This window comes from Aliarcobacter thereius LMG 24486 (genome assembly GCF_004214815.1).
GTDB classification, from domain to species: domain Bacteria; phylum Campylobacterota; class Campylobacteria; order Campylobacterales; family Arcobacteraceae; genus Aliarcobacter; species Aliarcobacter thereius.
The window spans coordinates 171,690-229,360 of record NZ_CP035926.1 but is presented as its reverse complement, the minus strand read 5'-3'; the positions used below and the strand labels follow the sequence as shown (position 1 = coordinate 229,360).

Below are 57,671 nucleotides of genomic sequence, written 5' to 3'. Positions count from 1 at the left end.
AAAAACTATCAAATTTACAAATATTGCTAAAGCAATCATATTTCTTATATTACTTTTGTAAATAAAAAGTAATATTATTGTAAATATCAATGAGCTAATCAATACAAAAGGAACACTTGCTATATTTGTTATAAAAAGAAGATAATATATATTAAGATATTCATTAATATTTGTAGAGTATTTAAAATCTATTAAATAGAAGAAAATTGGAACTAAAATTAGTAATAAAAATATAGTTAAAACTCTTTTTAGTTTAAAAGCAGAAATATTTATACTTAAAAAATCTGAAACTTTATTCATATATATCCTTAACTATTTTATAAACTATATGTCAAAATAAAATCTACTAATTTCTATTACAAATAGTTTTATATGAGCAATATTCACAAGAATTTTTATCATTGGTTTTAGAAAAATCTATTTTCTCTTTACTTAACTCTTTTAACTCATCTAAAATAGTTTTTAATATATCAGTTTTTTCTAAAAGCACTTCTTCTTCAACAAAAGTATTATTAAAAATATCATAGAAATAAGCTTTTATTTTTTCTGTTTTATATAGTTCTCTTACAGCTAAATAGTAAAAAGACATTTGAAAATCTTTACTCTTATCATAGTTTTTCATAGTATCAACACTCAAATTTCTTGATGTTTTATAATCAATCAATTCATAATTATCTTCATATTTATCAATTCTATCTATTATTCCTTGAAGTTTAAAGTTATTAAACTCTATATCAAACTTTCTCTCTAAAGCTAAAATAGATCTACTTTTTAATCTCTCTTTATCTTCTTGTATAAATCTTTTTATTTTTGTTTTATAAATCTCAAGCTCAAGTGTTAAAAATGGGTTTTTTGCTCTATAATTTTCAAAAAGCTCATCAATATTGCTTATATCACTCTTATAGTAATTTTCTAAAATTGTATGAATAATATTTCCTAACTCAAAACTCTTTGGCATATTTGAAATTGTATGCTCTTTTAATTTTAATATATAGTTTAAATACCATTTTCTTTTACAATCTAAAAAAGTTTTTAATGCACTTGCTGACCAAATAAACTGCTTTAGATCTAATTTTAACTCTATTTTCTCATCAATATACTCTAATTTATTACTTTTATATAAAATATCTTTATACTCTTCATCAAAAAACTTCTCTTCTTTATATGAAAATAATTCATATGCAAATCTTGAAACTGAACTATCTTTTCCATTAAAATATGAAATAAAACACTGTTTTGAATTATCTATTAATCTTTTATAGTAGTATTTTTGTAAATTTTCTCTATCTTTCTTTGTAGGTAAATCAGCTAGTTTTTTGATTTTTGTTGATAAAAACTTATCTTTTGTAGATATTTTTGGTACAAATTCTTCATTAAAATCACATATAATAACAGCATCAAACTCTATTAACCTTGTTTCTAAAACTCCCATTACAGTGATTTTTCCTGAATTTACATCATCTAATTTAATAGTTACTAAATTTTGCAAAAATATTTTAAAAGCATCTTTTACTCTCAATGTATTTATAGTTGAGAAAAATATAGAGTTTAATGAATATACTAATTCATCATATTTTTGAATTAATTCTTTATTTATTTCATCTTTTTTAATAAACTCACTTATAGTATCAAAATTATCTTTTGTTAAAATATTATTCCAGATTGATTTTATATTATTATTTACAAATATCCTATCAAGTTTTAAGAAACTTAAAAATTCTATATTTTCATCATTTTCTTCTAATATATAATTAAATATTGCATAAACTTTTTGGTATATATTTGTATTTAGAATATCTTTCCCCATTGCAAAGTTAAAATACTCTTCATCATCATTTAACTCTAAACTTTTTACAAAGTTCTCATTTGGTAAAACTAATACAATCTTTGAAGCTTCTACTCCACTATTTACAAGCTTTACAATTGTGGATTTTATATAAGGAATTTGATTTAATCTATTTGAAAAACCTTTTATCTCTATTTTTGGTTTTATTTTAGAATCTAGCTCTTCTTTTAAGATTTGCTTTGAGCTCAAATTAATTTTATAATTATATCCATCTTTAAATTCTTGATATATGTTTTTAAAGATTTTTAATGATTTTGTATTATATTTATTTTTATGAAAATTAATAAAAAGTGGAATATTTTCTGATATTTTATTTATAATATTAAACTCTTGTTGAGTAAAATATCCTTCAAATTTAATCTCAATTTTATCAAACCTATTGATAAAACTCATATTTATATCAAAAAACTCATCAAAATTTATTTTATTTACTAACTTATTATCTTTTAACAATTTTTTATACTTTGTTAAAATCTCTTCTAATATCTTTAAATGTTCTTCATAAAATAGATATGTATCAACACTTGAAATATCTTTTATCTCTTTTTCTTCACTGCTTAATTCTAAAAAGAATCTATAAATATAATCATATTGTTTTAAAAATTGAGCAAAGCTTTTACTTAATCCCAATTTGGAAAGTTCAATATCTTTTATAGCTTCATTTAATATTATTACTCTTTGCTCTTTTGTTTCATATGAGAAATCATTTATACTTATAGATTTTTTTAGAAATTCATCAATAGTTATTGTAGATGCTAAGAGAGTGTTTTGGTTTTTAAAACCATAAATAAACTCTCTTATAGATCTACTTGTAGGGAAGACATATAGTGTTTTTTTATCTTGCATTTGTCTTTATAAAAATATAACCTTCTTTGTCCTCTGTTTTTATCTTTCCTGTTATTATCCAGTTTGTTTTTTCAGAAATAATAAAATTTGAACTATAAACTCCATTATCTTCTTTAAATTCTTTAGAATTTAAATCAATATCATTCTCATTTGTCATAGTTTTTGTAATAAGAATATCAAAATTAATAGGAATAGTCTTTTGAGTATTAATCTCCGTAACTGTTAAAAGAATACTATTTTCTCCTATTTTTAAATTATCTTTATGTTGAGAATATTTTTCTATAACTCTTTGTCCAAATTTTATATCTTCTGTTGTAAGAGGAAAAATCTTTCCATTTAAATTTAGTTCTAGTTTATATTTCTCTAAGAAATCAATATTTGCATTCATTATATCATTATAATTTTCATCAACATATTGATATTTTTGCATAAAGCTTCTATCTTCAATAACTGGTGCATTCATAGCTTGTATTATTGTCCAAATAATCATATAAACAGTAAAGGCAAATATCGCTATAAAAAATAGTGGCCAATAGTTTCTTTCTTTCATATTATTTTCTCTTTCTTAATACTGCATAAACATATGCAAAAAGTGCAGTAAGCAATACAAAATAGATTAAAACTCTCCAAATAGTACTAGCTACTCTTCCTTGATTTCCAATACTACTTTCAAGTTCAATATTTTTTTGTTCTGCTAATTTATCTGCAATTGCTGCATACCCATTTAGTATAGCAGCACTAACTTTTGACGCTGTACTATTTTTATCTTTTGAAGCTAAAAGTGGCACAACATAATCATCTAGTATATCATTTTTATCTATTATTTTTTTTAATTCTTCACTTGTATATAAATTTACATGTGTCTCTTCTAAAGATAGAGTCATTAACACATAAGGAGATTCAATATTTTTAATTATATTTTCTTCATGAATTTTAATATATTCAATTTTATCTTTTGTACTTATATTCTTTTCAAGACCTAAGTTTGATGTTGTATAAACATAAATATTTATACCTAATCTATTTTTTACTTCATTACCTATTTCTATTATCTTATCTTTGGCTCTTATATCTATTAAATTTCCATCATTAATTATATAGTTTTGAGCAAAGCTATTTGTGTATAAAAAAAGTAGAAGTGAAAAAATCACCCCTACTTTTAAATTTTTTATATTTTTCATTTAACCAACAAACACTTTTGTTGAATCAAAATATGAAAGATAGATTGTTAGAAGAGCTGAAGCTACTAGTAAAATAGTAATTATTTTATCCATATTCTACTCCTTAGTTGAATTACCAATTTGGTAATGTTTATAATTTTCTTTGCTATTTGCTTTTATAGCATTTATATCTTGATTAATAGAGTAAGCATTTGTAGCTTCTCTTTGTTGAACTAAAATTCCATTAAATACTAAAACTACAAGAATAGTTAAAAGTAGTACAACTGCTATTAACATACCAGTAATTCCATGTAATTTAAAGATTCCTCTTTCATTTTCATTCATTTGTGTATTATTTGACATTATTCTTCTCCTATACTTCTAATAAATGAAGCTAAAGCTTTTTCTTGAGTCTCGTTTAATCTCTCATTAAAGCTTGGCATATGTCCTATAAGCCCTTTTTTACCATCTTTTAATACTGCAAGAACTACATCATTATCATAAGTTTTAATGTTTGGTCCAACAAAAGGCATACCTTCCCCATTATCTCCGTGACAAGCAGCACAAGTTGCATAAGCATCTGGTTGATTACCTTTAAGCCCATTTGCTACATAAGTTGATACTTCAGAAATTTCTTTATCATCTTGTAACATCATTGGAGGCATTCCACCTGGATAAGCACTAACTAAATGATTAGAACCATTTCTAATTGTATATTCAACTTGTTCTTTACTCATTCTTTTTGTTAAGTTCTGAGCTTTTCCATCAATACCTTCTGCATCAACACCATGACAAGGAGCACACTGTACTAAGAATAGTGATTGTCCCATTGCATTTAAAGTTGATTCATCTGCATTTAGCCATTTTTGTTCAAATTTAGCGTTATAATCAATTGTTTCTTCATTCCATTGACCAATTTGTGAAAATCCATTTGTCGGATAACCAAAAAGTAAATACCAAAACATCCAAATAATTACACCAATATAAGCTATTCCCCAACCAACTGGAATAGGATTTTTATATTCCCCAATTCCATCCCAGTTTTCATCAGCTAGCTCACCACTTGCTTTATCACTTTTCATTTGATTAACATATTTTAGAACTACAAAAGTACTAATTGTAATAATAGCAGCTGCCCCTAAAAATGTTAATGTATTAATATAATCACCTGTATCAAAAGCATCACCTGCAACAAAGTAAGTTCCTGCCATTAATGCGATGATAAGAATTATTCCACCTATAACCATAGATTTCATGTTATTTCTCCTTATTACCTATATCTTTTTCTTTTTCTCTTTTTTCAAGAGGTTCTGAAACACTAGAATCATCGTGTACAAGCTTAGAATACTTTTCAAAATCTCTCTCTCCTTTTCTATCCCTTTTGTATATTGAATATGCATAAGAGTAAAAAAGAATAAATACAATCAAAACCAAAAAGAATTTAGCATATCCTTGAATCGTTATTAGTGTTTCATATTCCATAATAAACCTCTATTTTAAAGAATTTAAATATGCAATTAATGCAACAATTTCAGGAATCTCACCATTTGCAACAGCTTGTTTTACATTTTCATTTTTCATACCACTTGCAATCTCTTGAGCTTCAGCTAACATATTAGCTTTTGCTTCTTCCCAAGTTCCAAGAGTTGGCATACCTTCTTGATCATAAGGTGTATTAAATACTTTTTTAATTGTAACAGCTTCCGCATATGCAGTTTCTAAATCTGCAATATTACTAAAATGGTGTCTATACGCTGGCATAATACTTCCAGGTACAACTGCTTTAGGTTCCCACATATGGTTTTCATGCCAGTCAGTTGTTCTATAGTTTCCTACTCTCATTAAATCTGGTCCTGTTCTTTTTGATCCCCATAAGAATGGTCTATCATAAGCATATTCTCCAGATAAAGAATACATACCATATCTATCAGTTTCAGCTTTGAATGGTCTAATTAACTGTGAGTGACAAGCATTACATGAATCTTTTATATATACATGTCTACCTGCAAGCTCTAAAACTGAATAAGGTTTAGTCCCAACTGTTGGACGACTTTGCTTTGCAAAATCAGGAATTGCCTCGATAATTCCTGCAAATGCAACAAATATAAATACCATTACCGCAAAGAAAAACGGTCTTTGTTCTAACCAATGAAACATTTTTTCTCCTTTCTCTTAAGCAGCTACTGGAGTTGCATTTGCTGGTTCTTTATCTAAAATTCTACCACATCTAATTGTTTTATAGATATTGTATGCGAACATAAAGAATCCAATTAAGTACATTAACCCACCAACCGCTCTAATTGTATAGTATGGATGTAAAACTGTAACTGTATCAATAAATGAATAAACTAATGAACCATACTCATCATAAGCTCTCCACATCATACCTTGAGTAATACCTGCAATCCACATAGATGTAAAGTAAAGGATGATACCAACAGTTTGTAACCAAAATTGTGTTTCCATTAATGATTTAGAGTATAACTCTCTTTTATACATTCTTGGAACCATATGAAATAATGCTGCCATAACCATAAACACTAACCAACCTAAAACAGCATCATGTACGTGTCCTGGAATCCAATCAGTAAAGTGTGCAATAGCATTAACAGATTTAATTGACTGAATTGGTCCTTCAAGAGTTGTTAACATATAGAATGTTGATGCTAATATCATAAATTTAATTACAGTATTAGATTGTAACTGATTCCACTCACCTTTCATAGTTAAAAGCATATTAATAGCAGATCCCCATGATGGTAAAATTAATACAACTGACATTACAGAACCCATAGTTTGCATCCAATCTGGAACAGTTGAATAAATAAGGTGGTGTCCACCAGCCCATAAATATACAAATAGTAATCCCCAGAATGCTAAGATTGATAATTTATAAGAATAAATATTTTGTCCTGATTCTTTTGGTAAGAAATAATAAATTAATGCAATAATCGGAGTAGTAAATACGAATGCAACAGCATTGTGCCCATACCACCACTGAACAATAGCATCATTTGTACCTGAATACATAGATACAGAGTGAATCCATGAACCATAACCACCTGAAGCAAAATAAGTTGGAACTTCCATATTGTTAAATAGATATAACATTGCAATTGCAATAAATGTACCTATAAAATACCAAATAGAAATATATAAAGTTCTTTCTCTTCTAATTCCAATTATTCCGAAAATAGAAATACCCCATAAAACCCACCAAATAACAACTAAAATATCTAAAGGCCACTCTAATTCAGCATACTCTTTTGAAGTTGTAATACCCATGAATAGTGTAACAACAGCTAAAAGAATTGTTATGAAATATAACCAAAAGTGTAGTTTTGCAATAAACATTAAAAAAGGTGACTCTTTTAATGATACTTTTAAAACTCTTTGAGAGATGTAGTACCATCCAGCAAAGATACCACTTAGTGTAAATCCAAATGCAACTCCATTTGTATGTAATGGTCTTAATCTACCAAATGTACCATACTCTCCTGCTAAATAGTTTAGCTCTGGAAAAGCTAATTGAAAAGCAAGTACAACACCAACTGTCATACCAATGATACCAAACAAGATTGTCGCAAATGTAAAATACTTAGCAACAGAGTAGTCATACTCAATATGTGCACTGTTTTGCATCAATTTCCTCCTACAAAATTTATATACAAGTCACAATATGTCACTCATTAGTCAAAATATTATCTAAGAGAAACTTAAAAGGAACAAAAAAATTAACAATTAATTAACGATTTGAAGCAATTAAGTAGCATTTAATAAAGATAAATATTATCTTATTTATAAGATTTTAATGCTATTTGAGTCTCTCTTTTTAAAGTTTTTTCTTTTAAAGATTCTCTTTTATCGTGAAGCTTTTTACCTTGAGCAGTAGCAACTTCTACTTTAATCATATTTTTACTATTAAAATATAGTTTTGTACAAACTAATGTTATTCCATCTTTTGTTACTTTTTCATACATTTTATTAATTTGTTTTCTATGTAAAAGTAATTTTCTTGCTCTTCTTTCGTCTGGTCTATAAGTTACATGAGCTGTACTTAAATGTGATATATGAGAGTTTAATAAATATACTTCATTCTTTATTATTCTTACGAAAGAATCTTTTAAATTTACTCTTCCTTCTCTAATAGCTTTTACTTCACTTCCTTCAAGCATAATTCCAGCTTCAACTGTATCAAGTATTGTAAAATCAAAATAAGCTTTTTTATTTCTAAACAATAAATTCTTTTTTTCTTTAATTTTTGCCACTATTTATCCTAAAGAATGAACTTCCACTTCCACTAAAAAACCAATCTTTTTTTGCAAAGTTCTTCAAATCTTGATTTAAGAAAGAAGCTGGAAGATATAAATCATTTGCATCTTCAATATTATATTGTTTTAATATATCTTTTGAATTTGTACCAAAAAGCTCTTTAGCCTTAACTTTATCTAGTTCTTTATAAAAATAAGCCCTAAAAGTTTTATAAATAAGCCCTGTATCACAAGCAATTCTTGGAGTTATAACTTCAATATCTAAACTATCTTCAATAAAGTTTTCAACTATTTCTCCAATTCCACTTACATTTGCACTATTATATTCATAAACAAAAAATGGAACATCAGCACCAATTTTTAAAGCTATTTTTGCAAGTTCTTCTTTTTCTAAATTTAACTTACAAACTTCATTTACCATATTTAAAAAACATGCACAATTTGAACTTCCACCACCTAATCCTGCAAATTCTGGTATATTTTTTTCTATTTTTACAATATGCTTTCTAAAAAACTCTTTTACATTTTTATATTTTTCTAACTCTTTATAAGCTTTATAAATTGTATTCTTTTCTAAGGAGCAAGAAAAATTTCCTTCCAATGTAAAGCTATCTACTTCTTTTTTTAAAAAACTAATCTCATCAAAAAGATTTTTTACTAACACAAATCTTGAAGCAATTTGATGATAAGAATCTTTTTTACCAACAATTTTAAGAAATATATTAACTTTTGCATATGATTTCCTAGTCATTGTTCACCTTTTGTTTTGGTATTTTATTTAAAAGATATTTTACATCTCTACTATTAATCTCAATAATAGAGAAAAAATCATCTAATTCTATTATATATTTTCCATCTTTTTTATTTTCAATATAATCAATAGATATCTTTCTTCCTACATCTAGCCACTCTTTTGTACCTGTATAAATATTCTTTTCTAAATCTAAAAAATCAAGAGGATTTAACTCTTTGTGATTTTGGAATTTAAACTCACCTTCACTTAATCTTTCTAAATATGATAAAGTTCCTGTAAGTTTAATCTTTTCTAAAAATATCTGAGCTAAAGATCTTATATATGAACCTTCACTAACACTTGCTTCAAAGCTTATAAAAGGATGATTATATTTTAAAAACTTGATATCAAAAACTTTCATTATGGATTTTTCTAATTCAAAGTCTATACCGTCTCTTGCTAATTCATAAGCTTTTAATCCATTTACTCTTTTTGCTGAAAACTTTGGGGGAATATATTCTAAATCTCCTACAAGATTATTTAATTGTTCTTCTATAAAACTTTGTTCTAGCTTTTCCTCTAATTTTATATCATAAACTCTTTCTATATCAAAAGATTCTGAGCTAACTCCAAGCCAAATTACAGCTCTATATCTTTTTGGAGTTTTTCTAAAATATTTAAAAAGCTTAGCATATTGTCCAAATGCTACTATCAAACAACCTTTTGCAAATGGATCTAAAGTTCCACTAAAACCTGCTTTCTTATTTTTATATAATCTTTTAAATTTATTTAAATAAAAATTAGAACTAATAAATATTGGTTTATTTACTACAAATAACTTATTTAATTCATATTTTTCATAAACTCTTTTTTGCAAATCTAAACCTTAATTTTTCTCTACAAATGATGATAAAATATCTCTTTTTTGTCCACCAAAGTTTATTGTTAATTTATAATCTTTACCAGCATTTACAGATTTTTCAACTCTTCCTTGTCCAAAAATCTTATGATTCACCATATCACCTTTTTTAAATCCAGAAGTTCTTTCTATCACTAAACTTCCTTTTATCAATCCACTCTCAACCAAAAATCTACTCTTATTTAGTTGAGCTCTTTTCCCTTTATAAAATCTTGAATGAACAAAAGATAAAGTAAGATTATCCATAGCTCGTGTAAATGCAACATAGCCTAATCTTCTCTCTTCTTCTAAGTCTGTTCCATCTCCAATTATTGGGAAAAATCCTTCTTCAAGCCCAATTATAAATAGATGTTTAAATTCTAAACCTTTTGAAGCATGAATACTCATCATAGAAACAGCTTCATTTATGTACTCTTCATTTTGACTCTCTAAAGCAATTTCATTTAGAAAATCTTTTAAATCCAAATATGGATTTTGAATAAAGAAATCTCTTATATATCCATAAAACTCATCTATATTTGCTTGTCTTTCAAATCCATCTGGTAAATTATCATAAGATGCTCTATAATCAAAAGTCTCTTCAAAACTATCAAGAAACCTCATCTTTGATTCATTTATAAGCTCTCTTAAATCTAATATTGAGGCTTCGAAAACTTTTATTGTTCTTGCATTCTTTTTACCAACTACTAAACTTAATTCATCTGAATTTAATTTTTGTATCATTTCAAAAATAGATATATCTAACTCTTCAGCCTTTGTTTCAAGTTTATCTATTGTTGTAGCACCTATTCCTCTTTTTGGTTTATTAATTACTCTTTTTACAGAAAAATTATCACTTAAATTTGTAAGAATTCTAAAATAAGCTATTAAATCTTTTATCTCTGTTCTTTCATAGAACTTCATTCCACCAACAAGTTTATAATTTAAACCTGCTTTATTGAAGCCTTCTTCTAGTGACCTTGAAAGAGCATTTACTCTAAATAATATTGCAATATGATTTGGACTCTCTCCTTCTAAAATAAGCTTTTTAATATCTTCAATTATTTTTCTTGTCTCTTCATTTTCATCTTGAGATTCATAAACTTTTATTGAATTACCTTTATTTTTTGTTCCTATTAGTTTTTTACCTAGTCTATCTCGATTGTGTTCAATTAAAGCATTTGAATGAAACAAAATAGTATCTGTTGATCTATAATTCTCTTCAAGTTTTACAACTATTGTATTAGAAAAATGCTCTGTAAAGTTAAGAATATTTTTAATAGTTGCACCTCTCCAACCATAAATTGATTGGTCATCATCTCCAACAACACAAAGATTGTTGTGATTTGTACAAAGTAATCTTAGAAGTCTATATTGCAACTCATTTGTATCTTGATACTCATCTACCATTATATATTGATATTTATTACTTGTATTTTCTGCTATTTTAGGATTATCTTTTAATATTTTATAAGGCAATAAAAGTAAATCATCAAAATCTACAAGATTATTTTTTAAAAGATGCTCCTCATATTTTTCATAAATATCTGCGATCTCTGTATATAATCTACCTTGAGCTTGTGCTTTTACTTCACTTGGTGTTTGAATTGAGTTTTTATATTTTGATATTTCACTTCCTAATAGTGCAGATGGAATATCTTTGTTTATAGATTTTAAAACTCTTCTTTTATCATCTGTATCAATGATTATGAAATTATTTTTTCTATTTAATTCATTTATATGAAATTTCAAAAAAAGTAGTCCAAATTTATGGAATGTACATAAAAGTGGTGGAGTATTTAATTTAGATGTATCAAGATTTGCAAAAGCTCTATCTCTCATCTCATTCGCTGCTTTATTTGTAAATGTTAGAGTTAATATAGATTTTGGATCTATTCCAATAGAGATTAAAAATGCTAATCTTGTTGTAATAGTTTTTGTTTTTCCACTTCCTGCACCTGCAAGAATTAAAAGTGGTCCATCTATATGTTGAGCTGCAATTTTCTGTGATTCATTTAATGATATTAATAAATTTTCTGACATCTTTTTTCTCCAATAAGTTAAGATTATAGCATAAGTTATATAAATTAATTTATATCTCTTAATTATTTTATATATAAATAAATGTTATTATTATCATAAATTATTTTTGGAGAAAAAAATGCTTAGAGATTTTGCTAAATTAGAGACTTTCTTAACTGTTGTAAGGGAGAAATCATTTTCAAAAGCATCAGCTAAATTAGGGATTTCACAACCAGCTGTTACTCAACAGATGAAATTTATTGAAGATTATTTAGATGTTCAAATAGTTGATAGAAAGAAAAATGGTATAAAACTTACAAAAGAGGGTCAAATTCTTCACTCTATTGCTCTAAAAATTGAAAAATGTGTAAGTAGTGCTGAAAAAGATATTTTAAAAATTATGAATAAAAATACAACTTTTATTTTTGGTGCTAGTTTTATCATTGGAAACTATATTCTTCCTAGATTTTTAAATAATCTAAAAGAAAATATCCAAAATGATGTATCTATAAATGTTTCAGTTTCTCACGAAGCAATAGAAGATTTATTGGATAAAAAGATTGATATTGCACTTGTTGAGAATCTTATCCAAAATGATGATATTATTTATAGAGAGTGGATGGAAGATGAAATTGTAATTTTTTCAAATCAAAAACTTCCTCTTAAAGCAAAAGCTGAAGATCTAATCTCTTATAAATGGCTTTGTAGAAATCCTGAATCTAGCACAAGATTGATTTTTAAAGAGAATCTTGAAAAAGCAAATTATCCTGATTGTGATACTTTTAATGTAACAAGTGAAGTTACAAGTGCAACAACAATTGTTCAAACTGTTTTACACTCAAATAAAGATGAAACTCCAACCGTTTCTGTTGTTTCAAGAAATGCTATTGAATCTTTACTAAAATCAGGTGCACTTTTTGAATCAAGAATTGGAAACCACAAAATGCTAAGAAAATTATATATTGCATATAGAAAAGATAGGAAAAGTGATGCTTTTATAGAAAATGTTGTTGATTATTTATTAAAAGTTAAACAATAGCTAAAACTAAAGAGCTAAACTCTTTAGTATCTTAATTGATAAGTAATATCTCCAGCTCCCACACCTAAAAATATCCCCTCATCATAAGTTTTTATTATTTTATCATCTTTTATAAGTTCTATTTTGCCTTCATAAGCAACAACTCTATCTGCAAAAATTGGATTATATGAAGCAAATTCTTTTTCAAAATTTATATCGATTTTCTTTTCACCAGCGACTGTCCAGATTGGAAGAATAATAAGCTCATCGCATCTTTTAAAAGATTTTTTAAAACCTTCAAGATTATCACTTGTTCTACTATATTTATGTGGTTGCCAAAGAACTATTCTATTATTAAAATTTGTTAGATTATCATAAAGTTCAACAGATTTCATAGTTGCTTCAATCTCTGTTGGATGATGTGCATAATCATCAATTACAACAAATTTATCATTTGATTGAACAATATCAAATCTCTTTTTTATTCCTTTATAATTTAGAATATTTTTTCTAATTGTTTCTATATCAAGTTCATTTAAAGCAGCTAATATTGCTAAAGAACTATTTAATGCAATATGAAAACCAAAGCCCCAAACTTCAAACTCTCCATACTCTTTTAAAGTAAATTTAGTACAAGGTTGCCCATCTTTTATCGTGTAACAAAGATTTTTAATATCTTTTGATGGATACAAATATGTTGCATCTTCTATTTTTAATTTTTTTATATCTTTATCTTCTGCATTTACAACTCTTTTTTTTGCCATAGAAATAAATTTTTCATATGCTCCATAAAATTTATCATAATCATAAGCATAATACTCCATATGCTCAGGTTCTGCATTTGTAACTATTGCACAATATGGATTTGATAATAAAAAAGATGCATCTGATTCATCTGCTTCAAATGCCACAACATCATTTACATATCTAAAATTTGATCCAAAATCTTTTGAAATTGCACCAATTAATGCACTACTTTCTAGAATTGTTGCCAAAATAGCTGTTGTTGTAGATTTTCCATGAGCACCTGCAACACAATAGTTCTTTTTATCACCTAAAACTATTGGTAAAGCCTCTTTTCTACTCAATGTTCTTATCTGTTTTAATCTAGCTTCTATTAATTCAGGATTTTCATCTGTAACAGCTGCTGAATATATAACCAAATCTAAATCATTACTAATATTTTTTGATTCTTGTGGACAAGAGACCTTTATGCCTTCATTTATCAACTCTTTTGTAATAGGTGAACTTTTCATATCAGAACCACTTACTTCGTGCCCATCAAAATTTAAAAGTCTAGCTAATGCTGATAGACCTATTCCACCTATTCCTATAAAATGAACTCTCAATTTTTTTCCTCTTGTGCTATTGGTATTAGAATTTGATTAAATTTTTGCATATCAAATGCAACTAAATCACTATTTGTATATATGAATTTAAAGAAACTTCTTTTTCTAAACATCTTCTCTTTTAAAGGAAGAACTTGCAATATATACTCTTGTTTTCTTAGCTCTCTAATTGGATTACTATCTCCACTTATTATTTCAACTTTTTCATTAAATACTTTTGCAATATTTTCATAATTATTTAAAAGCTCATCTTGATTATCTTTTTCTCCTATTGGATCATGATTAAAAACTTTTGATTTTAATTTTAATTGACTTGCCAAATCAAATACAATTGGTGCAATTTGTTCATATGAAGAATAATCATTTAAAACAACAGCAATATTTTTTGCAGCTCTTAAATTTTCTAATCCTACTTTATAAATAGGTGTATTTGTCTCAAAAATATCAGATAAAGAATTTTTATTTTTAAACATTGATAAACAGGGAGTTAGAAGACCTATATTATATCTTCTATTATCCTCTTTATATAACTCTTTAAATCCTCTATTTGCGTAATCAATATGAATAATAATTGATCTTGACTCTTCTAAATTTTCTTTTATAAATGTCATTATACTTGGTGTTGTTGGTCTTGTAATTCTTACTATTAAAAGTGAATTTTTAAGTTTTTCATTTAGATATTTTGTACCATCTATAAGAAGCTTTAAACTATCTTCACACTCTAAATATAGATCTAAATATAAATATATATTGCTTCCAAATGGCATAGGAAACTGACCTTGAGTCTTTCCTATAACATTGTAAATATTCATCAAAACACTAGGTTTTCCAATAACTAAAATAATATCATTTGGTTTTATTACTAAACTTCTTCTTAGTTCTAATAGTTTTTGATTTCTATAAATACCAAAGATTCTCCAATCTTTATGCTCTAAAGTTGCAACAGATTTATAAGCATAAGAGCTTCCAAATGGAATTTTAATCTCCATAATCTCACCTTGTTTTAGTCCAATATTCTGTGCTAAAACTGGTACATTTGGAAGTCTTTCAACCATTCCATTTGCTAAAACATCTATTCCTTTATAGACATTTACCATAGGATCTTTTATACTTATTCCCCAATAATCCAAAATAGTGATTTGAAGATTTTTCTTATATTCTCTAATAATTTTAATTGTACTTAGCATCTCATCTTTTGAATTCAATGCCATTAAAACTTCACTATGAACATCTTTATCTAAAACCATAGATAATTTTGAATTTGATGTTGGATCAAATTTATAAAAAGTAAAATTGCTAGGTTTAGTAAGAGGTAAAATCACATCATTTGTATAGATTACATCGTAACTATTATCGCCCGTATTTGACTCTACAATTCTGTGTAATAACTTCTTTGCAACAATCCCATCTAGTATTATTAATATTTTTTTCATAGGCAAAATTATATCTTAAAAAGTTTAATAGTAGATTTTAGATAGAATATATTCTTATTTAAAAAAAGGTTTATAAAATTTATGGAATTTAAAATTGACGCAACTTCAAAAGGTGCAAGAGCTTGTACAATTAAAACAGCAAATAGCACAATATTAACTCCTGTTTTTATGCCTGTTGGAACTCAAGGAACTGTAAAAGCTCTTGATGCAACAGATTTATTAAAAATGGGTGCAAAAATCATTTTAGGAAACACTTATCATTTATACCTAAGACCTGGTAGTAAAATAATAAAAAAGCTTGGAGGACTTCATGGTTTTTCAAAATTTTCAAACTCTTTTTTAACTGATAGTGGTGGTTTCCAAGCTTTCTCACTAAGTGATAATTCGAAACCAGATGAAAATGGAATAATGTTTAAATCACATATTGATGGAAGTAAACATTACTTTACACCAAAAAGTGTTTTGGATACTCAGTATGAATTAAACAGTGATATTATGATGATTTTAGATGATTTAGTAGCTCTTCCAAATACAGATGAAAGAATAAATAAGTCAATAGAACGAACAACAAAATGGGCAAAAGAAGCAATCTCTTATCATATGGAACAAAAATCAAAAGGTATTGGAACACATCAAAATATTTTTGCAATAATTCAAGGTGGTACAAGCAAAGAGTTTAGAAAACTTAGTGCAACTCAACTTTGTGCTTTAGAAGATTTTGATGGATTTGCTATTGGGGGATTAAGTGTTGGTGAACCAAATCAAGATATGTATGATACAGTAGAGTGGACAACACAATTTATGCCAATAAACAAACCAAGATATCTTATGGGAGTTGGAACACCTGAAGATTTGATTGAAAATATTGAACGTGGAATTGATATGTTTGATTGTGTTATGCCTACAAGAAATGCAAGAAATGGTACTTTATTTACAAGCTTTGGAAGATTAAATATAAAAAAAGCACAATTCAAAGAAGATATATTACCAATAGATGAAGAATGCTCTTGTTTTACTTGTAAAAATTTTACAAGAGCTTATTTAAATCATCTTTTAAGAGCTGGTGAAATAACTTATTTTAGACTTGCATCAATTCATAATATTTTCTACTATTTAAATCTTATGAATCAAGCAAGAGTCGCTATTTTGGAAAACAAATGGCAAGAGTTCAAAAATGAGTTTTACGCTAAAAGAGCGAAATAAACTTTTTTTTGATAGAATAAATTTTTAAAAATAAAGGAATTGTATGTCAAATATAGTTGTAGATGATAACTTAATAGCAAAACTTGAAAAATTATCAAGTTTAAAAATAGAAGATGAAAACAAAGATAAAATAAAAAAAGATATTTCTCAAATGCTTGAGTTTATAAATAATTTAAATGAAGTTGATGTTTCAAAAGTTGAAGCATATGTAAATCCTATTTCTGGTGGAACTTTATTAAGAGATGATATCTCTATTTCAAGTAAAGAGATATCTGATAGTATCTTAAGAAATGCTCCAAAAAGTGAAGATAATCACTTTGTAGTTCCAAAGATTATTGAGTAAGAAATGATAAAAGTTTACGGTATTAAAACTTGTGGAAGTGTAAGAAATGCTCTAAAGTTTTTTAAAGATAACAATATAGAAGTTGATTTCTTTGACTTTAAAAAAGAGACACCTGATGCTTCAAAAGTAAAAGAGTGGACAAAAAAAGCTGATATAAATTTACTTTTTAATAACAAAGGTACAAAATATAAAACTCTAAACTTAAAAGAGTTGAATCTTGATGAAAATGGAAAATATGAATGGCTTTGCAAAGAACCCATGCTTTTCAAAAGACCTGTTATTGAGTTTGAAGATAAACTTATCGTTGCTTGGGATGAAGATGAGTATAAGAAGATTTTTATATAAATCTTCTTATATTTACTTATTTTCTAGCTTCTTTTAAAGTTTCTGCTATCATAAATGATAGTTCTAATGCTTGATCAGCATTTAGTCTTGGATCACATTGAGTATGATATCTACTTGCTAAATCACTTTGAGTAATAGCTGAAGATCTACTTCCTGTACATTCAGTTACATTTTGTCCAGTCATTTCAAGATGAATTCCACCAGCATAAGATCCTTGAGCTTTATGTATTTGGAAAAACTGTTTAACTTCTCCTAAAATAGATTCAAAATCCCTTGTTTTATATCCATTTTCAGCTTTTATAGTATTTCCGTGCATTGGATCACTTGACCATAATACTTTTTTGCCCTCTTTTTCAACTCTTGCAAGAAGTTTTGGAAAATGCTCTGCAATTTTTTCATTTCCCATTCTTACAATTAAGTTTAATCTTCCAGCTTCATTTTCTGGATTTAGTGCATCAATTAATCTTAATAATTCATCTTCTTTCATAGATGGTCCAACTTTACAACCAATAGGATTTTTAATTCCTCTAAAATACTCTAAGTGTGCACCATCTAAATCTCTTGTTCTATCTCCAATCCATAGCATATGTGCAGAACAGTTAAACCAATCTCCTGTGATTGAATCTCTTCTTGTAAGTGCTTCTTCATAATTTAGCAAAAGTGCTTCATGAGATGTAAAAAGTGTAGTTTGATTTAGTTGTGGAGTATTTTCACTTGTTATCCCACATGCTTTCATAAATGCTAAACTCTCACTAATTTTATCTGCAATCTCCTCATATTTTGTTCCTAAAGTATTATCTTTAACAAAATCTAAATTCCAAATATGTACTTGATTTAAATCAGCCATTCCACCTCTTGCAAAAGCTCTTAAAAGGTTCATTGTAGCAGCACTTTGATTATATGCTTTTAAAAGTTTTTTAGCATTTGGTTCTCTTGCTTCTTTTGTAAAATCAATATCATTTATAATATCTCCTCTATAAGAAGGGAAACTTATTCCATTTATCTCTTCAAAATCTGAACTTCTTGGTTTAGCAAATTGCCCAGCAACACGACCAACTTTTACAACAGGACAACCACCTGAAAATGTAAGAACAACTGCCATTTGCATCATAACTTTAAATAAATCTTTAATATTTGTAGCATTAAATACATTAAATGACTCAGCACAATCTCCACCTTGAAGTAAAAATGCTTCTTTGTTTACAACATTTGCAAGTTGTTTTTTAAGGTTTAGTGCTTCTCCTGCAAAAATTAAAGGTGGATAAGATGCAATCTCTTTTTCAACAGCTTTTAAAATATTTAAATCATTATAAGTCGGTTGTTGCTTTATTGGAAAATTTCTCCATGAATGAGGATTCCAGTTTTTCATTTTTCTACCCTTATTTTATATTATTATTGGAAAAATTTTATCCAATATATCTTAACTTTGAATTAATTTTTTACTTTTTCTAAAAGCTCTTTAAATGAAACTTTGAAAGATTCTAAACCATCTTCTAGAAGTTTTTTAGATATTTCATCTACATTAAATCCCTCTTTTGATAGCTCTTCAAAATATTCATCACATTTTGCTTCACTTAAAATCTCACAGGCTTCTTTCTTACCATCTTTTATCCACTCTTCAATAGTTGAAAGAGGAGCTGTATTTATACTATTTGGATAAATTAAATTATCTATATAATAAGTTGGACTTAATCCATTTCCTTTTACACCTGTACTTGCAAAAAGAGTTCTTATATTTTTATTTCCAAATTTCTCAATCTCGTGATAACATTTTGTAGCATTTATTATCCCTAATTTTGAAGGAGTTAAACCTTTTAAGATTAAATCACTATCAATAGCTCTATCAAATCTTGATACAAATACAGAAACAACAGCTTTTATATTTTTATTTGATGCTTTTATACCTTCATCTAAAGCTTTTGCACACTCAATTGCTTGTTCAACTGAAAAAATAAGTGTTGCATTTACATGTATTCCTTTACTTGTAAGTTCTTTCATAGCTATATAACCAGCTTGTGTTGCTGGAATTTTAATCATTACATTATCTGCATTTAGATATTTTGAGATTCTTAATCCCTCAGAAATTGTTGCTTCTGCATCATCACATAAAAGTGGATCAACTTCAATAGATATAAATCCATTATCACTATTATTTGAGTAAAGTGGTTCTAAAATTTCTGCTGCTCTTTTAATATCTGTAAATGCTAGTTCTTCGTAAATAGCTTTATTATCATTTGCTTGAAGTATTAAAAGTTGTTGTTCATATGCTCCTGAAGATGTAATTGATGATTCAAAAATAGCTGGATTTGAAGTAGCACCTTTAATTATTTCATCATTTATTATCTCTTGAAATCTATTTTCTAAAAAATCTCTTTCAATAAAATCACACCAAATTGAATAGTTTATATCCTCAAATTGTTTCATAATTAAGCCTTTATATGTTCTAAAATTTTTCTTAAGTCTTTTGTATCTATTATGATATTAGCTTCTTTTTTTAAAACTTCTTTTGCACAAAATGCAACTCTTGTATCAGCTTCATAGAACATTGATAAATCATTTGCCCCATCTCCACAAACTAAAGTATTACTTTTTGTAACATTTAAAAGTTTTTGTAATCTTCTTATCATATCTCCTTTTGAGTGTGAAAACATCATATCTCCACCAACAAGCCCTGTTAAAACTCCATCTTTTTCATGTAGAATATTTGAGAAATCAGCATCAAGTCCTAATTTATCTTTAGCAGGAGATGTACCAACTCTAAAGCCACCACTAAAGCAAACCACTTTATAGTTCATATTTTTTAGTTCACTAACTACCTCATAAGCTCCATTCATTAAAGGTAAATTTGCACAAATATCAACAACTTTTTTGTGTTCCATCCCTTTTAATAAAGCAACTCTTTGAATTAATGATTCAAAAAAATCAAGTCTTCCACTCATAGCTTCTTCAGTTATTTGTTTAACTTTATCCCCTAGTCCAAACTCTTCTGCTAAAATATCTATTGTCTCTCCATCCATAAGTGTTGAGTCAAAATCAAATACTGCTAATTTCATAAATATCCTAAAATTTTAAATATAAAAGGTATAATAATAACTAAATTTAACTAAATAGTTCAAAAAGGAATATTTTTTATGTTTGAAATACTTATTCAAAAACTTCAAGAAGATAAATTTTTAACTCTTGAAACAACACCTCAACACGAACCATCTATGCACAATATTATTGAAAAAATTAAGAAATTTAAAATTGATTCAAAAGTTGATGGTTTTACTTGCACAGATAACCCTTTGGCAAAATTAAAATATAGTTCACTTTTTGCAGCTCTAAAGCTTCAATCTGAGTTTAAAAAACCAGTAATTGCAACAATGACTATGCGAGATAGAAATAGGATTGCTTTACAATCAGATATATTAGGGGCAAATGATTTTGATATTAGAGCTATTTTAGCTCTTACAGGAGATCCTGCTCATATGAGTGATCAACCAAATAGCAAAGGTGTTTTTGAAGCAAATTCACTAATGCTTCTAAAAATGATTAAATCTTTTAATTATGGAATGGATGTATCAGGAAGACCATTTAAAATTGAACCTAAGCAAATTTTTCCTTTTTCTGTTGTAAACTCTTACGCGAAAAATTTTGGCTCATTGGAAAAAAAGATGCATCAAAAGATTCAAAATGGTGCTGTTGGCGTTATTACTCAACCTGTTTTTAATATTGAAAATGTTAAAAAACTTTTAGAATCTTTTGAAAATGCAAAAGAAAATGTTGAAGGGGAAAAAAGAAAATCTCAACTAATTCTTGGACTTTTTCCTATTACGAAGCTTAGAACTGCTCTTTTCTTATCTGCACAAGTTCCAGGAATTCATGTTCCTCAATTGTGGATTGATGAACTAGAAAAAGCACATACTATAAGTGAAGAAGAAGAGTATAAAGTAGGAATGCAATTAAGTCAAAATCTTTTTAAAGAGATAAATAAAATTCATCCAAAAATTCATCTAATGACTTCAAATAATAAATTTGATGTTGCAAGTGAACTTTTATCTTGAAAATAGCTTCTTTAGATATTGGTTTAAAAAGAGTTGGAGTTTCTATATGTTTAATGAATGATGTAGTGACTCCTCTTCCAGCTATTATAAGAAAAAATAGAAATCAAGCTGCTAAAGATGTTAACTCTTTTTTAGAAGAATGGGAAATTGAAAAATTAATAATTGGGCTTCCTAGTTCAAATATTGATACGCAAAATAGGATAAAACACTTTACTAATCTTCTTAATTTAAAAATTCCTTTTGAATTTCAAGAAGAAAACTTAAGTTCAATAGAAGCAAAAGAGCTTATGAAAGGTGAAGTAAAGCATATAAGGGATGGAAGAATAGATTCTATCGCTGCAAAAATTATTTTAGAAAGATATTTAAGAAAAAAACTATAAAATAAATTAAAATTTAAAATTAGGAAGGTGAACATCGTATGAATTTTACATTTAATGCATATTATACTTTAATAGCAGCCGTTATAGTTCTATTACTAGGGAAATTTTTAGTAAATAGAATAAGTTTTTTAAGAAGGTACAATATACCTGAACCAGTAGCTGGAGGACTTGTAGCAGCATTTATAACAACTATTGTTTATAATTTTTGGGGTTATAGTATAACAACAAATAGTGATTTACAAACTAGTTTTATGTTGATATTTTTTGCTTCAATTGGTCTAAGTGCAAACTTTTACAAATTAAAAGAGGGTGGTTCTAGCCTTGTTATTTTCTTATTTGTTATTGCTTTTTTCATTTTAATTCAAGATTTTATTGGAATATCTCTTGCTACACTTTTAGGAATAGACCCTCTTATTGGTTTAATAGCAGGTTCTATAACTTTAACAGGTGGTCATGGAACAGCTGGTGCTTGGGGTGAAATTCTTGAAACAAAATATGCAATAGAAGGTGCAACAACTTTAGGTATGGCTGCTGCAACTTTTGGTCTTGTAATGGGAGGAGTTATTGGTGGTCCTCTTGCAAAATTCTTAATTAATAAGCATAAATTAGCAGAAGAAAAAGATTTTGAAAATGATAAAGAGAATGATGATAAAAAAACTATTGATGAGTTTGTTCCTTTTGAATATCCAAGAGCAGTAAGATTAATTACTACAAATAGTGCTATTACAACTTTAGGTCTTTTTGCAGCTTGTTTAGCATTTGCTGATTTTATGACAAATATTACAAAAGGCTCTTCTTTTGAACTTCCTACATTTGTTTGGGCTTTAGGTGGTGGAGTTTTATTAAGAAATATTTTGGAAAATTTATTAAAGATTGAGATTTTTGATAGAGCTATTGATGTATTTGGAAATGCTGCTTTATCTTTATATTTAGCTATGGCTTTACTATCTTTAAAGCTTTGGCAATTATCAGATTTAGCAGGTTCTTTAACTATTATTTTATTAACTCAAGTTCTTGCTATGGTTTTATATGCTTACTTTATTACTTTTAGAGTTATGGGTAAAAACTACGATGCAAGTGTTTTAGCAGCTGGTCATTGTGGTTTTGGACTTGGAGCTACTCCAACAGCAGTTGCAAATATGCAAGCAATTACAAATACTTATGGTTCTTCTTCAAAAGCATTTTTAATAGTTCCTCTTTGTGGAGCATTTTTTGTAGATTTAATTAATGCTTCTATTATTCAAACTATTTTAAAGTTTTTAGGTTAATCAAATAAGATAGGTAATTTAGACCTATCTTATAATATTTTTTCCAATTTAGAAACTACATCTTCATATTTACTATATCCAATAGAGATATTAGTTTTCTTCTCTTCCTTAATAAAAACTAAACTTGGCATTGAAGATGAAAAAGTCCTTGAAAATAAAAACTCTTTTTCTAAATCATCTTCTATTTTCTTATCATTAAATAAATTTGTAAATTCATCAAAATCAATTTCATTTTCTTTACAAATTTCTTCATAAAACTTCAACTCTTTAGGATCTTCTGATTTTGCATAAAATTTATTTTGAATTGCTGAAAAAAACTCAAGAATTTTTGTACTATTATCTTTTATAAGTAATTTTACTATATATACAGCTTTACAAGCTGGTCTTGTATCATAATTAAAAAAATCTAAATCCAATATAGAAAAAGAGAACTCTTTTTTAGTAAGTTCTGATATTTTACTCCACTCATTCTTTAAAAAAGATTTAAAATTATCATTCCAAACATCACCACCACCAGCTCTTAATCCAGCTACCAGAATTTGAAATTTTATATCATTTGTTTTGCAATATTTTTCTATATTTTTTAATATATCACTCATTCCATAACACCAAGAACACATAGGATCACCGATATAATATAGTGTATCTTTTTTATCTAATTCAAATTTTATATTTGAATTTTTATCACTATTTATAGAACAAACTCCTAGTTTATCATCACAATTCATCATAAATTTTCCTTTATTATTTAAAAATATTTACAACAACAGCAATAGCAAATCCACCATCATGTGTAATACTAAGATATGATTTTTTAATATTGAATTTTTTTCTTAAAGCTTTACTATACTTGATTTTTGGAGCATTATTTTTATCTTTATTTATTTTTATATCATTAAAATTACAAACTTCTCCAATACCTGTACCTATTGCTTTACTAGCTGCTTCTTTTGCTGCCCAAAATCCAGCTGCTGTTTCAACTCTTTGTATTAAAAGTTTTTCTGAACTACTTAAAAATCTATCATAAAACTTATCTTCAAACTTATCTTTTAATTTTTTTACTCTATCAATATTTACTATATCTATACCTATCATTTAATCCTATCTTTTGTATAATCTTCGCTATGAAACTGTTTTTTAAGAAATTATTATACCTTATTGTTATGCTTTTTATAATTAGCTTAATTTCATTTATAGCTATCAATTTAGCACCAAACTCTTTTTTTGCAAGTGGAGAGTTAAATCCAAATATTACTCCTGAAGCAATAGATAATTTAAAAGAGATTTATGGTCTTGATAAAGCACTTCATATACAATACTTTTCATGGCTTTTCTCTATTATTAATCTTGATTTTGGTATCTCTTTTTCAAGTGGAATAGCTGTAAAAAATGAGATTTTATCTAGAATTAGTGTTACACTTATTTTAAATACTGTTTCAATGTTTTTTATTTTTGTAATAAGTTTATATTTAGGTATAAAAGCAGCTCTTAATCAAAATAGTTTTTTTGATAAATTTGTAAAACAATTATCACTACTTAGTTTTTCAATGCCATCATTTTATTTAGCATTAATTTTAGTTCTAATTTTTTCTATATATTTTGAAATTCTTCCAATAGCTGGTCTTCATAGTGTTCCAAATGATGGAAGCTTATCTTACTATTTAGACTTTATTTGGCATTTGATTCTGCCAATTTTTATAATTGTTTTTGCAGGAATTGGAAGTTTAACTTTATATGTTAGAGCATTAACAATAGAAATTTTAAAAAGTGATTATATATTTTTCGTAAAAGCTAGAGGATTAAGTAGTAAAATAGTTTTAAAAAACTATATTCTACCAAATTTATATCCACCAATTATCACACTTTTGGGTTTGAGTTTACCTGGGATTATTGGTGGAAGTGTAATATTAGAAACTATTTTCTCAATAGATGGAATGGGGCTTTTATTTTACCAAAGTGCATTGAGCCATGATTATCCTGTAATTATGGGAATACTTATAATTGGGGCATTTCTTACTCTTGTAGGAAATATTATTGCTGATTTAGTTTTACTTAAACTAAATCCAAACTATAATGAAAATTAAATTTAATAAAGAAGGAATATTGAGTTGAAAATAGTAAAAACTATTGAAGAGTTAAAAGAGATTAGAAAAGAGTTAAATGGAACTATTGGTTTTGTTCCAACAATGGGTGCTTTGCATGATGGTCATATTAGTTTAATAAAAGAAGCAAGAGCAAATAATGATTTTGTAATTGTTTCAATATTTGTAAATCCAACTCAATTTTTGCCAAATGAAGATTTAAGTTCATATCCAAGAAAAGCTGAAGCAGATGCAAAAATATGTCAAATGTGCAAAGTAGACTTTCTTTTTATGCCTGAAGTTTCTACAATGTATGAAAAGAGTGAAGTTTTGATTAAAGCTCCACAAAATTCTTATGTGCTTGAAGGCTTTACAAGACCTGGACATTTTGATGGTGTTTTACAAGTTGTTTTAAAACTTTTCAATCTAACTAGCCCTACAAATGCATATTTTGGTAAAAAAGATGCTCAGCAACTAACTTTGATTCAACAAATGGTAAAAAATCTATTTTTAAATATAAATATAGTTCCTTGTCCTATTATTAGAGAAAATAGTGGTTTAGCTCTTAGTTCAAGAAATGTATATTTAGATGCTAATCAAAAAATAGAAGCTCTAAAAATATCAAAATCAATTTACATGGCTGGAAACCTTATTGCAAAAGGAGAAAGAAATTCTTTAATTGTGATTAATAAAATTTATGAAGTTCTTGAAAATCTTGATGTAGAATATGTAAAAGTTGTAGATAATAATTTCAATGAAATAAAAGAAATAGAGCCAAAAAACACTATTATTTTAGTTGTTGTAAGATTTGGTAAAATAAGACTTCTTGATAATATTTGGATGTAAAAGAGTATTTTTACTCTTTTACAAACTTAGCTATAATTTTGTTATCTTTATCAAAAAATATTAGATTATTCTCTTTTATTGTATAAGTTTTAACACTTTCTAAAACATTTAAAAACTCTCTTTCTGTTTCCATATCTTTACACATCATCATAGTGCTTCCAACTTCACCAATTACAAGATTTGATTTTTCTATTAAATAAGTTCCAAAAAAATTATTGCAACCTAAATTTCCATAGACTTTTAAATCTTTTCCAAAGCTAATATTTGCAACTTTAGGACTATTCAAAATCTCTTTACTATTAAATTCAAGAGCTTTAAAACTTGCTTCTTCCAAAGCATTTGATTTTGTACAAGCTGTAAAGAATAGAGTTGAAATAAATGTTAGTATAAATAATATTCTTTTATACATTTTAATCCTTATATAAAATTTCAGATTTATATTACTACTTATTTGCTTATTAATATGTATAAATGCTCTTATATGATAAAATCTCAAACTTTTTAAAAATAAATTATGGATATATAGATGAAATTTACTGAAGAAAAACCTAAAAAAAAGCTTCATTTAGTAAGCCTTGGCTGTACAAAAAACTTAGTTGATAGTGAAGTTATGTTAGGAAAATTAAGAGATTATGAATTAACAGATGATCAAACACAAGCTGATTTGATAATAGTAAATACTTGTGGTTTTATTGATAGTGCAAAAGAAGAGAGTATAAATACAACTTTAAATCTTCATAATGATAGAAAAAAAGAGTCTGTTTTAGTTATGGCTGGATGCTTAAGTGAAAGATATAAAGATGATTTACAAAAAGAGCTAAAAGAGATTGATATTTTTACAGGTGTTGGTGATTATGACAAAATTGATAAACTTGTAAATGAAAAAAGATCTAAATTTTCAAATGAAGTTTTTCTTGCAAATGATGATAATGATAGAGTTATTACAGGTTCAAACTATCATGCTTATGTAAAGTTAAGCGAAGGCTGTAATCAAGCATGTTCTTTTTGTGCAATTCCATCTTTTAAAGGAAAGCTTCATTCAAGAACTCTACAATCATTGGTAAAAGAGGTTAAAAATTTAGTCTCAAAAGGATTTAAAGACTTTTCATTTGTCTCTCAAGATTCATCATCATTTTTAAGAGATTTAGGAATAAATGATGGTTTAGAACAACTTATATCTGAAGTTGAAAAAATTGAAGGTGTAAAAACAGCTAGAATTTTATATCTATATCCAAGCACTACAACTCTATCTTTGATTGATAAAATTGCTGATTCTAAAGTATTTGTAAACTATTTTGATATGCCACTTCAACATATTTCTCAATCTATGTTAAAAATTATGAAAAGAGGAAAAGGAAGCGAAAAATTAAGAGAGCTTGTAGATTATATGAAATCAAAACCAAACTCGTTTGTAAGAACAACTTTTATAGCTGGGCATCCAGGGGAAAATGAAAATGATTTTGAAGAACTTTGTAAGTATGTAGAAAGTTTTGGTTTTGATAGAGCAAATGTTTTTTCATACTCTGATGAAGAGGGAACGAATGCAGAAACTAGAGAAGATAAAATAGATCAAGAACTTATAGATGAAAGAGCTTCTATTTTAGGAGAGATAATATATGAAACAACTTTAAAATCATTAGAAAATGATATTGGGAAAACTTTTGAAGTTTATATTGATGGAGAGAGTGATGAACACGAATATCTTTTAAGTGCTAGAAAAACTCTTTGGGCTCCTGAAATTGATGGTGAAATATATATAAATGATAATGAAGATAATTTAGAGATAAAATATGGTGAAATATATGAAGTTGAAGCCACTCAAATTGCAGGAGATAAACTCTTAGCAAAAATTATTAGAAAAGTATGATTGTAGATTTTAGTAAATTAAACAATAAAAAGAATCTTCTAGCTTTTTCAGCTGGAGTTGATTCTTCTGCTTTATTCTTCCTTCTTTTAAACTCAAATACTCCTTTTGATATTGCTATTGTTAATTATAATCTAAGAGATCAATCAAAAGAAGAGATAAAATATGCAAAAGAGTTAGCAGAAAAATATAATAAAAAGATATATATAAAAGATATAAAATTTGACTCAAATTCTAATTTTGAGAAAAATGCAAGAGATAGTAGATATGATTTTTTTGAAAAGATTATAGAAGAGAACTCTTATGATATTTTAATAACAGCTCATCAATTAAATGACCTTTTTGAATGGTTTTTAATGCAATTTAGTAAAGGTGCTGGACTGTTTGAACTTTTAGGAATGCAAGAGTTTGATAAAAGAGAAAAATACTCTATATTTAGACCTCTTTTAAATATTTCAAGAAATGAACTTGAAAACTATTTGAGAAAGAATAAAATTAAATATTTTATAGATAGTTCAAATAGTGATGAAAAATATAGAAGAAACTACTTTAGAAATAGGTTTTCAGATCAATTTATAAATAATTTTTCTGATGGAGTAAAAAATAGTTTTGAATTTTTAAAAAAAGATATGAATTCTTTGAATTTAAAATTATCTCCTATAAAGATATTTAATGATTTAGAGATATTTGAAAATTTAAATGATGATAATTTAAATCTTAAAATTATTGATATTTCTTTAAAAAAAAGAGGTTTTTTAATAAGTCAAAAACAAAGAGATGAAATATTAAAACAAAAAGAGATTACATTATCACATAAAATAAATGTAGCTATAAATGAAAATTATATATTTATAGCTCCAAAAGAAGATATTACTCTAGATAAAGATTTTAAAGAGTTTTGCAGAGTTAAAAAAATCCCAAAAAACATAAGAGCTTATATTTATAAAAATAGTATCAAAAAAGAAGATTTAGTTTTTTAAAAAATTTTTAACTTTTTTTAAATTTTGTAAATCAATTCTTGCTATCTCTTTTTGCTCTTTTAGAAAATTAAGATTTATAAAAAAGAGCTCTTCAAATATTAGAAGTTCAGACTCTTCTAAATCCAAATCTTCTATTTTATTATTTGTAAAATGCTCTTCATACCATAAAACCAATGAATCAGCTTTTTCATAAGAATCTAAAGAGTCAATATATCTTAACTCTTTTAGAAGTTTTAAAGACCAGTCTCTTCTTTCCATGCCTCTATTAATCCTTGTACAACTTTTACAACTTGATTGATTTTATTTAAATTATCATCAACTCCTGCACTAAATAGAGTCTCTATTTGATATAAGTATAAGCCATCAAGATAAAATGCAACTTCTCCACCATCAAAATCTAATACATTTCTAAGTTCATCAAAAATTGCTATTGATTTGTTGATATAGATAAATTTATTCTCTACATCACCTTCATTTATTGCATTCTTTACAAAAGATAAATATTTTATAATTCCTTCATAAAGCTTAAGAACCAAAGCATATGGATCATCTGATATCGCATTTTGTTGATTATATAATTCAATCCCCATAAGTTTTCAACTCCAAATAAGATTTTTTTTGAGTATATTATATCTTTGCTTAAATAGAAGATGATTATACATCTTCTATTTTGAAGCTTGAGACTGCATTATTAACATTTTTAAACCAGAAAATGATGCTTCCATTTGATTTATAATTACCCCATAAGCAGCAAATTGTTGTGCCATTAGACTATATTTAGTATCTAAAGCTGTTTCAGCTGTTTCTTTATCTTTCTTAAGTGTCTCTTCTCTACTCATCATATTTAATTCATAATCAATCAAACCTTTTTTTACACCGTTAATAGTAATAGCTTCATCCAATCTTGTTGCTACACCTTTTTGTTCTGGAACTCCTGTGAAAAGCTTTTCTAACTCTTCTGTTCCATCTTTAGTTGCTTTTTCAAACTCTTTTTGATTAAATAAAAGATCTCCACTTTTTGAATCAAGTGAAAATCCAAAGCTAAACAGTGAACTATTACTATTTCCACTACCAAATAGTTCTTGCTTTACAGTCTCAAGCATATTTCTTAATGAACTTTTATCATAAACACTTGATTCACTACTATATAGTTCATTTTCTATCGCTGATTTAAACTCATTATATTTATTTGCAAACTCTTGCATCTGCTTTGGTAAATCAGTATTATAATTTGAAATCTCAATAGTTGAATTTCCGCCTTCTTTTGTAGCTGTTATTTTAAGTCCATCAATTGTAATAGTATTTGAACTAGATGAATAATTAACTCCATCTGCTCTAAGTTCCATATCTTGTGCTTTTAGTACATTGTATATCTTTAAAGTTTCTTCATCAGTTGAATCTGCTTTAAATGGGCTATTAGCAGCAGCTCCACTCATATTTATTTTATTTGCTTCTCCTGTTTCACTACTTTTAATTGATATTCTAAATCCTCCAGCTGAATTTTCAACTAAACTAGCATCAACACCAGAAATTTTGTTTATCTCTTTTACTAAATCACTATATGTTTTACCATCTGTATTTATTGTTGTTCCATTTATAGTTAAATCACCTTGATCAACTAAACTATTTTTTGTAGTAGTTGTTCCATCAAATAATCCACTTTGCCAAACATCTTTTTGAGCAAGTTGCTCAACTTTAACATTCATAGAACCATTTTTCAATGAATTTACATCTTCAGCATCAAATATAACACCTTCACCATATACATTTGCATTCTTTTGATGGAAAGCACTTGCTCCTGTTGTTTGGTTTAAAGAGAAGATTTTTAAAGCATTTAAAAAATCATCAACTTTAGTTGATATATTTGAAATAGCTTCTCTTTCTGGTTCAAAATTTTCTAGTTTTTTTTCAATTGGTTCAACAGTTGCTTTTCTGTCAACAGCTTTTAATTTTTCAATCATATCATTATTTAGTCCAGCTGCTTGTCCTTGACCTAATCCTAAAATACCTTCTGCCATATCTTACTCCTTATTTAAAATTTATCTTTTCATACCTAAAAGTGTTTGAATCATCTGATCAACTGCTGTTATAACTTGTGAGTTTGCTGTAAAAGCTGCTTTAAATTTCATTAAATCAATCATTTCATCATCAGGATTTACCTTTACAACTTCATTATAAGACATTCCTAAATTAACTGAAATCGCATTTTGCACTTCATATGAATATCCTGATTCTTCTTTATCAATTGATACTCCAACTTTTAAACTTCTATAAAACTCCATAAAAGATGTTGCATTCTTATCATTTGGATTTTGTGCTTGTCCTTTAAATGATAAGTTATCCTTCCATTGTAAATTTGCAAGATAATCTAAGTTCTGCTGATTTAAATCATTTACAGCATTTTTATTAAATTTTAAATTCTTAACACTACTTCCACTAAATAGATTTAAGTTTACAACATCTCCACCGTTTTGTGGGAATGGTGGATTATTATAAGCATCTGATGCCTCTTTTCCATAAATGTAATCATCAGCACCAACTCTTATATAAGCAGAATAAGTGTCTGATAATGTTTGTGCAAAACTATCTAACTGATCAAGATATTTTTGAAACTTATTATTTGGATTACTACTTGCAAGATTTTCTACTTGCGCTCTCATACTTCCACTTGTTAAACTTAATTCATCTTCATATATTTTTAAAACTGTATCACTTATTGGATTTTTACTTGTTGTTTCATTTCTATATATTGATTCTCTTCCATTTATATCTGAACCAGTTTTTCTCTCAACACTAATTCTTCCAGTAAAGTCATTATTAATACCTGCTAAATTTGACTCTATTCTTAAATAATTATCATTATTTGGATACATTGGAACACTTTTTCCATTCTCATCAATTACATATTCACCATTATATGCAGTTACTAATTTACTCATCTCTTCATTTGAATTAATCTTTAACATCAATGCTCTTGTAATATTATCATTTGTAACAACTTGTGCAGTTGGGACACCATTTGGATCTCCATCCCAATTTCCCATAATTGTTTCTCCAACTCTTACACTAACTGAAAACTCACTATTAAGAGTATAAGTTACAATATCATCTGGTCCATAAGGAGCTTTAGCTGTAAAATTATCATTATATTTTAATGAATCATATACAGTTGAAGAGCCATCTAGGTTTTGCTTAATATTATTAAATTTATCAACTTGCTTTGTATGAATATCTTGCATTTCTATCTCTTTTTCAAAGATATTATTACTTAATGCTACTTGTCCACCAATTTTAATTTGATAGAAGCCTGGAACTCTATTTATATCAACATCAACATATTTTGATAACTCTAACTCAAGAAGATCTCTTTTATCTAAAAGATCATTTGTAGCTGGTGTATATTTCTCTATCTTTGTATTTATATCAGCTATCTCTTTTAAAATAGAGTTTACCTCTTTTAGATCTGTTTTTAATTCATTCTTTTCTATTGCTGCTTGTTTTTCAACACTGCTATAAAGTTTTTGTAAATCATCTACAATAACTTTACCTTCAGTTTGCATTGCATTTCTATAAACTTCTGAGTGTGGATTCGTTCTTAAATTTTCAACAGATTGGAAATATCTATTTAGATTTATTGAAAAACCACTTGTATCTGTTTCAATAAATATTTTTTCAACACCACCAAGCATATTTGATAATTTATTATAATAATTTGATTTTGTACTCTCTTGCATAAATTTATCATACATATGTTGTGATGTAACTCTACTTATTCCATCAAAACCAACACCTTGCCCTGTGATATGTACACCATTTAATCTAACTTCACTTAAATCTGCTACTCTTTTTTTATATCCAATAGTATTTTTATTTGCTTGATTATTACTTACATTATCTATAGCATATCTTGAAGCATTCAATCCAGTTTGAGATGTATGTAGAGTTGAAAACATATTTTTTCCTTAAAATTTCAGTATTATTGCATCACATTTCTTAAAATTAGTTTAAAATGGCCATATTGATCTAAGAAATCTTGTTCCCCAAGGAGCTTGTAAAATATCAGCTTCATCCCCATCTTTCTTATATAGAAGCTTTAAATTTGCTATCTGTGCTGAATTAATAGAATTTTCTGGACTTATATCATATGGTCTAATTATTCCTGTAATTATAATCTCTTGTTTTTGTCCATCAAGTAAAACTTCTTTTGTACCTTTTATAAAATAATTCCCATTTTGATAAACTTCTTCTATTATTGCAGAAATATCTGTATCAAAATTCTCTTTTACTTCAGTTTTTACTTTTCCTTTATCGCTATCACTAGAATTTGTTCCAAAATTTACACCAAGATTTGCATTTATTCTATCTGTTGCACTTCCCATAGTTCCACCTAAAGTATTACCACCAACAGATGTAAACATTCCACCTCCAAACTCATTTTGTCTATTACTTGTGAGTTCTCTTTTATTATCTGTTTTTTGTTGCAAACCTTCACTAATTCTTATTTGAATAATATCACCAATTTGTAAATCTTTTTTATCTGCAAATAAAGATGAACCTTGAACAGAATATAAAGAACCTTTATTTCTTTTTACTTTTGGTTCATCTCTTACTACTTGATGCTCTGGTTTAGTAAATTCTATTTCTGGTCTATCCATTGAACTACAAGATACAAAAATAAAAGGTATACAAGCTAGAAGATATCTTTTCATTCTAATTTTCCTTTTAATATATTTTCTAAATCTACAACAACAACTATCTCTTTAAAACTTCTCTTAACTAAAGCATGTGCACCATATCTAATCTCAATAGCACTAATATTTGTATTTGGTTTTAAAATATATACTACTTTATTTTTAAATATTCTAATATCTTCAACATTTTTTTGATCTATTAATTCAACAACTCTTTGAGTTTCTGCTAATATAATTGTATGTATTTCTAATTGCTCTTTCTCTAGTTGCTTTTTTTCTAAATTTCTTTCAATCTCTAATTCTGCTTCTACTCTTATTTGCTCTTGCTTTAAATTAAATTTCTCATAAGAGCTATATCCAATAAAAATTATTGCAAAAAAAAGAGCAAAAAATATTATCTTTTTAATTAATAATTTAGTTTTTCTCTTTCTTTTAATAGCTATTATCATTTTTTACTTTATTACAAATGCTGTAAAGAATATGTTATTTACAATATTCCCACCAGTTTTTCTAGCATAATTCATAATACCATTTAATTCACTAATTAATTCGTCTTTTAGTATGTTTTTACCACCAACAGTTAATAGCTCTTCTGAACTTCTTGAGCTAACTTGTGTAATAACAATATCTGTAATTTCAGCTAAGTGATTTGTTACAATCTCTTCAATTGTTGCCTCTGAACTTCTAATAGAAAAAGATAGTTTTAAAATCTTTTCTCTACCTCTTGTATCAGTCAAGTTTAAAACTAAATCATTTACTTCTGCTTTAAATTTTGCTTCTGAACCAGAAGATTGTGTAATATTTTCAACTTTTGTTTCATTTTCTACACTTGCTTTACTTGTTCCCATATTGCTAAATAGAAAAAATGTAGCAACAGCAACTGCTACAATAAGTAAAATAACAAAAGTTATTAATAATAAAATAAGTCCTTTCCCATCTGAACTCTTTTTAGATAATTCAATATTTTCATCTGCCATATTCTAGTCCCTTTTCTCTTCTTTTTTGAAATTTTCAAGCATAAAAGTCAAAATTGATGCACTTTCTATATTTAAAGTCTTCATAATATTAGAAACATTCGACTCTTTTAATCTGATTATTATATCGAAAACTTCTTCAACTTTACCTTCAAGAATCATTTGATCAAATATTTGAGCAGCTATTTTTGGTTTCATTTGTTCATATATTTTTGTTGTTTTTAATGTAATCTCATTTCTTATCTCTTTTATGAGTTCTTCATTCTTTGCTATAAGATTTTCAATATTTTTCTTATCTTCTTCTACTTTTACTTCAATCTCTTTTATTGATTTTAAAAACTCTTCATTCTCTTTCTCTTTTTTATTATAAAATTGAGTTAAATCTTCTTTTAATTGCAATACTTCCATTTTTTGTTTTGTTAAAGCACTACTTGTTTCATCTGCATTTAAAGAGATTATTAAAACTATAAAAATTAAAAATCTAAAAAACAAAATTAACTCCTAATATATTTACTTTGTATAAATTCTTCATTTAAAATCATCTCATCATGTAGTTTAGCTTTTCTTAACTCTTCTTTTTCTTCTTCTAAAATATATTTATACTGTTCACTCTCTTTTTGCAAATCAATAATCTCTAAAAAAAGAACCTCAACTTGCTTTAATAAATCATCTTTTCTTTTTAATAGCTTATTAACTTCAAATCTCAATCCATCTTTATGCATAGCTAATATCATAAAATCTGAAATTGACCCTAGTTGCTGAACTGTTGATGTATTTATCTCTTTTGTTAATGAATATATCTTTTCATCAATCTCGTATATTTCTTGTTCTAAAGTAGCTTTCTCTATAAGTTTTTGTTCAGTTTGACTTTTTTTTAAATTATAAAGCTTATTTATCATTTAATTCCCAAAAACCAATATTATATTCCATAAGTCAACTGCAAAGCCCTCTATTTGTTCACCAATCCAAGGTAAAGAGAATAGAATAAAAGCTGAAACAAATATCATCTTTGGAACAAAGCTCAAAGAGGCATCATTTACTTGTGTTACAGCTGAGAATATTGATATTATTAATCCAATTACCATACTTACAAGAAGTGCTGGTAACCCTACTAATAGTATAATTTTTACTGTATCTTGAGAGATTGATAGTAAATCCATACTACTCTTTTATTTTTATTGAAAGTTCAACATTTTTATTTTTTAGAAGTTTAGTTAAAAGTGCTGTAACATCTTCAATATTTGAAGCATTTAATTCTATACTATTTGAATTAGAAATATCTTTCTCTTCATTATTTGTATTCTCTTCTATTTCACTCTTTTCTATACTATTTGAACTACTGTTTTCAAGTCCAAGTGCATCTAACATATCATTTTCATTAATTTCATCTAAATTTAAAAAGTCATTCATATTAGCATCTTCCTTTTGAATTTTAATACCCTCTTTTAAGTTTACAAACTCTTCAATACTTTCATCTTCTAAACTCTCTTCAATACTCTTTTCTATATCACCTAAATAAGGGACTTCAAGCTCTTTTTCTTCATCTTTTTGATTATCTGTATTAACAAAATTAAAATCATTTAACTCATCAATATCATCATACAAAAAACTATCTTCTGAAATCTCATTATCTACTTTTAATATTATCTCTTCTTTATTGTTCAAAGTCTTTTCATCAGCTTCTTTATTTTCAATATCTTCTGTATTATTGTCTTCTAATAAATCATTAACTAAAGAGATATCAAAATCTTCGGCTTTAAAATCAAAATCACTTTCGTCAAATTTAAAGTCTTCTATATCAAAATCATCGCTTATAAAACTATTTAAATCATCATTATTATTTGTATTTATTTCTTTAGAATTTTCTAAATCCTCTTCTAGTTTTAACTCTTCATCACTTTTTTGTATGCTTGATTCTGAATCATAATCTAAATCTATATTATTCAATCCAAAATCTTCATCAAACTCAATATCTTTTTTATTATCAATTTCCGTTAAAATATCATCAGGATTTGAAACTAAATCCTCTTCTTTAATAGTTTCTTCGTTTTCAATGATATTTTCAATATTTTCTTCACTAACGGATTCAATAATATTTTCTTCTTTTATTTGATTTAGCCTTTTATGCTTTCTAATTATATAATCAGGAATTTCAGAAAAAGAGTCAATTGATAATTCACTAACTCCACATTGAAGTAAAAATTCTTCTTCTATTGCATCTTTTGGTTTTATAAAAGCAAATTTTGATTTTTTAAGAATCTTATCATCGTCTATTAAAAAAACATCATCAGGATTTGAAGCTATTTGCTCTTTTAAATCATCTAAATCAGATATTTGCATTATTGAAACATCATCTAATCTTTGATCAATTTTTGAATCATTCAGAATTTTTCTAATATCTTTTTTAAATTCGTCTTTTCCATAAATAAAAATATTCAAATTTTTTCCCTAATCATTTAAACTCATAAATCTGATTATACCTTTTTTTATTAAATTTTTGATAAAATAAATGTTCAAAATTTATAAAGGATTTTTTTGAGAATTTTAACTTTGATTTTTTTACTTTTTAGCTCTTTATATTCACAAAAGATTAAAGATATTTCAAACATTATTGGAATTAGGGAAAACCAGTTAATTGGTTATGGTCTTATTGTTGGACTAGCTGGAACAGGTGATAAATCAAAATTTACAATGCAAAGCTTACAAAATCTTCTTACAAACTCGTATATTAAAATTCCTCAAGGTTCAATTAATTCAAAAAACATTGCTGCTGTTATGGTTACAGCTGATTTACCACCATTTGCTAGGCAAGGTGATAAAATAAAAGTTACTCTTTCAACTATTGGTGATGCAAAATCAATAGATTATGGAGAACTTTTAATGACTCAGTTAAAAGGTGTTGATGGTAATGTTTATGCTGTTGCACAAGGTAGTGTTGTTGCAAATGCAAATAATAAAACAACTGGTTTTATCTATGAAGGAGCAACCGTTGAAGGTGAGCTTGAATTTGATTTACAAGATGAAAAATCTATTCAACTAAGTTTGCTTCAAAATTCAGCTAAAAATGCAGATTTAATTGAAAGAAAAATAAATGAGCATTTTGGACAAAATCTTGCAAAAGCTCTTGATACTAGAACTATTGATGTAATCAAACCTGATGATTTATCAATAGTAAGATTCATTGCTTTGGTTGAAAATATTGAACTTGATACAAATATTAAAAAGAAATTAATAATTGATGTAAATAGAGAGGCTATTATTGCTGGTGGAGATATTACTATTTCACCAATTACAATTTCAAGAAATAGTTTTACACTAAGAATTGATAAAACTACTTTAGATGATACAAACTGGAATAATCCAGCTATAAACAGAGGTGTAGATGTTGGCGATGGTATAAAAATAGCTGATAAACCTATTGTTGATATAGACAATGCAATGATAAATACAAAAAAAGATCCTACAATATCAGATTTAGTAAGATCTCTAAAAGTTATGAAAATTCCTATGAGTGAAATTATTGATACTATTAAGATGATTAAACAAATGGGTGCTATTGATGTTGATATTGAGTTAAGGGGTTAAAAAATGGCAGAATTTTTAAGTCAGGATGAGATTGATGCTCTTTTGGATATTGCAGAGCAAGGTGATGATATTGATGGTACAAATCCTCTTGATAAATTTGCAGCTAAAGAGAAAAACTATACAGTTTATGATTTCAAAAAACCAAATAGAGTAACTCTTGATCAATTAAAAGCTCTTACAACGATGCATGATAAAATGCTAAGAGAGTTTACAAATGACCTTAGTTCTATGCTTAGGAAAATGGTTGATGTTAAACTTATGTCTATTGAACAGATGACTTATGGAGAATTTATTTTATCAATTCCTCAAGTTACATCTTTAAGTACTCTATCTATGAAACCACTTGATGGAAGAATAGTTATTGAGTGTAACCCTACTGTTTCACATAAAGTAATTGCTGATTTACTTGGAAGTGGTGCCGTTAATACAATGGATAGTATTGATAGAGAACTTACAGAAATTGAGTTAAAAATATTAGAGCACTTTTATAGAATGTTTATAAAAATCCTATATAAAACTTGGAGTGATGTTTCAAGTTTAAACTTCAAGATTGAATCAAGTGATACAAATGCAAATGCTATTCAAATTGTTTCAGACCACGATATAGTTTTACTTGTTGTTTTTGAAATAACTATTGATGAAGATTCTGGTTTTTTATCTATTTGCTACCCTATTTCTTATATTGAACCTCTTCTAAATAAAATTGTTGATAAAATTTTTAGTGAAGGTAAGAATCAAAAACTAAGTAGAAAACAAGATATTAAAACTCTAATTTCTGGTGCTAGAATGAAAATTGAACCAATTATGGCAGAGACAGAAATGAGTACTTTAGAGATTTTAAATCTTAAAGAAGGTGATATCATTGTATTTAATAAAAATGCTGTTTCAAATGAAAGCATAGTTTATGTAAATAAAAAAGAAAAATTTTTAGCATCTTGCGGTGTAACAGACAATAGAAAAGCCATTGAACTAAAATCTAACTTAGACAAAGAGAAACAAGAAACTCTTGAAACATTAAGATTAATGAGAGAAGAGAGAGAGCAAAAAGCAAAAGAGAATGCAGAAAGCATAAAAAGACTTCTTAGTGAAAGAAAAGGTCCAGCAATTCCTATTATTTAATTAAAGGAGTAAAGATTTACTCCTTTATACTCCATGATATTGTTTTACCTGCATACATAGGTACAACTTTTTCATCTTTATACTCATAAACTGCTGGAACCACGAAATCTTTTTTAATTAATCTTATAGTTTTCTCTTTTAATTTTAATCCATATATTCTTTGCGCATTATTTGATACAAAATCATTTAACTTATCTAAAGCATCATTTTTTTCAAATAATTCAACCAATACTTGAAGTGCTATTGAAGATGTAAAAACTCCAGCTGCACAACCACAGCACTCTTTTTTATGTTTCGGATGTGGAGCACTATCACTTCCAAACATAAGCTTTGGATGAGCTTTCAAAGCAGCACTTAAAAGAGCCTCTTTATCTTCTGGTCTTTTTGCAATTGGTTTACAAAATAGATGAGGATCTAGCATTCCACCAGCAAGATCATCTAAAGTAATTATTAAATGGTGTAAAGTAACTGTTGCATATAGATTTGAATATTTATCCAAAAGTTCAACTGCATCTTTTGTAGTAATATGTTCCATAATTATTTTTAAATTTGGAAAAGCTTTTGCAATACTCTCATAAATTGGCATAAACTCTTTTTCTCTATCCATTACAAAACCATTTGTTTCTCCATGAATACAAAGAGGAATTCCTAATTTACTCATAGATTCCAAAGTTGGTCTTAAAACTTCGATATCCATTGAAGAAACTCCTGTTTCAGAGTTTGTTGTAATTCCAGCTGGATATAATTTAATTCCTATAATATCATCTTTTATATCTTCTAAAAATTCAAAACTATAATCATTTTTAAAAAATAGTGTCATAAGTGCTTGAAAGTTATCTCCTTTGCAAACTTCATCTATTCTATCTTTATATGCAAGTAGTGCATCTTTTGTAGTAATAGGAGGAACTAAATTTGGCATCACTAAAGCAGCACTAAAACTTTTTGATGTAAAAGGAGCTACAAGTTTTAGCATATCATTATCTCTTAAATGCAAATGCATATCAAGAGGTTTTTCTATCTCAAATATTTTACTCATATAGCTTTTACTCCTTCTTCTAAAGTTCTAACTCTAATTACATTTTCAACAGGACTTATAAAAATTTTTCCATCTCCAATTTTTCCAGTTCTAACAGCTTTTACAATCACTGCAACTGTATCATCAACATCTTTATCATCAACAACAATTTCAACTTTTATTTTAGCAAGAAGATCTATGCTTTTTTCTTCACCTCTATATAGTTCACCGTGTCCTTTTTGTCTTCCAAAACCTTTAACTTCACTAACAGTTACTCCACTAATATTTGCCTCCAAAAAAGCCTTTTTTAAATCTTCAAATTTAAATGGTTTAATTATTGCTTCAATTTTCTTCAAATTCTTTCCCTTAAATAAAATAAGGCTCATTTTAGCCTAATTTTATTTAATTTGAGTTATTAACAACTTATTATTAAACTTATATTATAATCCCTAAAAAAGCTTAAAGGTTTGTTATATTATGTTTGGATTTTTCCAAGAAAAAGATAGAAGTTTTAAAAATAAGATTATTGATAAATTACTTAAAGATAGTGATGATTTTAACTCTTTAGATCAAATTTATAAAAAATCACAATTGGATTTAAATAGTTTATATATAGATGACGAACCTGCTTTAATTACATGTTGCAGAAGAAACTTGTTAAATAGCGTTTTATGGTTATTAGAAAATAAAATTGATATAGAAATAACAAATTCTCTAAATGAAACAGCACTATTTTATGCTATTTACTCAAATGATAATTTAATATTAGATGCTTTATTAAAAAAAGGTATAAACTTTAATCACCTAAACAATAATAAAAGAACTGCTCTTCAAGAATCAGTTTTTAACTCAAATATAAGAGTATCAAGATATCTTTTAAAAAAAACAGAACTAATAAAAAATAGTGATTTAAAAGGAAACAATGTTCTTTTTGATGCTATTCATATTGGGAATTTAGTTTTAATTGAAGAGATTTTAAAGTTAGAAAAAATTGATTTAGAATATAAAAATAAAGATGCAAATACAATCTTACATTTAAAAAACTCTTTAGAAAAATATCCTATTGCTTCACTTCTTATTGATTATGGTGCGAATCCACTATTAAATAATAAATCAGGTGAAAACTTCTTATTTTTTTTGGTAACTAAAGGTGAAGCTGCTTATAAACTTATAAAAAAGATTGAAGAAAAAGGGCACTCTTTAGATAGCAAAAATAGTTTTGGTAAAAATATTTTAATGTTTGCTTGTGAATATTTCTTAAAATTAAAAGATAAAAAGAAGCTAGATTCTCAAAGAAAATTGATTAAAAGATTATTTCAAACAGATATAAATAAAGAGAGTTTAAATAAAAATTCTGAATCAATAATATTTGAAATCGCAAAAACAAGTGACAAAGAACTTATTGATTTTGCTATTCTTAATCTTCCAAAACAGAATCTAAATAAACAAAATAGTTTTGGATTTACTCCTCTTTTTTATCTAGTTTTAGGTGGTTTTTCTACTCTTGATTCTATTGATCTTTTAAATATAAATGGAGCAAAAATTGATTATAGAAATAGGGACAATATAAATCTTTTAGAGTTTTTAATCAATATAATTTTACATATTGAAAATAAAACAACTATTCATGAAGATTTACTAGGACTTATTTCAAAAAATAGAAGATATAAAGAGCTTTTAGAAGAATTGATAAAAAAATATAAGCTTGATGTAAATGAACTAAATTCAAAAAATGAACCTCTATTTTTTAGCTCTTTACTTAATTTTAATTTCTCAATATTTAGAATTTTAATCTCATTTAATCTTGATATAAATAAAAAAGATAAAAATGGAGATAATATTTTATTTAGATTAATAAAACAAGATATTATCAAAAATAGTACAAATCAAGAAAAGCTTATAAAAACTATTAAAAACCTTATTAAAATAGGTCTAAATATAGATGAAAAAGATAAAGATGGATATACAGCACTTAGCTACTCTATAATTCATCAAAAAGATGAATTTATTAAATTATTTGTAGAATTAAATGCCTCTTTTGATATTTTAGATAATCAAGGAAGAACTCTTATTCATACAGCTGTTTTACAAGATAAAGTAAAATATATAAAGTTTTTAAGAAAAAATAGTGATAATTTGATAAACCAAGTTGATAACTTTGGAGTTAGTGCATTAAACTATGCTTTGTTTATGGGAAAAGCTGAACTTGCATTAAAATTAATTTCATTAAATGCAAATCTAGAAAATCCTCATCCAAAATCTATAAAGATATTAGAATTCTTAAAAAAGTTTCATAAAAATATTTTAGCCATTAGCTCTTTATCAAAAGATACAAAAGAAAAGATAGCTTTACACAATCTTGCCCAAAATATGATTGTGGAGTTTAATATAGATATCTCAAGAAAATAAAATACTAACTATCTATACTTCTTTGATTTCCTAAAAGTATTATAAGAACTCCTACAAAAATAGTAATCGTACCTATAATATCCCATCTATTAAACTCTTTTACCAAATTATATTCCTATACAAAAAAGTTCTTAATTAAGAAAAAAAGAATATATCCAAATATAATATAAAATATATTTATTTTCATATATCTAATTAAAATAAATCCAATAAATAATAATAAAATATCGTAAATAGAGAATATTGCACTTGGGATAATATTTTTTACAAGAGTTGAAAATAAAAGAGCAACAACACAAGCATTTATAGCCATAATAATTTTTGCTAGAATTTTGTTTTGAGATAAACTTTCATAACTCTTATAAAAAGATAATATAAGTAAAAAACCTCCTAAAAAAATTCCAAAAGTTGCAATAATAGCTCCTAAAAAAGAGTTATCTTTTAAAATATCTGCTCCTAAATATGTAGCTATTGTAAACATAGGTCCTGGAACTGTTTGAGCTAAAGAATATGATATTAAAAAAGTCTCATTTGAAACTTGATTTTGTAAATTATCCTGTAACAATGGCAAAACAATATGTCCACCACCAAAAACCAAACTACCACTTTTATAAAAATCAAGAAATAGTTTTAAATATTCATTCCTAAATTCAAAAATAAAAGCTAATATAAGTAAAATTAAGAATATAAATAAAAAGTATATATTTGGTAAAGATAGTTTCTGGTTTTTATTATCTTCATCTTTCTTAATAAATAAAAAACCTAAAACTCCACAAATTATTAAAATGATAAATTGATTAAAGATTGAAGAGAAAAATATAAAAGAAATAGATGCAAAGATAAAAATTGCTTTTGTATTATAATCTTTACAAAAGCTATTAAACATAGCTAAAACAGCATCAATTACAATAAGTACAGCAAAAAGTTTTAAAGCATAAATAGTACTTTTTATATAGTTATTTTCTCCTTCTAAAATTCCAAAATACCAAATAAGATATAAAAATATAAATGATGGTAAAGTAAATGCAATAAAAGCTAAAAAAGCACCAAAGATTCCACCTTTTTTAAGTCCAATTGTAAATCCGACTTGCGAAGAACTAGGTCCTGGTAATAAATGGCTAAGTGCTACAATTTTTGAAAACTCTTCATCACTTAGCCATCTTAATTTTTCAACAAATCTTTTTCTAAAATATCCAATATGAGCAATAGGTCCACCAAAACTAAAACATCCTAAGATGAAAAAATGGTAAAAAATAGCTATTTTTATCACATTTTGCCTTTTATAATATATTTTTTAATATTTTAACTATTTTAGGATACTAATTGGTTTCATATTAAGCTTAAAAGTACAATTAAAAGTACAGGTGGAGTAATTAGTAAACCAAATTTACTATACTCTAAGAAGCTTATTTTTACTCCTTTTTGAGAAAGAACATAAAGCCATAATAGTGTAGCTAAACTTCCAAAAGGTGTCATTTTTGGTCCTAGATTACATCCTATAATATTTGCATAAATCATAGCTTCATTTCCTATATCTTTTAAAGCTATATCCATAATCATAATTGTTGGCATATTATTCATAAAAGCACTTAATATTGCACTTATAAATCCAGTTGAAACAACAGCTATATAATCACTTTTTGTTGATAAATATTGCATTAAAATTGTAAGTTCATCTGTAAGTCCAGCATTTTTTAATCCATAAACAACAATATAAAGTCCTATACTAAACCAAACAATTTGCCATGGAGCATCTTTTATTATGCTCTTTGCATCTACACTTTTTGATAAACTTGCAATTATTAAAAATATAATTGCTCCTCCTAGAGCAAATATTGAAATAGGTAAGCTGTAAGTGTCCGACACAAAATAAGCCAAAAGAAGTAAGAGTAAGAAAAACCATGAAAAATAAAATAATTTTATATTTTTAATAACACTTTTTGGCTCTTTTAATAAACTTATATCAACTCTTTTTGGTATATCTTTTCTTAAAATTAAATATAAAAATATTATTGAAACAGACACACTTACAATAAATGGAATAATCATATTTGAAAAATATTCTATGAATCCAATATTAAAATAGTTTGCTGTTACAATATTTGTAAGATTTGAGAAAACAAAAGGTAAAGAAGCACTATCACTTATAAATCCACCTGCAAGTAAAAAAGCAATAATTGTTTTAATATTTAAATTTAATACTCTCATTTTTGCTAATAATATTGGTGTTAGAATTAAAGCTGCTCCATCATTTGCAAAAAGTGCTGATACAAAACTTCCAAGTAAAATAGAGTAAATAAACATTTTTACTCCACTTCCTTTTGAAAAATGTGCCATTGTTAATGCAGCCCATTCAAAAAATCCAATTTTATCTAAAACCATAGATAAAATAATAATTCCAATAAAAGCTAAAGTTGCATCCCAAACAATATTTGATACTTCTAAAACATCATTAAAACTAACAACTCCAAAAACAAGTGCAAATATTGCTCCAATAACTGCACTTGTTCCTATTTGTATATTTTTTGGTTGAATTATGATAAACAAAAGTGTTATCAAAAATATAGATATTGGTAAAATCATATTTCACAAGCTTTTTTTAAATTTGGAAGTTCAAGATTTAAATACTCAATCTCTTTTAAAATATTTTGTCTAAAAATATCAAGTGGTGTTCTAATACTATAATAAGCCCACTTTCCTCTTCTATTAACTTTTAAAAATCCAGCATCTTTTAATATTTTTAAATGCCTTGAAATCCTTGATTGTATCATTTCAAATGAACTTTCTATATCACATACACAAAGCTCTTTATGAATATTTATAAAGTGTAGAATTTTAACTCTTGTTTCATCATTCACAGAAGATACCGTTTGTAAAAATATTTCCATTTTATTCCTTTATTTAAAAAAATCATTAATTTTAGGAAGCAATATATCTTTTATTTTTTTATATGTTTCTTCAAATGCTTCAAAATCTTTTCCACTTGGATCTTCGAAAGAGATATGAAGAGTCTTTATTTTTTTTGGAAATACAGGACAATTTTGTATTGCATGGTCACAAACAGTTACAACTAAATCATAATCATTATTTATTACTTTATCAATAGTTTTACTATGATACTCTTCTTTCCAAATCCCCTTGTTTTCTAATAGTTTTTTTGCATTTGGATTTATTTTTCCACTTGCTTTTACACCTGAACTATCTGCACTAATTCCATCTAAATTTGCATTTATTAATGCTTCAGCCATGATACTTCTGCAAGAATTTCCTGTACATAAAATCAAAACTTTTTTCATATAAAACCTTTTTATTTTTAAGTTTTGAATATTATCTAATTTTATCTTAAATATATCAACATATCTTGATATGTTCTTATATTAAACTTTTTGCACTTTCATAATCTCTTTTTCCACTTCCTAGCTTTGGGATATCTTCTATGATTTTTATAGTTTCAGGAATAGCTAATTTATTGTCAAAATCTCTTATTATTTTCTCTTTTAGCTCTTTTATAAACTCTTCATTTACATTCGTAATAAGTAAAATTATCTTTTCACCTTTTTTCTCATCTTCAGTACTCAAAGCCATAATATCAATATTACTATCATCAATAATAGTTGATATCTTTTCTTCAACTAATCCCAAACTTATCATCTCACCAGCAATCTTTGCAAATCTCGAATATCTATCAACAATAGTTAAAAAACCATCACTATCGAGTTTTCCTTTGTCTCCTGTTATATAATAAGTTCTTCCTTTTATAGTTTTTAAAACACTTTTTGTTTTCTCTTCATCATTTAAATATCCTTTCATAACCTGAATACCAGATATTAAAATAATCCCTTCTTCATCTACATTTAACTCTTTAAAATTATCTGGATCAACAATTTTTATATCTGTTCCTGGAATTGCCATTCCAACTGTTCCAATTTTTTGACCTATTTGCACATCAAATGTTTCTGATATTTTATCTGGAAGATTACAACAAGCAACGGGTGAAGTCTCCGTTGTTCCATATCCTTCTAATATATCTTTTCCAAATCTCTTTTTAAACTCAAATCTTACATCATCTCTTAATTTTTCAGCTCCAGCAATAACTATTCTTAAACTATCAAACATAAGTGGATGAATCTTCTTATTTCTTGTATAAAGTCTAAAAAAAGTCGATGTTCCACAAATAAATGTAGCTTTATGTTTACTTGTCATTTTTGCTACACTTAAACCATCAGTTGGATCAGCAACTGCAACACATTTTATTCCTTCAATTAGTGGTAAATATGTAGTTACAACTATTCCAAAAGCATGAAAAAGTGGAAGAGAAGCCAAAATAACATCATCTTCATTTACATTTAATATATTTGCAATTTGTTCTGCATTTCCTAAAATATTTTCTCCACTTAGCTCTATTCCTTTTGGTATTCCTTCGCTTCCAGATGAAAATAATATAATTGAAGTATCATCTTTCTTTGTTTTTCTTAGATAAAAAATCTTTGAGATAAAAGTTGGTAAAAAACTAATAGAAAAAAAGATAAATAGTGATTTTAATTTACTAATATTTGCTCTTTCATCTTCAAGTAATATTAAATCTATATCTTCAAAAACTTCTTTTATTTTTATTTCTCTTGCTTCTAATCTATCAATAAACCTTTTAGAACTTATGATATTTTTAATATTTGCCTCTTTTATTGATAGTTTTAAACTTTCTATTGAAGCTGTAAAATTAAGATTAACTGCTGTTTTTCCCATTAATAAAACTGTATAATTTATAAAAGCTCCTGCACAACTTGTAGGTAGAAGTATTCCTATGTTTTTCTCTTTTAACCTTTTTCTAAATAGATTTTTAAATAAAATTGCTACTGTCAAAAATCTATTTCCACTCAAACTTGCACCTGTATTATCAACAAATATTGTCTCATTTGATACTTCAATCAATCTTTCAAAAATGACTTCATTTAATGGTTTCATCACTTGGATATGTTCAAGCCAAGCTTGGTTTGATAAAGAAAAAACTTCATTTTTTATACTTACTATATCTGCACTATTTTTATTCATCATTCTTGCAAAAGATACTGTTACTCTATTTGTTTTTTTAGAATTCTTAAATCTTTTATTTGCTCTACTAAACATTGATTCCCAAAGTCCTCTTATATAAAAAGGTACAACTTTTATATCTTCATTTGTAGTAAATTCTAAAATCTTCTCAAATCCTCTTTTAAATTCTCCTAAATGCCCATTTCTAGTAATTGCACCTTCAGGAAATAAAACAACAACATTTCCTTCATCAAGCTCTTTTGCAATAGTTTTTATTGTACTTTTACTAGAAGAACTTGAAATTGGTATTGTTCTAAATATCTTTAAAAGCCAAGTTAAATACCATTTCTCATATATAGTTTTATCCATCACAAATTTTACTTCTCTTGGAACTGCCATTAAAATAATTGCCCAATCAATCCAAGAGATATGATTTCCTAAAAGTAAAACTCCACCTTGAGATGGAATATTTTTTATTCCATTAACTTCAAGTTTATATTTCAAGCCAACAATAAATTTCAAAAACAAAAGCAACAAAGATTGTGGTAATTTATAGATTGTATAAACAGAACCAAAAGCAATAACAAGAAGAATTAAATATATTGTATGAAGTGGATTTAGCTCATAAAAAGATACAATTGTAGTAATACAAAGCATCAAAAACATAAATAAAGATTGAAACCAATTATTCCCTGCTAAAATTGTTCCTAGAAGTTTTTTCTTTGCATTAAATTGTATTAAAGAGTTTAAAGGAACTACTAACATTCCACCAAAAAAACCAAACATCAAAAATATTATTGCCAATAAAAATGGTGTTTGAAATATTGTTGATAAAAATATCATAGATGCCATTCCAATAAATGATAAAGGAATAGTCCCTATTTCTATATAAAATTTTGAAATTCTTGAATAAACTATTGCACCAAGTGCGATACCAATTCCTGAAGAAGCTATTATTCCATTTATTACAAAAACATCTTCAATTCCTAAATACATTTTTGCAAAAGATGGGAAAACTGCAAGCATAGCTTGTGAAACTCCAAAAAACAATGATAATCCAATTACAGATAAGAATATTACATTTTGAGAATAGATATGTTTTATATTTTGTTTTAACAATCTACCTTTAAAAAACTCTTTTTTATCAAAAAATAGTATTTCTGATTTTGTATAATTTGTACTTACTTTCTTTAAAAATAAAAATGAAACTATCATCTCTAAAAATGCAATAGGTAAAATATAATAAGCCAATGGCAAAATAGCTACAAGTAATTCATCTTTTGAGCTTAAATTACTAAGATTATTTGTATCATAAAAGCTTTCAAATATAAAAGAAGTAACTCCAATAGCAAATAAAATAGCCACAATAGATATTGCTTGAACTGCTGAATTACCTTTTGATAAATTCTTTTTTCCATAAATATCTAATATTATTCCTAGTTTTGCTGGACCATAAATTGCACTTTGAACAGCCAATAAAAATAAACCAAACATAGCAAAATAAAAGTTTCCAATAATATATGTAAATATCATAAAACTTGCCAATAAAAAAGATGATAAAGCACCATATACCAAAATATCTTTTTTATTGTATTTATCTGATAAATATCCACTTATGGTAAATAAAAGTAAAAAAGGAAGAATAATTAAAGCATTTACAATAGATACCCATATAACTTGAGTTGAACCATCAAAAATCTTAAAAGCTATATTTTGAAGAAGAATTTTATGAGATACATCAACAACAGCATTACAAAAAACAACAAATAAAAATGCAATTTTTATAAGTATTAAACTCTCAATTCTTTTCATATTTTTCCTTTTTTAAAATATTTTAGTAACTCTCTTCTTCTATAATCTCATCTTTTAATGTATAAATAAATGTTTCTACCAAAACCTCATCATATCTTTCAACTGTTACAGGAGTTCTTACAAATTCTTCTCCTTCAAAGATATCAAGATTTTCCCAATGATTTATTAAATTATCAGAATAAAACAAAAATCCATGAATAATATCCTCTCCCATTTCAAGCCTAATTCCAGGATATCCCATACCAGCACTCCAACCAGCATCAATTAATTTTCCTTTTACAATTGCAGGTACAAATTTTCCTACAATATTTTCTAATACATAAGCATTTGGACAATTTGGCATAAGTGTTCCATAAACAAAAAGTGTCTCTTTCATTTTACTAACTTATTATTGTAATTATAAGAGGTAAGAATATTGCTGTAAGAACTCCACAAAGCCCCATTGCAAGTGCTCCAAAAGCAGCAGCTTTTTCTCCAATCTCAATAGCTCTTGCTGTTCCAACTCCATGAGAAACTAAACCAAGTGCAAAACCTTTTGAAGTCTCATATTTAATTCTACAAAGCTTAAAAATCAAAGTTCCAAAAAGTGCACCTAAAATTCCTGTTACAAGTACAAATCCAATAGCTAAAGACGGAATAGCTCCTATTTGTTCAGAAGTTATAATTGCAATTGGAGCTGTGATTGATTTTGTTGTCATAGATAGAATTGTTGTTAATTTTGCTCCAAAAATATATAAAAAGAAAACTGCTATAAGAACTGTAAATATCCCTGCAACAATTAGTGTTATAACAATAGGAATGAATAAACTTTTTATATGTTGTAAGTTATTATATAAAGGAAGTGCTAAAGCAACAGTTGCTGGTCCCAAGAAAAAATCAATTATCTTTACACCTTTAAAATACTCTTCAAAACTTGTATTTGTAAGTAAAATTATAGTTAATATAATTACATAAGATACAATTATTGGCTGAAGAAGTGTCTGTTTATTAAATTTTTCATATACAAATATTCCAAAATTATATGCAGCTAAAGTTATGATTAACCAAGTAAGTGGTGTTGAGTGAATATATTCAACTAAAGCATCAAAATTCATCTTTTTTTGCCTTTTTAGTTAAATAATCCATAAGTTTTGAACTAAATGCTAAAGCTATCAAAGTTCCAAAAAATAGTGATATAAAAATAGCCCAGAACTCTTTTTTTATTATATCAATTTGAGTGATAATTCCCATAGCAGCAGGTATAAAAAGAAGTGGGAGATATTTTAAATGAATAGAAACTGCACTATCAAGACTTTTAAAACTACTTTTTCTAATAAATAAAAATCCTAAAAGTAATAGCATTCCAATAACAGATCCAGGAACAAGTAAGTCAAAAAATTTTGATATACTCTCTCCTAAAAATTGAAATACTAGAAGAGTTATAAAACCTTTTAACAAACTAATTCCTCTTTAAATTTATATATTTTTGAAATCTGCTACTATTTTTGATTTTAGTTTATCAACAGTAAATCCAAATTCATCAAAAAGTGTATCAGCTGGTCCACTAGCTCCAAATGTTTCCATACCAAAAACAACATCGGCGTATTTATAATATTCTAAAGCTCTTGCTGCTTCAACAGCATAAACTTTTGTTTTAGGATCAATTATTTTTTCTACATAAGATTTATCTTGTTCCATTAGAAGATCAAAACAAGGAACTGAAACAATATTTGCAATAATTCCTTCTTCTTCAAGTTTACAAGCAGTTTGAAGAGCAAGCATTACTTCACTTCCACTTGCCATAATTGTAATATTTGCATTCTCTCTTTTTGTTAGTAAATATGCTCCATTACAAACTTCTCCATAAGCTTTCTCATTTTTTAATACTTTTAAACCTTGTCTTGAACAAACAAAAGCTGTTGGTGCTTTCATTTTTAAAGCAATTTTCCAAGATTCAATATTTTCATTTGCATCAGCTGGTCTAAATGTATAAAAATTTGGTAATGCTCTAAATTGACTTAAATGCTCAATTGGTTGATGAGTTGGTCCATCTTCTCCAACTCCAATACTATCATGTGTCCAAATAAAATGTTGTGGAATATTTGCTAAAGCTGCTATTCTTGCACTTGGTTTTAAATAGTCACTAAATACAAAGAATGTTGCACTATAAACTCTAAATAATCCATATAAATTCATAGCATTTGCAATAGCTGCCATTGCGTGTTCTTTTATTCCAAAATGTATATTTCTTCCATTTGGGAAATCACCCATATTTTTTAATTCAGTTTTATTTGATGGAGCTAAATCTGCACTTCCACCCAAAAATCCTGGAATTGCTTCAGCAATTGAATTTAATATCTTATGATTTGAATCTCTTGTTGCAACACTTGAACCCTCTTCAAATTTTGGATAATTGATTGAATCAAAATCTGGATTTTGTAATTCATTTATCTTTTTCTTTGTCTCTTCATTTAAACTATCATTCCAAGCATTTTGTAAAGTTGAACCAATAATTAATTTATCAAAAGCACCTTTTACTTCTGCACTTACATAAAAATCTAATTCTGGATCAAATCCTGCTTTTATTTTTGCTTGTCTAATCTCTTCAACTCCAAGTGGTGCTCCATGAGAAGCAGCTGTTCCTTCAAGAGTTATTGCACCTTTTGCAATTGTTGTTTTAGCTATTATTAAAACAGGCTGTGTTGCACTTTTTGCTTGAATTAAAGCTTTATCAATTTGCTCAAAATTATGTCCATCAATCTCTATTACTTCAAAATCAATAGCTTGAAATCTTTTTTTAACATTTTCACTCCAAGCAATATTTGTATCTCCTTCAATTGTAATAGCATTTGAATCATAAATAATTACAAGATTATCAAGCTTTAAATGCCCAGCACTTGAACATGCTTCATAAGAGATTCCTTCTTGTAAATCTCCATCTCCACAAAGACAATATACTTTATGATTTATTACATCTTCTCCAAGAATATTTTTTGCATATTTACTAGCTGCTGAAAAACCAACTGCATTTGCAATACCTTGACCAAGTGGTCCTGTTGTAATTTCTATTCCATGAGTATGTCCATATTCTGGATGACCTGGTGTTTTTGAATTTGCTTGTCTAAAGTTTTTTATATCATTTAAAGATACATCAAATCCCCACAAATGAAGAAGTGAGTAAACAAGTCCTGTTGCATGTCCACCACTAAAAACTAATCTATCTCTATTTAACCATTTTTCATCAGCTGGGTTAAGATTTAAATGATTGCTTAAAACTGTTGCTATATCTGCCATTCCCATTGGAGCACCTGGATGCCCTGAATTAGCTCTTTGTACCATATCAGCAGCTAAAAATCTAATTGTATTTGCTTGTTTTTGTAAAAGTTCTTTTGACATAATTATCCTAATTATTGATGATTTTTTGAATTTGTGATTATATCTAAATGATGTTTAATCTTCTTAAATAATTTTACTGATTATAAAGCAATATTTATAACAATTGTATAAGTTATTTTGATACTTAGCTAAGATATAATCACAAAAAAAACAAGGAGCTTAGAAATGTCAATAAGAAATAGGCTAAGAATTTTATTACTAATTTTTACACTAGCTTTAATAATTATTAGTTTCGTATCATATATTAATACAAAGGAATCTTCTGATAAATTTACAAATATATCAGATGAAAGAATTCCTATTTTACTTGCTGTTGAAAACATCGATGCACTTAGGTATCATGTAAGATCAGTTACTTATCAAGTTTTTTCACTTGAACATAATCAAAACTCTAAAGAAGAATTAAAAAATGATTTACAAGCACTCAAAACTGAAAGAAGTGAACTTTGGAAAGAGATTGATGAAAATTGGGATTTCTTTGCAAGTACACCAAGAATGACAAAAAAAGGACAAGATGCTTTTAAACAACTAAATCAATCATTTATAGATTGGAAAAAAGCTCACTCTATTGTAGATGAAAAGCTTGATGAACTTATAGCAAACTCTGATGAAAATAGATATCCAACGCTGTTTGAAGAGTATGAACAAGTTGTTGATTCTATGTTATCTGTATCTAGAAATTTTGGTAAAGAAGTAGATGCTCAAAGAGGTCGAACTACAAATTTTGCTAAGCAAATGGTTGCAGAAGCAGTATCATCTTCAAACACTGCTCTTAATCTAATAATTATTTTATCTATTGTTATTTTGATTATAACTATTGGATTTACTATGATTACTACAAATATAATAGTTAGTTCTTTAAATAAAGTAAAAGTTGGTGTTTTAAGCTTCTTTGACTTTTTAAATGAGGAAGATAAAAAAGCAGAGTTAATAAACTTAAATAGTAATGATGAATTTGGAGAAATAGCAAGAGCTATAAACGATAATATCATTAAAACAGAAAATATTATTATAAAAGATGATGATTTTATTATCTGTGTTGAAGAGTTCATAAAAGAGCTTTCAAATGGTAATATGCTAGCAAGAATAGAAAAAGAACCTGAAACTAAAAATTTAAAAGATTTAAAAGAACTTTTAATTACTCTTCAAGATTATTTAGAACATACCATAGCTAGAGATATAAATGTTCTTCTAAGAGTTATAAATAGTTATAAGAAATATGATTTTACAGATAGATTTCCAAATCCTTATGCACAAGTTGCAGTTGCAATGAATGAATTAGGAGATGAAATTTCTAATCTTCTTAAACAATCTCTTCAAACAGGACTTACACTTGAGAACAGTTCAAATAATCTTCTTTTAAATGTTGATACTTTAAATCAAAACTCAAATAGTGCAGCAGCATCTTTAGAAGAAACAGCAGCAGCTCTTGAAGAGATTACAAGTACAGTTATTAGTAATTCTAATAATGTTAATCAAATGTCAAGATATTCAAGCGAAGTTAGTTCTTCAGCTAAAAAAGGTCAAGAATTAGCAAATAAAACTACAAATGCTATGGATGAAATAAATAATCAAGTAAATAAAATTAATGAAGCAATAAGCGTAATAGATAATATAGCATTTCAAACAAATATCCTAAGTTTAAATGCAGCAGTAGAAGCTGCAACTGCTGGAGAAGCTGGAAAAGGATTTGCAGTTGTTGCTCAAGAAGTAAGAAATCTTGCAAGTAGAAGTGCTGAAGCTGCTCATGAAATTAAAAATATAGTTTTAGAAGCTACAAAAAGTGCTGATGAAGGTAAAGATATTAGTTTTGAGATGATTAATGGCTACAAAGAATTACTAGTTAATATTGAAAAACAATCAGAAACTATAAAAGAAATTGCAAGTGCTTCAAAAGAGCAAGAAGCTGGAATAAAACAGATTAATGATGCAATAACTGGTCTTGACCAACAAACACAAAAGAATGCAAGTATAGCTGCTGATACAAAAGATATTGCAGTAAATACAGATAATATTGCAAAACAAATAGTAAAAGATGCTAACAGCAAAGAGTTTATTGGAAAAGATGAATTAAATTCTAATAAAGCTAAAAAAGAGAGTTCAAATAATAAAAAGGAACTTCCTAAAAAAGAGATAAAAATTGAATCTAAAAAAGAGATAAAAAAAGAGTTTAAATCATCAAAAGCAAATAATGATGATGAATGGGAAAGCTTCTAATAAAAAAGTTTCTTTATGAAATCTCAAAAGAAAACATAAAAGATAGAGAAACTCTTCTCTATCTTTATGAAAACTTAGAAGAGAACTACTATTTAAGTGATGATTTCTCTTTAGAGTTTTATATACTTCTTGCAAAAACTGGTTTTATATCAACTTCTATATTTATTGAAAACAAATTCTATTTACTACCAGAAATACAATTTGAATATGCTATTTTAGATTTCAAAAATCTTCATATAAGTAAAAAGGTAAATAATCTTTTAAAAAAAGATAATTATATATTTAAAAAAGATAACAACTTAAAAGATTTCTTTCTTAATTTGAATCTATATCATAAAGACAATTGGTTAATTAATCAGTATGAAGAGCTTATTTATGAATTAAAAAAACAAGTAAATCTTAATAATTTTGAAATAATACAGTTTTCTATTTATAATAAAGATGATGAATTAATAGCTAGTGAGATTGGATATAAAATAGCTTCTACTTATACCTCTTTAACTGGATTTTGTAACAAAGATAAAAAGTACAATAATTTTGGGAAACTTCAAATGACTCTTACAGCACAATATTTAGAAAATAACAATTTCTCTTTTTGGAATTTAGGTCATCCATATATGCAGTATAAATTTGATTTAGGTGCCACCTTATATTCAAGAAAAGAGTTCTTAAAAAGGTGGCTTGATTGTATAAATTCTTAGTATTTTAAGAAATTAAAATTAAAGTTTGTCCTTCTTCAACAGATTTATTAACCTCTGTTAAAACTTTTGTTACAGTTCCTGAAACTGTTGCAACTACATCAATTTCCATTTTCATAGCTTCTAAAATCATAATTTGCTGATCTTTTTCAACCTTATCTCCCTCTTTTACAAGAAGTTTCCAAACATTACCATTTACAGGTGCTTTTACTTCATTTCCTGAATATGTTGCTTGTGCTTGTGTTTGTTGTGTAACTTGTTGAACTGGTGCAATATTTTGCACAGGTGCTGCTACTTGAATATTTTGAACATCTCCTTCAAAAACAGAAACATTAAATCTTTGTCCATCTACAACTACTGTATAATTCCCATTTGCCATCTTTTCTCTCCTATTCTATTTATTTTTCGTTATGATATTTTATAGCAGCCATAATAGCAGCAACTTTTCTTGAATCTATTCCATAAGAACTTTGGGGACTCTGCGATATCATATTGTTATAAACAATATTTTGTACAGGTGCATTATCTTTTTTTGGAAAAAACTCTACAAAAGTTACTCCTTTTGCTTTAAATATAAATCCAACAACAAATATTGCTGTTGAAACAATTCCCATAACTATAAAAAAGTTCTCTAATAATGTTAGCAATACTCTTCCTTTTTATTTTATAGATTGACATTCTATGAAAATAATATTTTTACTTCTTCTTTTTAAGTGCTTTATAAATTGTTGTTTAGTGCTATTTTAAATATTTTTAGATATCATTACTTATGAAAAAAGAGACTTTAGAAAAACGAACTAAAATTGCAAATGATATTATGTACTATATTTACACACATATTGATACAAACATTGATATTGAAGAACTTAGTATTGATTTAAAGATAAGTAAATTTCATATGCATAGAGTTTTTAAAGAGATTTTTGGAAGAAATATATATGAAAGTATTAAATTAATTAGACTCCAAAAAGCTTCAAATTTACTTCTTACAAATAAATATTCAACTATTTCAAATATAGTAAACTCTTGTGGTTATTCATCTCAATCATCTTTTATTAAGATATTTAAAGAAAGATTTGGTATGACTCCTAAAGAGTGGAAAAATGGTGGATATAAAGAGTATTCAAATAATATTATTAGTCAATCAAAGTTATCTTTACAATCCTATAAAGATTTTAACTCAATAGTTCCTACTATTGTCAAAAAACCATCTATTGAAAGTTATTACATAAGAAATAGAGGTTATGATAAAAATATTGAAATAACTTGGCAGAAATTAGAAACTTGGCTTTTGACAAATGATATCAAGAAATATAAAAAAGCATCTTTATTTCATGATAATCCAACTATCACTCCTCTTGAAGAGTGTCAATATATTGCTTGTATTATTGTAGAAGATGATGAAATAATAAAGAGCGATAGATTACCTAAATTTAATATTGCTGAAGGTGTTTATGCAAAATTTCATTTAAAGTGCAAGAATGAAGATTTACTTCCTTTTATACAATGGGTTTATCACGAATGGCTTCCAAAGAGTGAATATGAGACTACAACTAAACCTTCTTATGCTATATATGAAAATCTTGATTTTATGAATAATAGTTTAGAATTTAATTTTTATGTTTCAGTAGAATTTTAATGATTTATAATGGAGCGGGAGACGAGACTCGAACTCGCGACAGTCTGCTTGGAAGGCAGAAGCTCTAGCCAACTGAGCTACTCCCGCAATAAAAGTAAATGGTGCGGATGAGAAGAAAAATAATTTCTCAATATGCAAAATCTACAAAGCTCCATAAAATGGGACATCACAAAATTG

Annotated in this window: 62 protein-coding genes and 1 tRNA gene (1 of these 63 only partly in view); 17 read left to right on the top strand and 46 right to left on the bottom strand. The window is 26.6% G+C overall.

What is annotated here, in order from left to right:
* From ATH_RS01260 to ATH_RS01200, 13 genes are all read right to left on the bottom strand, one after another.
* On the bottom strand, positions 1-300 hold the 5' portion of the coding sequence (locus tag ATH_RS01260; RefSeq protein ID WP_066182647.1) for a phosphatase PAP2 family protein. It extends 459 nt beyond the left edge of the window; the window shows 300 of its 759 coding nt (coding positions 1-300); it begins with the start codon at positions 298-300; its stop codon lies beyond the left edge, outside the window.
* Positions 301-346: 46 nt separating this feature from the next.
* Positions 347-2,692 (bottom strand): PD-(D/E)XK nuclease family protein, encoded by a 2,346-nt coding sequence (locus ATH_RS01255; protein WP_066182644.1) that lies wholly within the window; start codon positions 2,690-2,692, stop codon positions 347-349.
* Complete coding sequence (locus ATH_RS01250; protein ID WP_066182639.1) at positions 2,682-3,242, bottom strand: hypothetical protein; 561 nt, start codon at positions 3,240-3,242, stop codon at positions 2,682-2,684. The genes ATH_RS01255 and ATH_RS01250 overlap by 11 nt, the downstream gene beginning before the upstream one ends.
* 1 nt (position 3,243) lies before the next feature.
* Entirely contained in the window at positions 3,244-3,873 is a 630-nt protein-coding gene (locus tag ATH_RS01245; RefSeq protein ID WP_066182636.1) for a hypothetical protein, read from the bottom strand.
* A 96-nt stretch (positions 3,874-3,969) separates the two neighbouring features.
* Entirely contained in the window at positions 3,970-4,215 is a 246-nt protein-coding gene (locus tag ATH_RS01240) for a DUF4006 family protein (RefSeq protein WP_066182633.1), read from the bottom strand.
* Positions 4,215-5,108 (bottom strand): c-type cytochrome, encoded by an 894-nt coding sequence (locus ATH_RS01235; protein ID WP_066182630.1) that lies wholly within the window; start codon positions 5,106-5,108, stop codon positions 4,215-4,217. Before ATH_RS01235 ends, ATH_RS01240 begins: the two co-directional genes overlap by 1 nt.
* Position 5,109: 1 nt before the next feature.
* Positions 5,110-5,334 (bottom strand): cbb3-type cytochrome oxidase subunit 3, encoded by a 225-nt coding sequence (locus ATH_RS01230; RefSeq protein ID WP_066182626.1) that lies wholly within the window; start codon positions 5,332-5,334, stop codon positions 5,110-5,112.
* Between the two features lie 9 nt (positions 5,335-5,343).
* Positions 5,344-6,009 (bottom strand): cytochrome-c oxidase, cbb3-type subunit II, encoded by a 666-nt coding sequence (gene ccoO, locus ATH_RS01225; RefSeq protein WP_066182623.1) that lies wholly within the window; start codon positions 6,007-6,009, stop codon positions 5,344-5,346.
* 15 nt (positions 6,010-6,024) lie between these two features.
* Complete coding sequence (gene ccoN, locus ATH_RS01220; protein ID WP_066182621.1) at positions 6,025-7,494, bottom strand: cytochrome-c oxidase, cbb3-type subunit I; 1,470 nt, start codon at positions 7,492-7,494, stop codon at positions 6,025-6,027.
* Positions 7,495-7,646: 152 nt separating this feature from the next.
* Positions 7,647-8,120: an SsrA-binding protein SmpB gene (gene smpB / locus ATH_RS01215; protein WP_165595838.1), complete on the bottom strand. Its 474-nt coding sequence runs from the start codon at positions 8,118-8,120 to the stop codon at positions 7,647-7,649.
* Positions 8,107-8,874: a 4-(cytidine 5'-diphospho)-2-C-methyl-D-erythritol kinase gene (locus ATH_RS01210; RefSeq protein ID WP_066182618.1), complete on the bottom strand. Its 768-nt coding sequence runs from the start codon at positions 8,872-8,874 to the stop codon at positions 8,107-8,109. Before ATH_RS01210 ends, smpB begins: the two co-directional genes overlap by 14 nt.
* Positions 8,867-9,733, bottom strand: coding sequence for a tRNA pseudouridine(55) synthase TruB (gene truB / locus ATH_RS01205; protein ID WP_066182615.1), 867 nt, complete (start codon positions 9,731-9,733; stop codon positions 8,867-8,869). The genes ATH_RS01210 and truB overlap by 8 nt, the downstream gene beginning before the upstream one ends.
* A gap of 9 nt (positions 9,734-9,742) precedes the next feature.
* Positions 9,743-11,797, bottom strand: coding sequence for an ATP-dependent helicase (locus tag ATH_RS01200; RefSeq protein WP_066182613.1), 2,055 nt, complete (start codon positions 11,795-11,797; stop codon positions 9,743-9,745).
* A 118-nt stretch (positions 11,798-11,915) separates the two neighbouring features.
* Between ATH_RS01200 and ATH_RS01195 the strand changes: the two genes are divergently transcribed.
* On the top strand, positions 11,916-12,815 hold the full coding sequence (locus ATH_RS01195) for a LysR family transcriptional regulator (RefSeq protein ID WP_066182610.1): 900 nt from the start codon (positions 11,916-11,918) through the stop codon (positions 12,813-12,815).
* A 23-nt stretch (positions 12,816-12,838) separates the two neighbouring features.
* On the opposite strand, the gene murC is transcribed toward ATH_RS01195, so the two are convergent.
* Both murC and ATH_RS01185 read right to left on the bottom strand, forming a co-directional pair.
* Positions 12,839-14,143, bottom strand: coding sequence for a UDP-N-acetylmuramate--L-alanine ligase (gene murC / locus ATH_RS01190; RefSeq protein WP_066182606.1), 1,305 nt, complete (start codon positions 14,141-14,143; stop codon positions 12,839-12,841).
* Positions 14,140-15,576 carry a COG3400 family protein gene (locus ATH_RS01185; RefSeq protein ID WP_228140826.1) on the bottom strand — a complete coding sequence of 479 codons (1,437 nt, stop codon included), beginning with the start codon at positions 15,574-15,576 and terminating at the stop codon, positions 14,140-14,142. Before ATH_RS01185 ends, murC begins: the two co-directional genes overlap by 4 nt.
* Positions 15,577-15,657: 81 nt before the next feature.
* Between ATH_RS01185 and tgt the strand changes: the two genes are divergently transcribed.
* From tgt to ATH_RS01170, 3 genes are read left to right on the top strand one after another with little or no spacing between them, the layout of a single operon-like run.
* The gene (gene tgt, locus ATH_RS01180) at positions 15,658-16,779 is read left to right on the top strand and encodes a tRNA guanosine(34) transglycosylase Tgt (RefSeq protein WP_066182601.1); all 1,122 of its coding nucleotides are present in this window, start codon (positions 15,658-15,660) and stop codon (positions 16,777-16,779) included.
* Positions 16,780-16,831: 52 nt separating this feature from the next.
* The gene (gene gatC / locus ATH_RS01175; protein WP_066183274.1) at positions 16,832-17,122 is read left to right on the top strand and encodes an Asp-tRNA(Asn)/Glu-tRNA(Gln) amidotransferase subunit GatC; all 291 of its coding nucleotides are present in this window, start codon (positions 16,832-16,834) and stop codon (positions 17,120-17,122) included.
* A 3-nt stretch (positions 17,123-17,125) separates the two neighbouring features.
* Positions 17,126-17,467 (top strand): arsenate reductase family protein, encoded by a 342-nt coding sequence (locus ATH_RS01170; RefSeq protein WP_066182598.1) that lies wholly within the window; start codon positions 17,126-17,128, stop codon positions 17,465-17,467.
* A 16-nt stretch (positions 17,468-17,483) separates the two neighbouring features.
* Here ATH_RS01170 and ATH_RS01165 read toward each other — a convergent pair whose 3' ends face one another.
* The 3 genes from ATH_RS01165 to serB all read right to left on the bottom strand — a co-directional run bounded on the left by ATH_RS01165 (position 17,484) and on the right by serB (position 20,520).
* Positions 17,484-18,836: a class II 3-deoxy-7-phosphoheptulonate synthase gene (locus ATH_RS01165; protein ID WP_066182595.1), complete on the bottom strand. Its 1,353-nt coding sequence runs from the start codon at positions 18,834-18,836 to the stop codon at positions 17,484-17,486.
* Positions 18,837-18,898: 62 nt separating this feature from the next.
* Entirely contained in the window at positions 18,899-19,891 is a 993-nt protein-coding gene (locus ATH_RS01160) for a transaldolase (RefSeq protein WP_066182592.1), read from the bottom strand.
* A 2-nt stretch (positions 19,892-19,893) separates the two neighbouring features.
* Complete coding sequence (serB, locus tag ATH_RS01155; RefSeq protein WP_066182589.1) at positions 19,894-20,520, bottom strand: phosphoserine phosphatase SerB; 627 nt, start codon at positions 20,518-20,520, stop codon at positions 19,894-19,896.
* A 78-nt stretch (positions 20,521-20,598) separates the two neighbouring features.
* Between serB and ATH_RS01150 the strand changes: the two genes are divergently transcribed.
* From ATH_RS01150 to gltS, 3 genes are read left to right on the top strand one after another with little or no spacing between them, the layout of a single operon-like run.
* Positions 20,599-21,513, top strand: coding sequence for a methylenetetrahydrofolate reductase (locus ATH_RS01150; RefSeq protein ID WP_066182587.1), 915 nt, complete (start codon positions 20,599-20,601; stop codon positions 21,511-21,513).
* On the top strand, positions 21,510-21,893 hold the full coding sequence (gene ruvX / locus ATH_RS01145) for a Holliday junction resolvase RuvX (protein ID WP_066182584.1): 384 nt from the start codon (positions 21,510-21,512) through the stop codon (positions 21,891-21,893). Before ATH_RS01150 ends, ruvX begins: the two co-directional genes overlap by 4 nt.
* A gap of 38 nt (positions 21,894-21,931) precedes the next feature.
* On the top strand, positions 21,932-23,161 hold the full coding sequence (gene gltS, locus ATH_RS01140) for a sodium/glutamate symporter (RefSeq protein ID WP_066182581.1): 1,230 nt from the start codon (positions 21,932-21,934) through the stop codon (positions 23,159-23,161).
* 29 nt (positions 23,162-23,190) lie between these two features.
* Here the strand turns inward: gltS and ATH_RS01135 are convergent, their stop codons facing one another.
* Both ATH_RS01135 and acpS read right to left on the bottom strand, forming a co-directional pair.
* On the bottom strand, positions 23,191-23,892 hold the full coding sequence (locus ATH_RS01135) for a DsbA family protein (RefSeq protein WP_083190916.1): 702 nt from the start codon (positions 23,890-23,892) through the stop codon (positions 23,191-23,193).
* Positions 23,893-23,905: 13 nt separating this feature from the next.
* Entirely contained in the window at positions 23,906-24,256 is a 351-nt protein-coding gene (gene acpS / locus ATH_RS01130) for a holo-ACP synthase (RefSeq protein ID WP_066389985.1), read from the bottom strand.
* 29 nt (positions 24,257-24,285) lie between these two features.
* On the opposite strand from acpS, the gene ATH_RS01125 reads away from it, so the two are divergent.
* Both ATH_RS01125 and panC read left to right on the top strand, forming a co-directional pair.
* Positions 24,286-25,245 (top strand): ABC transporter permease, encoded by a 960-nt coding sequence (locus ATH_RS01125; protein WP_066389988.1) that lies wholly within the window; start codon positions 24,286-24,288, stop codon positions 25,243-25,245.
* 24 nt (positions 25,246-25,269) lie between these two features.
* Entirely contained in the window at positions 25,270-26,088 is an 819-nt protein-coding gene (panC, locus tag ATH_RS01120; RefSeq protein ID WP_066185267.1) for a pantoate--beta-alanine ligase, read from the top strand.
* A 10-nt stretch (positions 26,089-26,098) separates the two neighbouring features.
* Here the strand turns inward: panC and ATH_RS01115 are convergent, their stop codons facing one another.
* Positions 26,099-26,497 carry an META domain-containing protein gene (locus ATH_RS01115; RefSeq protein ID WP_066182569.1) on the bottom strand — a complete coding sequence of 133 codons (399 nt, stop codon included), beginning with the start codon at positions 26,495-26,497 and terminating at the stop codon, positions 26,099-26,101.
* Between the two features lie 117 nt (positions 26,498-26,614).
* On the opposite strand from ATH_RS01115, the gene rimO reads away from it, so the two are divergent.
* Both rimO and tilS read left to right on the top strand, forming a co-directional pair.
* Positions 26,615-27,955 carry a 30S ribosomal protein S12 methylthiotransferase RimO gene (gene rimO / locus ATH_RS01110; RefSeq protein ID WP_066170247.1) on the top strand — a complete coding sequence of 447 codons (1,341 nt, stop codon included), beginning with the start codon at positions 26,615-26,617 and terminating at the stop codon, positions 27,953-27,955.
* Positions 27,952-28,932, top strand: coding sequence for a tRNA lysidine(34) synthetase TilS (gene tilS / locus ATH_RS01105; RefSeq protein WP_066389990.1), 981 nt, complete (start codon positions 27,952-27,954; stop codon positions 28,930-28,932). Before rimO ends, tilS begins: the two co-directional genes overlap by 4 nt.
* On the opposite strand, the gene ATH_RS01100 is transcribed toward tilS, so the two are convergent.
* The 11 genes from ATH_RS01100 to ATH_RS01050 all read right to left on the bottom strand — a co-directional run bounded on the left by ATH_RS01100 (position 28,921) and on the right by ATH_RS01050 (position 37,036).
* Positions 28,921-29,190, bottom strand: coding sequence for a hypothetical protein (locus ATH_RS01100; protein WP_066170252.1), 270 nt, complete (start codon positions 29,188-29,190; stop codon positions 28,921-28,923). The genes tilS and ATH_RS01100 overlap by 12 nt on opposite strands.
* Positions 29,166-29,522, bottom strand: coding sequence for a flagellar export chaperone FliS (fliS, locus tag ATH_RS01095; RefSeq protein WP_066389991.1), 357 nt, complete (start codon positions 29,520-29,522; stop codon positions 29,166-29,168). The genes ATH_RS01100 and fliS overlap by 25 nt, the downstream gene beginning before the upstream one ends.
* Positions 29,523-29,597: 75 nt before the next feature.
* Positions 29,598-30,950, bottom strand: a complete 1,353-nt coding sequence (gene fliD, locus ATH_RS01090) for a flagellar filament capping protein FliD (RefSeq protein WP_066389992.1) — start codon at positions 30,948-30,950, stop codon at positions 29,598-29,600.
* A gap of 21 nt (positions 30,951-30,971) precedes the next feature.
* Complete coding sequence (locus ATH_RS01085; RefSeq protein ID WP_066389993.1) at positions 30,972-32,885, bottom strand: FlgK family flagellar hook-associated protein; 1,914 nt, start codon at positions 32,883-32,885, stop codon at positions 30,972-30,974.
* Positions 32,886-32,936: 51 nt separating this feature from the next.
* Complete coding sequence (locus tag ATH_RS01080) at positions 32,937-33,641, bottom strand: flagellar basal body L-ring protein FlgH (protein ID WP_066182550.1); 705 nt, start codon at positions 33,639-33,641, stop codon at positions 32,937-32,939.
* Positions 33,638-34,072, bottom strand: a complete 435-nt coding sequence (locus tag ATH_RS01075) for a hypothetical protein (RefSeq protein ID WP_066182547.1) — start codon at positions 34,070-34,072, stop codon at positions 33,638-33,640. The genes ATH_RS01080 and ATH_RS01075 overlap by 4 nt, the downstream gene beginning before the upstream one ends.
* Positions 34,073-34,075: 3 nt before the next feature.
* Positions 34,076-34,600 (bottom strand): flagellar basal body-associated FliL family protein, encoded by a 525-nt coding sequence (locus ATH_RS01070; protein ID WP_066182542.1) that lies wholly within the window; start codon positions 34,598-34,600, stop codon positions 34,076-34,078.
* Between the two features lie 3 nt (positions 34,601-34,603).
* A complete protein-coding gene (locus ATH_RS01065; protein ID WP_066182539.1) occupies positions 34,604-35,089 on the bottom strand; it encodes a MotE family protein in 486 nt (161 codons plus the stop codon).
* Between the two features lie 2 nt (positions 35,090-35,091).
* Complete coding sequence (locus tag ATH_RS01060) at positions 35,092-35,496, bottom strand: hypothetical protein (RefSeq protein WP_066182537.1); 405 nt, start codon at positions 35,494-35,496, stop codon at positions 35,092-35,094.
* Positions 35,497-35,757 (bottom strand): flagellar biosynthetic protein FliQ, encoded by a 261-nt coding sequence (locus ATH_RS01055; protein WP_066182535.1) that lies wholly within the window; start codon positions 35,755-35,757, stop codon positions 35,497-35,499. It lies immediately after the preceding gene.
* A 1-nt stretch (position 35,758) separates the two neighbouring features.
* A complete protein-coding gene (locus ATH_RS01050) occupies positions 35,759-37,036 on the bottom strand; it encodes a hypothetical protein (RefSeq protein WP_066182533.1) in 1,278 nt (425 codons plus the stop codon).
* Between the two features lie 96 nt (positions 37,037-37,132).
* On the opposite strand from ATH_RS01050, the gene ATH_RS01045 reads away from it, so the two are divergent.
* Positions 37,133-38,182 carry a flagellar basal body P-ring protein FlgI gene (locus tag ATH_RS01045; protein WP_066182531.1) on the top strand — a complete coding sequence of 350 codons (1,050 nt, stop codon included), beginning with the start codon at positions 37,133-37,135 and terminating at the stop codon, positions 38,180-38,182.
* A gap of 3 nt (positions 38,183-38,185) precedes the next feature.
* A complete protein-coding gene (gene fliM, locus ATH_RS01040) occupies positions 38,186-39,301 on the top strand; it encodes a flagellar motor switch protein FliM (RefSeq protein ID WP_066182528.1) in 1,116 nt (371 codons plus the stop codon).
* Between the two features lie 16 nt (positions 39,302-39,317).
* Here the strand turns inward: fliM and pyrC are convergent, their stop codons facing one another.
* Positions 39,318-40,337 carry a dihydroorotase gene (gene pyrC / locus ATH_RS01035; RefSeq protein WP_066182525.1) on the bottom strand — a complete coding sequence of 340 codons (1,020 nt, stop codon included), beginning with the start codon at positions 40,335-40,337 and terminating at the stop codon, positions 39,318-39,320.
* Positions 40,334-40,672, bottom strand: coding sequence for a P-II family nitrogen regulator (locus ATH_RS01030; RefSeq protein WP_066182522.1), 339 nt, complete (start codon positions 40,670-40,672; stop codon positions 40,334-40,336). Before ATH_RS01030 ends, pyrC begins: the two co-directional genes overlap by 4 nt.
* Positions 40,673-40,793: 121 nt before the next feature.
* Between ATH_RS01030 and ATH_RS01025 the strand changes: the two genes are divergently transcribed.
* Positions 40,794-42,725: an ankyrin repeat domain-containing protein gene (locus ATH_RS01025; RefSeq protein WP_066182519.1), complete on the top strand. Its 1,932-nt coding sequence runs from the start codon at positions 40,794-40,796 to the stop codon at positions 42,723-42,725.
* A gap of 115 nt (positions 42,726-42,840) precedes the next feature.
* Here ATH_RS01025 and chrA read toward each other — a convergent pair whose 3' ends face one another.
* The 9 genes from chrA to tkt all read right to left on the bottom strand — a co-directional run bounded on the left by chrA (position 42,841) and on the right by tkt (position 52,940).
* Positions 42,841-43,995: a chromate efflux transporter gene (gene chrA / locus ATH_RS01020; RefSeq protein WP_165595943.1), complete on the bottom strand. Its 1,155-nt coding sequence runs from the start codon at positions 43,993-43,995 to the stop codon at positions 42,841-42,843.
* Between the two features lie 59 nt (positions 43,996-44,054).
* Positions 44,055-45,308 carry an arsenic transporter gene (locus ATH_RS01015; protein WP_066389995.1) on the bottom strand — a complete coding sequence of 418 codons (1,254 nt, stop codon included), beginning with the start codon at positions 45,306-45,308 and terminating at the stop codon, positions 44,055-44,057.
* Positions 45,305-45,613 carry an ArsR/SmtB family transcription factor gene (locus tag ATH_RS01010; RefSeq protein ID WP_066389996.1) on the bottom strand — a complete coding sequence of 103 codons (309 nt, stop codon included), beginning with the start codon at positions 45,611-45,613 and terminating at the stop codon, positions 45,305-45,307. Before ATH_RS01010 ends, ATH_RS01015 begins: the two co-directional genes overlap by 4 nt.
* Before the next feature lie 9 nt (positions 45,614-45,622).
* The gene (locus ATH_RS01005) at positions 45,623-46,021 is read right to left on the bottom strand and encodes an arsenate reductase ArsC (protein WP_066389997.1); all 399 of its coding nucleotides are present in this window, start codon (positions 46,019-46,021) and stop codon (positions 45,623-45,625) included.
* 76 nt (positions 46,022-46,097) lie between these two features.
* Entirely contained in the window at positions 46,098-49,565 is a 3,468-nt protein-coding gene (locus tag ATH_RS01000; RefSeq protein WP_066389998.1) for an acyl-[ACP]--phospholipid O-acyltransferase, read from the bottom strand.
* Positions 49,566-49,587: 22 nt separating this feature from the next.
* Positions 49,588-49,941, bottom strand: a complete 354-nt coding sequence (locus ATH_RS00995) for a gamma-glutamylcyclotransferase family protein (protein ID WP_066182493.1) — start codon at positions 49,939-49,941, stop codon at positions 49,588-49,590.
* Between the two features lie 4 nt (positions 49,942-49,945).
* Entirely contained in the window at positions 49,946-50,659 is a 714-nt protein-coding gene (locus tag ATH_RS00990) for an LrgB family protein (protein ID WP_066182490.1), read from the bottom strand.
* Positions 50,649-51,002, bottom strand: a complete 354-nt coding sequence (locus tag ATH_RS00985; RefSeq protein ID WP_066182487.1) for a CidA/LrgA family protein — start codon at positions 51,000-51,002, stop codon at positions 50,649-50,651. Before ATH_RS00985 ends, ATH_RS00990 begins: the two co-directional genes overlap by 11 nt.
* 18 nt (positions 51,003-51,020) lie before the next feature.
* A complete protein-coding gene (gene tkt / locus ATH_RS00980; protein WP_066182484.1) occupies positions 51,021-52,940 on the bottom strand; it encodes a transketolase in 1,920 nt (639 codons plus the stop codon).
* Between the two features lie 165 nt (positions 52,941-53,105).
* Here tkt and ATH_RS00975 point away from each other — a divergent pair, with 165 nt between their 5' ends.
* Together ATH_RS00975 and ATH_RS00970 are read left to right on the top strand one after the other, a co-directional pair.
* On the top strand, positions 53,106-55,157 hold the full coding sequence (locus ATH_RS00975; RefSeq protein ID WP_066389999.1) for a HAMP domain-containing methyl-accepting chemotaxis protein: 2,052 nt from the start codon (positions 53,106-53,108) through the stop codon (positions 55,155-55,157).
* Positions 55,142-55,858 carry a hypothetical protein gene (locus ATH_RS00970; RefSeq protein WP_066182479.1) on the top strand — a complete coding sequence of 239 codons (717 nt, stop codon included), beginning with the start codon at positions 55,142-55,144 and terminating at the stop codon, positions 55,856-55,858. The genes ATH_RS00975 and ATH_RS00970 overlap by 16 nt, the downstream gene beginning before the upstream one ends.
* A 4-nt stretch (positions 55,859-55,862) precedes the next feature.
* On the opposite strand, the gene ATH_RS00965 is transcribed toward ATH_RS00970, so the two are convergent.
* Together ATH_RS00965 and ATH_RS00960 are read right to left on the bottom strand one after the other, a co-directional pair.
* Positions 55,863-56,234, bottom strand: a complete 372-nt coding sequence (locus ATH_RS00965; protein ID WP_066182476.1) for a biotin/lipoyl-containing protein — start codon at positions 56,232-56,234, stop codon at positions 55,863-55,865.
* A gap of 19 nt (positions 56,235-56,253) precedes the next feature.
* The gene (locus ATH_RS00960; RefSeq protein WP_167542991.1) at positions 56,254-56,502 is read right to left on the bottom strand and encodes an OadG family protein; all 249 of its coding nucleotides are present in this window, start codon (positions 56,500-56,502) and stop codon (positions 56,254-56,256) included.
* 122 nt (positions 56,503-56,624) lie between these two features.
* On the opposite strand from ATH_RS00960, the gene ATH_RS00955 reads away from it, so the two are divergent.
* Entirely contained in the window at positions 56,625-57,494 is an 870-nt protein-coding gene (locus ATH_RS00955) for an AraC family transcriptional regulator (protein ID WP_066182473.1), read from the top strand.
* Positions 57,495-57,504: 10 nt separating this feature from the next.
* Here the strand turns inward: ATH_RS00955 and ATH_RS00950 are convergent.
* Positions 57,505-57,581: transfer RNA gene (locus tag ATH_RS00950), tRNA-Gly, on the bottom strand.
* Positions 57,582-57,671: the final 90 nt, after the last annotated feature.

What these genes read in the sequence shown, in the direction of transcription:
- ATH_RS01255 (WP_066182644.1), bottom strand. Translation starts at nt 2,692, where the DNA reads ATGCAAGATAAAAAAACACTATATGTCTTCCCTACAAGTAGATCTATA.
- ATH_RS01250 (WP_066182639.1), bottom strand. Translation starts at nt 3,242, where the DNA reads ATGAAAGAAAGAAACTATTGGCCACTATTTTTTATAGCGATATTTGCC.
- ATH_RS01245 (WP_066182636.1), bottom strand. Translation starts at nt 3,873, where the DNA reads ATGAAAAATATAAAAAATTTAAAAGTAGGGGTGATTTTTTCACTTCTA.
- ATH_RS01240 (WP_066182633.1), bottom strand. Translation starts at nt 4,215, where the DNA reads ATGTCAAATAATACACAAATGAATGAAAATGAAAGAGGAATCTTTAAA.
- ATH_RS01235 (WP_066182630.1), bottom strand. Translation starts at nt 5,108, where the DNA reads ATGAAATCTATGGTTATAGGTGGAATAATTCTTATCATCGCATTAATG.
- ATH_RS01230 (WP_066182626.1), bottom strand. Translation starts at nt 5,334, where the DNA reads ATGGAATATGAAACACTAATAACGATTCAAGGATATGCTAAATTCTTT.
- ccoO (WP_066182623.1), bottom strand. Translation starts at nt 6,009, where the DNA reads ATGTTTCATTGGTTAGAACAAAGACCGTTTTTCTTTGCGGTAATGGTA.
- ccoN (WP_066182621.1), bottom strand. Translation starts at nt 7,494, where the DNA reads ATGCAAAACAGTGCACATATTGAGTATGACTACTCTGTTGCTAAGTAT.
- ATH_RS01210 (WP_066182618.1), bottom strand. Translation starts at nt 8,874, where the DNA reads ATGACTAGGAAATCATATGCAAAAGTTAATATATTTCTTAAAATTGTT.
- ATH_RS01200 (WP_066182613.1), bottom strand. Translation starts at nt 11,797, where the DNA reads ATGTCAGAAAATTTATTAATATCATTAAATGAATCACAGAAAATTGCA.
- ATH_RS01195 (WP_066182610.1), top strand. Translation starts at nt 11,916, where the DNA reads ATGCTTAGAGATTTTGCTAAATTAGAGACTTTCTTAACTGTTGTAAGG.
- ATH_RS01185 (WP_228140826.1), bottom strand. Translation starts at nt 15,576, where the DNA reads ATGAAAAAAATATTAATAATACTAGATGGGATTGTTGCAAAGAAGTTA.
- tgt (WP_066182601.1), top strand. Translation starts at nt 15,658, where the DNA reads ATGGAATTTAAAATTGACGCAACTTCAAAAGGTGCAAGAGCTTGTACA.
- ATH_RS01170 (WP_066182598.1), top strand. Translation starts at nt 17,126, where the DNA reads ATGATAAAAGTTTACGGTATTAAAACTTGTGGAAGTGTAAGAAATGCT.
- ATH_RS01165 (WP_066182595.1), bottom strand. Translation starts at nt 18,836, where the DNA reads ATGAAAAACTGGAATCCTCATTCATGGAGAAATTTTCCAATAAAGCAA.
- ATH_RS01160 (WP_066182592.1), bottom strand. Translation starts at nt 19,891, where the DNA reads ATGAAACAATTTGAGGATATAAACTATTCAATTTGGTGTGATTTTATT.
- serB (WP_066182589.1), bottom strand. Translation starts at nt 20,520, where the DNA reads ATGAAATTAGCAGTATTTGATTTTGACTCAACACTTATGGATGGAGAG.
- ATH_RS01150 (WP_066182587.1), top strand. Translation starts at nt 20,599, where the DNA reads ATGTTTGAAATACTTATTCAAAAACTTCAAGAAGATAAATTTTTAACT.
- gltS (WP_066182581.1), top strand. Translation starts at nt 21,932, where the DNA reads ATGAATTTTACATTTAATGCATATTATACTTTAATAGCAGCCGTTATA.
- ATH_RS01135 (WP_083190916.1), bottom strand. Translation starts at nt 23,892, where the DNA reads ATGATGAATTGTGATGATAAACTAGGAGTTTGTTCTATAAATAGTGAT.
- acpS (WP_066389985.1), bottom strand. Translation starts at nt 24,256, where the DNA reads ATGATAGGTATAGATATAGTAAATATTGATAGAGTAAAAAAATTAAAA.
- ATH_RS01125 (WP_066389988.1), top strand. Translation starts at nt 24,286, where the DNA reads ATGAAACTGTTTTTTAAGAAATTATTATACCTTATTGTTATGCTTTTT.
- ATH_RS01115 (WP_066182569.1), bottom strand. Translation starts at nt 26,497, where the DNA reads ATGTATAAAAGAATATTATTTATACTAACATTTATTTCAACTCTATTC.
- rimO (WP_066170247.1), top strand. Translation starts at nt 26,615, where the DNA reads ATGAAATTTACTGAAGAAAAACCTAAAAAAAAGCTTCATTTAGTAAGC.
- tilS (WP_066389990.1), top strand. Translation starts at nt 27,952, where the DNA reads ATGATTGTAGATTTTAGTAAATTAAACAATAAAAAGAATCTTCTAGCT.
- ATH_RS01100 (WP_066170252.1), bottom strand. Translation starts at nt 29,190, where the DNA reads ATGGAAAGAAGAGACTGGTCTTTAAAACTTCTAAAAGAGTTAAGATAT.
- fliS (WP_066389991.1), bottom strand. Translation starts at nt 29,522, where the DNA reads ATGGGGATTGAATTATATAATCAACAAAATGCGATATCAGATGATCCA.
- fliD (WP_066389992.1), bottom strand. Translation starts at nt 30,950, where the DNA reads ATGGCAGAAGGTATTTTAGGATTAGGTCAAGGACAAGCAGCTGGACTA.
- ATH_RS01085 (WP_066389993.1), bottom strand. Translation starts at nt 32,885, where the DNA reads ATGTTTTCAACTCTACATACATCTCAAACTGGATTGAATGCTTCAAGA.
- ATH_RS01080 (WP_066182550.1), bottom strand. Translation starts at nt 33,641, where the DNA reads ATGAAAAGATATCTTCTAGCTTGTATACCTTTTATTTTTGTATCTTGT.
- ATH_RS01075 (WP_066182547.1), bottom strand. Translation starts at nt 34,072, where the DNA reads ATGATAATAGCTATTAAAAGAAAGAGAAAAACTAAATTATTAATTAAA.
- ATH_RS01070 (WP_066182542.1), bottom strand. Translation starts at nt 34,600, where the DNA reads ATGGCAGATGAAAATATTGAATTATCTAAAAAGAGTTCAGATGGGAAA.
- ATH_RS01060 (WP_066182537.1), bottom strand. Translation starts at nt 35,496, where the DNA reads ATGATAAATAAGCTTTATAATTTAAAAAAAAGTCAAACTGAACAAAAA.
- ATH_RS01055 (WP_066182535.1), bottom strand. Translation starts at nt 35,757, where the DNA reads ATGGATTTACTATCAATCTCTCAAGATACAGTAAAAATTATACTATTA.
- fliM (WP_066182528.1), top strand. Translation starts at nt 38,186, where the DNA reads ATGGCAGAATTTTTAAGTCAGGATGAGATTGATGCTCTTTTGGATATT.
- pyrC (WP_066182525.1), bottom strand. Translation starts at nt 40,337, where the DNA reads ATGAGTAAAATATTTGAGATAGAAAAACCTCTTGATATGCATTTGCAT.
- ATH_RS01025 (WP_066182519.1), top strand. Translation starts at nt 40,794, where the DNA reads ATGTTTGGATTTTTCCAAGAAAAAGATAGAAGTTTTAAAAATAAGATT.
- ATH_RS01015 (WP_066389995.1), bottom strand. Translation starts at nt 45,308, where the DNA reads ATGATTTTACCAATATCTATATTTTTGATAACACTTTTGTTTATCATA.
- ATH_RS01010 (WP_066389996.1), bottom strand. Translation starts at nt 45,613, where the DNA reads ATGGAAATATTTTTACAAACGGTATCTTCTGTGAATGATGAAACAAGA.
- ATH_RS01005 (WP_066389997.1), bottom strand. Translation starts at nt 46,021, where the DNA reads ATGAAAAAAGTTTTGATTTTATGTACAGGAAATTCTTGCAGAAGTATC.
- ATH_RS01000 (WP_066389998.1), bottom strand. Translation starts at nt 49,565, where the DNA reads ATGAAAAGAATTGAGAGTTTAATACTTATAAAAATTGCATTTTTATTT.
- ATH_RS00995 (WP_066182493.1), bottom strand. Translation starts at nt 49,941, where the DNA reads ATGAAAGAGACACTTTTTGTTTATGGAACACTTATGCCAAATTGTCCA.
- ATH_RS00990 (WP_066182490.1), bottom strand. Translation starts at nt 50,659, where the DNA reads ATGAATTTTGATGCTTTAGTTGAATATATTCACTCAACACCACTTACT.
- tkt (WP_066182484.1), bottom strand. Translation starts at nt 52,940, where the DNA reads ATGTCAAAAGAACTTTTACAAAAACAAGCAAATACAATTAGATTTTTA.
- ATH_RS00975 (WP_066389999.1), top strand. Translation starts at nt 53,106, where the DNA reads ATGTCAATAAGAAATAGGCTAAGAATTTTATTACTAATTTTTACACTA.
- ATH_RS00970 (WP_066182479.1), top strand. Translation starts at nt 55,142, where the DNA reads ATGGGAAAGCTTCTAATAAAAAAGTTTCTTTATGAAATCTCAAAAGAA.
- ATH_RS00965 (WP_066182476.1), bottom strand. Translation starts at nt 56,234, where the DNA reads ATGGCAAATGGGAATTATACAGTAGTTGTAGATGGACAAAGATTTAAT.
- ATH_RS00955 (WP_066182473.1), top strand. Translation starts at nt 56,625, where the DNA reads ATGAAAAAAGAGACTTTAGAAAAACGAACTAAAATTGCAAATGATATT.